The organism is Streptomyces sp. NPDC043854, from assembly GCF_056436005.1.
Genome location: NZ_JBWKDK010000003.1, coordinates 1,381 through 59,051, shown reverse-complemented (window position 1 = coordinate 59,051; position 57,671 = coordinate 1,381). Strand labels below are relative to the sequence as shown.

Sequence of the window (57,671 nt, the reverse complement as noted above, 5' to 3'; positions counted from 1 at the left end):
GAAATTGCCGATATGAACACAGAGGTGTACAAGCTGTCCCCCCACAGACATGCCGCATCCCCCAGCGGCATCGAAAACCCCCGAGGGGCTCAGGGCAGGCCCCCCGGCCCGCCCGGCCCCGCTGTCCCCCTCCGGCGCACCCCCCAGTGCGCGGTCTCGGCTCTGCTACCCCCGGTTACATCCGAAGCCATGAGAGTAGGCAGCGAACACGACACTCGGCCGCTCGCCGGATGAAAACCGGGTTACCGAACTGGCGTTCAAGGAAACGGAGTTGACGGTACTCCGTCAGATTCACGGACGAACCGTACCCAACTGCTCCCCCAGCTCGACCGGATCCGTCGTAGGCCGCGCGCAGACGAAATGCCGGCAGACGTAGGCCGTGGGGCGGTCGTGTACGAGAGTGCGCTCCGCCAACAGGGGGAACTCACCTCCGCTCCCGTCCGCAGCCTGCGGCATCCCGGCCGCCACCACGGCCCCGGGAGCCGTCCCCAGCAACGCGGTCCGGTGCAGCGCGGCCCGCGCCGGATCGTCGGGATGGCCCACCACGGCCACCTCGCGCGGACCGTCCAGCAGCGCCTCGGTGACCGCCAGCCCGTGGCCGATGAAGCGCGGGACGCGCGGGCCCAGCGCGTGCACCACGCCGAGCGCCCGCTCGGCGGCCGTGCGGTGCGCCTGGGAACCGGTGTGCGCGGCGTACGACAGCAGGGCGCCGGCGGCGGCCGTCCAGCCGGACGGGGCCGCCGTGTCGGTGGGGTCCTGGGGGCGCCGGATCAGCCGCTCGGCGTCGTGCGCGGTGTCGTAGAGGCTGCCGTCCTCGGCGGTGAACAGGTCCAGCACCAGGTCGAGGAGGATCCCCGCGAACTCCAGCCACACCCCCTCGCCGGTCACGGCCGCCAGCGCGAGGAAGCCCTCGGCGACGTCCCCGTAGTCCTCCAGCACCCCGGCGTTGCCGCCGGCCCGCCCGTCCTTGCTGGTGCGGGCGAGGCGCGGGGCCCGGCCGGCCGACGCCTCGAAGTGGACCCGCACCAGCAGGTCGGCGGCCTCGGTGGCCCGCTCGACCAGGTCCGGCCGGTCGAAGTACGCGCCGCACTCGGCGAGGGCGGCGACGGCCAGGCCGTTCCACGCCGCGACGACCTTGTCGTCCCGGCCGGGCGCCGGCCGCCCGGAGCGCGCCGCGAGCAGCCGCTCCCGGATGCCGGCGACCCGCGCGGCGTCCACGACCGGCCCGTCCTGCGGCAGTTGCAGCACCGACGTGCCGTGCTCGAAGGTCCCCTCGTCCGTCACCCCGAAGTACGCCGCCGCCAGCGCCCCGTCCTCCGCGCCGAGCACCTCCGCCAACCGGGCGGGCGTCCAGGCGTAGTACGCCCCCTCCGCCGGCTTGCCGGTGGCCGGGTCCTCGCTGTCGGCGTCGAGCGCCGAGGCGAACCCGCCCTCGGGGGTGCGCAGTTCCCGGACCATGAAGTCGGCGGTCTCCAGCGCGATCCGCCGCGCCAGGTCGGACCCGGTGGCCCGCCACAGGTGCGCGTACACCCGGCACAGCAGGGCGTTGTCGTACAGCATCTTCTCGAAGTGCGGGACCACCCAGTCCCGGTCCACGGAGTAGCGTGCGAAACCGCCGCCGAGCTGGTCGTAGATGCCGCCGCGGGCCATTGCCTCGCAGGTGTCGGCGGCCATCTGCAGCGCCCCCTCGGCGCCGGTGCGGGCGTGGTGGCGCAGCAGGAACTCCAGCACCATCGACGGCGGGAACTTCGGCGCGCCGCCGAACCCGCCGCGCACGGCGTCGTACTCGCGGGTCAGCCCGAGCAGCGCCTGCGCCTGCTCCTCCGGGCCGGAGGCGCCGGCCCGGCCGTAGTCCAGCTGCCGGCCCGCCAGGTCCCGCACGATCCGCTGCGCGACGTCGGCGACCTCCTCGCGCCGCCCCGCCCAGGCCGTCCGCACCCCCTCCAGCACCTGCATGAAGGAGGGGATGCCGTGCCGGGCCCCGGGCGGGAAGTAGGTGCCGAAGTAGAAGGGCTCGGCCTCGGATGTCATGAACACGGACATCGGCCAGCCGCCCTGCCCGGTGGCGGCCTGCACGGCCTCCATGTAGACGGCGTCGACGTCGGGCCGCTCCTCCCGGTCCACTTTGATGTTGACGAAGTGCTCGTTCATATAGGCGGCCGTCGGCTCGTCCTCGAAGGACTCGTGCGCCATCACATGGCACCAATGGCAGCTGGAGTATCCGACGCTCAGGAAGACGGGCACATTGCGCCGCCTGGCCTCCTCGAACGCCCCAGGCTCCCAGGGCCACCAATCCACCGGATTGTCGGCGTGCTGAAGCAGGTACGGTGACTGGGAATTGGCCAGGCGATTCATATCCGCATCGTCGCACGGCGGGAACCGCCCGGCCAGCACCCAACCCGGGAGCGCCGGAGCACATGCCTGCACACAGCGCGTAATCAGGGACCGCAGGGACCCGGTCGGCTCCCCTCAGATCGACAGGTCGGGATCGTAGAGGTAGTCCTGTTCGATCTTTCGCAGCTGCTGATAGTCGGCGACAACCTGAGCGGGATCGTCGGACATGAGGAATACGAACCCCGGCTGTGTGGCGATATCGACCGTCCGGGAAATCGGCTTCCTTTCCGGATACCTCATGACGGTGAAGACGTGGGACGGTAGGGCGCGAATGGCGGCCATCGCCTCGCGGGACGGGACGACGCCGTGTTCCCTCGGATTGATGAGATGCACGAAGCGATGGTGTTCCAGAATCCGGTATGCGGTGGTGGGCAGGCGGTCGAACTCGTCCGGTTTCGCCACGGACAGAGCGAGGAGCTCCACCTGGTTGGTGCCGTAACAGCGTGTGTTGATGTCAAGAACCTGGCCACCGCCCATGCGTGCGGCACTCTCGACGAGCACCGGTCCCCTGGAGGTCAGCATGACCTCGGTATGACCGGCCGCGTTGTGCACCTCCAGGGCGTCCAGCACCTGGTGGGTGTAGGACTCCAGCTCCTTGGCAACCGGATCGTCCGGTGACAGCGGCTCGTTGTAGTCGTTGATGATGCGGCCGCCGGGGATGCGAACTTTGTAATATCGGCAAATCTCAACCGTGTGATGCCCGCCGCCACGGCTGACGGTATTGACGAAGTATTCGTCCCCTTCCAGAAACTCCTGCGCGAGCACCGTTGTGTTGGGCATCCCATGACGATCGGTGCTGTTCATGATTTTCTCGTGGACAGCACGAACCTGCTCCGGGGACGAACATGCCACGACGTTGTCCGTGCTGGAGCTGGCGACCGGTTTCACGATGACTGGATAGCCCACCGTCTCCTCGACCCACGCGATCATCTCGTCGACATCGCTCGAGACCATGCTGGCCGCGTGTGCCAGGCCTGCATCGCGCAACGCCAGCACCATCTCGTACTTGTTGCGGCGGGCGGTCGGCCGGGTCATCCCGTTGCCGGGAGTGCCGAGTTCGGCGGAGAGTTGGTCGGCCAGTTCGACACCCGCCTCCTGGCCGGCGATCACATGGCTGACCTCATGCTCGCGCAGTACGGACGCCATGGCCGCCACGTCGCCGTCGTGGCGAATGTCGTAGACAAAACCCTCAGGGTCGCGCGACAGGATGACGTCGGGGTTGGGCGACCGAACATGCACGCACTCGATGCCGTACTGCTCCAGTACGGCCGGCAGGAGGCTCCCTGTCGAGTAGGCGTCGACAATCGCCACGCGATTCGTTCGCGTATCGAGGCTTGTCGGCATCGTCTACCGCTTCCCTTCTGAGTTGGGCTGGTCCCTGAGAGGTGGATCTGGGTGGTACCGGTGACTGCATCGGCGAGTCCGCTGGACGGCATTGCCCGCGCCGCCTTGGACGAGGTTGTCGAGAGCGCCGATGGTAATCAGGCGTCCGGTGTCCTCGTCGAGGGCGTAGCCGGCGTCGCAGTAGTGGGATCCCAGGCGGATCTCCGGGTCGGGATGGCGGAAGATGCCGCCCTGGTGGGCGACGACGCGGACGAAGGGCACGCCGGCGCGCAGGGTGGCGTGGGAGACGGTCTCGACCGCTCGGAGGTCGAGGCGTCGTGGAGGCGGAACTCGCACCAGAGAACCTCCGCAGTGAGAATGCAACCTACGAACCCACCCGCACTCCGCGCGTCCGCGACAGGCTCATCCCCGCGATCCATCCGGCTTACGTGAGAATGGATCAGGTATGCGCAAGGATTACTCGATGCGTTGACCCACCGCCTCCTCAACTACCGATCTGGTTGAGGTGATACGAACCCCTCCCGTGCCACTCTTGACGTCGGTCTGGATGCACATCCGGTCCTGGAGGGAGTTACGTAAGATGGCACGCGAGCACGCACTCACCGAGAGATACCTGGAGCGGTTCGGGCGCGTCATGCGTCCGGTCCAGGAGAGCGAATTCCTACGCCTGTTCACCGGAGGGAATCACGCCCTTCGTCCGGTGTTCCTCGCCGCGGACGAGATCCGGCAGCTGACCCGGGACCTGGAAGTGCTGCGCGGAGCGCTCTACAGCCTGCCGAGCCGGCTCTTCGGCGGCGACATCGCCTCCTTCGCCCGTGCGAACGGAATGGAGAAGTCGCAGATACGCGCCATCGAACGCTCGGCCACCGCTGCGGCCGGCTCGCCGACCACCATGGGGCGGGCGGATCTCTACCTGGATCGATCGGGTTTCCGGGTCATGGAGTTCAACCTGGGCAGCACGGTCGGGTTCGAGGGCGGCGATTCGTGCCGCGGCCTTCTCGCGGACTCCGAGTTCAGCCGGTTCGTCGCCGAGGAAGAGCTCAGTTACGTCGACACGGTGGCGGAGCAGATTCGTACCATCCGACACGAGACGGGCCTTGCGCCCGACGCCCGACCCATCGTCGCGCTGACCGAATGGCCCAGCAACTACGAGGAGATGGAGGGCTATCTCAACGTTCTCGTCAAGGTGTGGGCGGAGCGCGGCCTGGAGGCGTACCCGTGTCACGTCGCGCAGTTGGAGCGGCGCGGCGGAAGGCTCTGGCTCGGGGAGCGCCCGGTCGACGTCGTCTACCGCCAGTTCATGATCGAGGACCTGCTCGACGACGACACCGACGCGCTCCTTGAGCCTCTGCTGGGCGCGCTGGAGGCTGGCGAGGTCCGCATGTTCACCTCGATCGAGTCGGAACTGTACGGCAGCAAAGCCGCGCTGGCGATGCTCTCCGACCGCAGGAACCGCCATCTGTTCTCGGACGAGGAACGGGATGTCATCGACCGGCTCCTGCCCTGGACGTCCTCAGTGACCTCGGGAAACGTCACTCTGGAGGACGGCACCGAAACCCCGCTGCTGGATCACGCGGTGGCCCATCAGCACGAACTCATCCTCAAGCCCATGCTGTTGCACGGCGGCCAGGGAGTCGTCCCCGGCTGGGCCTCGGAGATCACTCCTGAGAAATGGCGAAAGCTGCTCCACGACGCCCTCGACGGCCCGTACGTGGTGCAACGGCGCGTCCACCCGGAACCCGAGCTCTTCCCCGATTCCGACGGCGGATTGCACCCCTGGATCGTCAATTGGGGCGTCCTTCTGATGGCGTCCGGGTACGGCGGACTTCTGACCCGCTGCGCCCCCGAAGACGGCGACATCAAGGTACTCAATCTCGGCCGCGGAGCACTTCTCGGATCCGGATTCCACTCCGATCCGGGTAAACACCGTGCGCAGTAACACCGAAGCGCTTTACCTGCCATGCGCCCTGGCGGATGAACTTGTCGCGGACGTACCCGGCGCCGGACTGGCCGTAGCTTCCCTCTGACGCGGCAGACGGCCTTTCGGAAGGAGTCCGCACCATGACCCATGACGCCCTGGAGAACAGTCGGCCGATTCGGCGTTCCCTGTCACGACGTGGGAGGCCATCGCAGGGCGGACTGAGCACGGCAGCCATGGCGGCAGGCATCGCACGGCTCCGTCTCCGCCGCCTCATCCGTCGGAGTCGACCGAATCGATCGGCTTGATTCCCTCTTCCGTCCCTTTTCCGAGCCGGTCGCCGCATTGACCATCCGAGTGAGGATCACGATGAGTCCTACTGAAGTGTTCGACCCCGATGTCCTCACCCTGCCGCTGTACGACGACGCCCACCGCGCGCTCGCCGACGAGATCGGGCAGTGGTGCGCGGCCCGGGCAGAGGCGTGGGCGACGCTGGACACCACCGATCCGGCCGCCGTCGGACGGTCGCTGCTCACCGAGCTCGGCCGGTCGGGCTGGCTGCGTCACCTCGACCCTGACCAGCCGGACTCCGACCTGAGGTCCCTGTGCCTGAGGCGCCAAGCCCTGGCCTATCACGAGGACTTGGCCGATTTCGCGTACTCGATCCAGGAGCTCACCGCCGCCGCGATAGCCCGCCACGGCACGGATGAGCAGCGCCGCCGCGAACTGCCGGGCCTGGCCGACGGAACCCGTGCGGGGGCCCTGGCCCTCTCCGAGCCCGGCGCGGGCTCTGACCTGACTGCCGCGGTGCTGGAGGCGACCCCCGACGGGGACGGGTTCGTCCTCAACGGGACCAAGACCTGGATCGCGCAGGGCGACATTGCCGATGTGTGCGTCGTCCTCGCCCGCACAGGCGATGGCCCGGGACCGCTGGGCCTGACCACCTTCGTGGTCGACGGCAACGCCCCCGGCCTCAAGGCCGAGCCCATCGGCGCGATCGCGCCCCGCTCCTGGGCCGAACTGACCTTCACCGAAGTCCGCGTGGGCCCCGAGGCCGTGCTCGGCGAGCGCGGCCAGGGACTCGTGGTCGCGCTCGACATCCTCGAACGGGCCCGCGCGACCGTGGCCGCCGCCGCGCTCGGCTTCGCCCGGCGCTCTTTCCGGCTCGCCCGCGACCATGCCCGTACCCGCAAGGCGTACGGCAGCCGACTCGCCGATCTCCAGCTCGTCAGGTCCTCGCTCGCGCAGATGGACGTCAAGCTCTCGGCCGCCGCGCTGCTGACCGCCCGCGCCGCATGGGCCATGGACCTCGACCACGATCACGCCAAGCACTCCTCCACGGCAAAGCTCTACGCCACCGAGGCCGCAGGCGAGATCGTCGACAGTGCCGTCCAGATCTTCGGTGCCGCCGGGCTCGTCGCGGGCAGCCCGATGGAGCGGCTCTACCGCCAGATCCGGTCCCTCCGGATCTACGAAGGGTCCTCCGAAGTCATCGAGATGACGATCGCCGACGCCCTGTGAAGGACGGCCGGGACGGGCCGCCGTCGAACTCGCCGAGCGCCCGAAATATCGACGCCTTCGTCCGCGGCACGCGCCTCCACAGGGGTGGAAGGCGGTGTGGAAGTGCGTGTACGACACCGCCGCCCGAGAACGACAGCACTGATCCCGGCCTACGGCCAGACACCGATGGCGCCTCGCCAAGGCGTCGTGAAACGTGCCAAAGACCTGCACCTCCACAGGAAGGACCTTACGTGGGACCCGTACAGAAGCCGATGACGGCGTCCGGTGCCGCCGAGCAGGCCAGTCACCTCCGGCTCGTCGGTATCGGCGCAGGACCAGCCAACCTGAGTCTGGCCGCGCTGCTGCACGGCGATTCGGGGCAGCCGAACCTCTTCTTCGACCGCAAGCCGAGGTTCACCTGGCATGACGACCAGATGATCAACGGCGCGACCCTCCAGGTGTCGATCTTCAAGGACCTGGTGAGCCTCTCCGACCCGACCAACCGGTTCTCGTTCCTGTCGTATCTGCACGAGCACGGTCGGATCTACCACTTCCTCAACGCCCAGTTCGCCGAGGTGCCGCGCACCGAGTTCCGCAACTACCTGGCCTGGGCGGCCGAGAAGAACGAGAACGTGGTCTTCTCCGAGACCGTCGAACGGGTCGACTTCGACGGCGTCTTCCGCGTCACCACCGATCGCCGTCAGGTCACCGCCGACAACATCGCCGTGGGCGTCGGCACCGTACCGTGGGTGCCCGAGTTCGCCGTCCCGTACCTGGGCGCGGGCCAGTTTCACGTCAGTCAGTATCTGAACCACGCGCAGAACCTGTCCGGCAAGCGGGTGGCCGTCGTCGGCGGCGGCCAGTCCGGGGCCGAGTCCTTCCTCGACCTCATCTCGCGGCCCGAGTCCGAGCGTCCAGCCTGGGTCTCCTGGGTCTCCAGGCGCCGCAACTACTTCCCGATCGACGACTCGACCTTCACCAACGACTTCTACATGCCGGAGTACTCCGAGTACTTCTACCGGCTGTCGGAGTCCAAGCGCGCCGAGCTCAACTCGGCCCACCTGCTGAGCTCGGACGGAATCTCCGAGTCGACCCTCCGGGCGATCTACCAGCAGCTGTACCGGCTCCAGTTCATCGAGCGGGACGAGCACCGCTTCGGGCTGCTGCCCAACCGTACCGTCGTGTCCGCCGACCGCACGGCCGCCGGAACGTTCGAGGTGGCGCTGCGTCACAACGACGAGTCCGGCCAGAGCCAGTGCCTTGCGGTCGACGCGGTGGTGTGGGCGAGCGGCTTCCGCCCCGCACCCAAGAAGTTCCTGGATCCCCTGATGGACCGTATCGAGTCCGAGAACGGCGAGGTCCGCGTCGACGAGGACTTCGCGATCTCCTGGGACGGCCCGCCGGACCGGAAGATCTTCGTGCAAAACGCGGTACGCGGCCAGCGCGGTCTGCCCGACGTGAACCTGAGCCTGAACGCCTGGCGGGCCCAGCGCATCGCCAACCGCCTGCGCGGCTGCAGCTCCCCCGAACTGGCGACGTCGTTCATCGACTGGTCGGCCAAGAGCGGACGGGGCACGCAGTGGACCGCGTAGACCTCGCCATCGTCGGCGGCGGAGTCATCGGCGCGCTCATCGCCCGCGAAGCGGTCGCGGCGTTCCCCGGCGCGACCGTCGCCGTCCTGGAACGCGGCCTGATCGGCCAGGGCGCCTCGAGCCGCTCGGCCGGGGTCCACTTCCCGCGCGGTGCGACCGAACGCGTCCGGTCCATGTCCGAGCACTCCGAGCGGGTCTGGGAGCGCCTGAGCGCCGAACTCGGCCTCCCTATCCGCACGTTGGATGCGACGGTCGTCACGGCCGGCGACGCCGACGCGCTCTCCACCACGTACCTGCGACTCGGTGATGAGACCGCCCCGGCCGATCTGGTGCGCGGCTGGGCGGCCCCGCCGGGCGCACGGGCGTGGAACCTGGACGGGTGCCACTATGCCGACGTCCAGGCAGTCGCCGGGCGCGTGCTGGCCGAGCTGCGCGACCGGGTGACCGTTCTGGAGGGATGCGAGGTCACGGAACTCTCCTCCGACGGCGAGTACCACCGCCTCACTCTCGGCTCGGGGCAGGAGTTGCTCGCCCGCCGGGTCGTCCTGGCCCCCGGTCCGTGGATCGCGCACCCCGCCTGGGCCGACCTGGTCGCTCCTCTCGGACTGCGCGTCAAGAAGGTCGTCGCCGCCCATCTCGAATCGGCTCCCGGGCCCCGCGATCCGCTCACGGTCTTCCACGACGAGGACGCCTTCCTGCTGCCGCTCCACGAGCGCGGCCACTACCTGTTCAGCTACACCTGCGACCGGTGGGACGTCGCCCCCGACGACGTCGGCCTGGTCCTGGAGCCGTCCGACCTCGACGACGCCCGGGCCGTCCTGGGCCGCTTCGCACCCGGCCTGGTGGCCCGGTGCACCTCGGGCCGGGTGTTCTGCGACGCGTACAGCCCCCACCGCGAGCCCGTTGTCGCCGAGCTGCTGCCCGGCCTGGTCTTCGCCGGAGCCGCGAACGGCGCCGGCTACCGCCTGGCCCCGGCCATCGCCGCCGAGACCGTTGCCGCCCTGGATCTCACACCGACCGGGGCCGTCTCCCAGCCAATACAGAGGCAGTCATGATCCTCAACCAGTACAGCGAATCCGAACTGTCCGAAGCCTTCGGCATCGAGATGTCCTCGGTCGAGGGGCTCGGGGTAGGTGCCGGCTGGGGCCGTGTCGCTCCCGGTGCCGCCTCGCGCACCGACCGGCACGACGAGACCGAGTTCTTCGTCATCGTCGCCGGCACGGGTGAGTTGACCGTCGACGGCCGCAGCTACCCGGCCCGATCCGGCACCGTGGTGCTGTTCGAGCCGTTCGAGTCGCACATCATCGCCAACACCGGTGAGACGGACCTGGTCTTCTTCACCCAGTACTGGCGCGACTCGGCCCGCACCCGAGCCTCGGCGTCGTCGCGCGTCCGCGCGAACCACACCGACCGTCCCCAGTTCGTCTTCTCCACACCACCGACCCCCAACGGCGACCTTCATCTCGGCCACCTCTCCGGCCCCTACCTCGGCGCCGACGTCTACGTCCGCTACCAGCGGCTCATCGGCAACCAGGCATGGCACCTGACCGGCAGTGACGACTTCCAGAGCTACGTCACGGCCGTCGCCGCCCGCGAGGACTCCACGAACGCCGAGGTCGCCGCGCACTTCTCGGCCGAGATCGCCGCGACGCTCAAGGCGATGGACATCAGCGTCGACGAGTACTACTGCACGAGCGTGGAGGACGGCTACCGCGAGGGCCTGCAGCGCTACTTCACCCGGCTCGTCGACTCCGGGCAGGTCAGCCCCAAGGCGACGCCCGCGCTGCTCGACGCCGAAACCGGCGACTACCTGTACGAGGTCAACGTCGGTGGCACCTGCCCCAGTTGCTCGCACAGCGCGGGCGGCAACATCTGCGAGGAGTGCGGCGAGCCCAACCTCGTCGCCGACCTCGTCGATCCGAGCTCACGCCTGAGCAGTGCCGCGCCGAAGACCTCCGAAGTCGAGCGCTACACCCTGCCGTTGCACGAGTTCGCCGACACGGTCGCCGACCACCACAAGCTGGGCCGGGTCCCGGTCCGGCTGCGCGAACTGGCCGATCGGGTCTTCGCCCGCAAGACGCTCGACCTGCCGGTCTCGCACCCCTCCGACTGGGGCGTGCGGCCCGCCGAGGGCGACCTGGACGGACAGGTCATTTGGGTCTGGCCGGAGATGAGCCACGGCTTCCTGCACGGCATCGAGCAACTCGGTGCCGGGATGGGGCAGCAGTGGTCGAAGGAGGCGCCTTCCAAGGACTGGAAGATCGTCCACTTCTTCGGGTACGACAACAGCTTCTACCACGCGATTCTCTACCCGGTCCTGTACGCACTCGCCCACCCCGAGTGGAACCCGGACATCGACTACCACGTCAACGAGTTCTACCTGCTGGAGGGCCAGAAGTTCTCCACCAGCCGACGACACGCGATCTGGGGCAAGGAGATCCTCACGCCCGACACCGTCGACGCGGTGCGCTATTACCTCTCCCGTACCCGGCCCGAGGGCGAGCGCACCGACTTCCGCCGCGCCGAGTTCGACCGCGCCTGCGCGGACACCCTCGTCGGTGAGTGGCAGGAGTGGCTCACCGGCCTCGGCGAGCGCGTTGAGAAGCACTTCGACGGCCTCGCCCCCGACGCGGGCACCTGGACGACTGAGCACACCGCGTTCCTGGCCCGCCTGTCGATACGGCTCGACGAGGTCACGGCCGGCCTCAACCCGGAGGGTTTCTCGCTGACGGCTGCTGCGGCCGCACTCGACGGCATCGTCACCGACGTCCGCGCCTTCTCCCGCCAGCAGTCGGCCCTCGCGCACGACGGCCGGTGGAGCTCCGAGGCCCGTACCGCCCTCGCACTCGAACTGGCCGCGGCCCGCCTGCTCGCCACCGCGTCGGCGCCGCTGATGCCGCGCTTCTCCGCCAAGCTCGCCACCGCCCTCGGCATCCCGGCGATCGACACCTGGCCCGACACGGCCGACCTGGTCGAGCCCGGTAGCCGCTGCACCCTCGCGGGCACCCGCTTCTTCGGCACCGGCGAGCAGCGATGACCGTATCGATCATCAACCGCATCATCGCCGAGCGGCCTACGCACGACGGCTCCCTCACCGTCACCGGACTCGGCCACCGCACCACCGTGCCGCTGGCCGAGTTCCACGACCGGGCCAGGGCCGTCGCCGCGGCGCTGAGCCGCCGGGGCATCGGCGGGGGCGACCGGATCGGCATCCTCTCGGCCAACCGGCTCGAATGGGTACTGCTCGACGTCGCCGCACTCATGCTCGGGGCGCAGACCGCGGGGTTCGAGCCCGGCAAGTTCAGCCCCGACGCCGAACTGGTCGAGCGCTACGGTCTCGACGCCCTCTACACCGACGTCCGGCTGCCCGACGACGCTCCCTCCCAGGTCCTGCCGATCTCGGCCGTCGCCGACTACGCCGAGGAGGACGCCGACGGGTTCGAGCCGGAGCAGTGGGCCGCGACGCAGTGCACGACCGTCAAATTCACGTCCGGATCCACCGGTGTTCCCAAGGGACTCGAGGCCACCGTCGGCAGCATCGACTCCTCGCTGCACGCCGTCCAGAGCCTGTTCGAGCACAAGCCGGGCGACGACATCCTGACGTTCCTGCCGCTCTCGCTCCTCCAGCAGCGCTACTGGCTGTACTCGGCGCTGCACTGGGGCCACGACATCACGATCACGACGTACCAGTCCGTCTTCGCCGTGCTGCCGACCGTCCGTCCCACCGTCGTCATGGGCGTCCCCGCCTTCTTCGACACGGCCAAGCGGCACATCGAGGGCGTCATCGCCGGCGGCGTCGAACCGGCCAAGGCCGCCGCCGAGCTCTTCGGCGACCGCATCCGCTATCTGTGGACGGGCTCGGCCCCCGCCGACCCGGCGACGCTCAGGTTCTACGACGAGGCCGGCCTCGCGATCTTCGAGGGCTACGGCCTCAACGAGACCTGCATCACCACCAAGAACCACCCCGGCGCCCACCGCGAGGGCAGCGTCGGCCGGGTGCTGCCCGGCAAAGAGATCATCATCGACGATGAGGGCGTGGTCTGCGTCCGCAGCGACCACCCGGTCAACACCGGGTACACGTACGCCGCATCGGGCGACAGCGAGTCCGTGTTCCGGCCGGGCGGCATCGTGCGCACCGGGGATCTCGGCCGCCTCGACGAGGACGGGTTCCTCTACATCCTCGGCCGCAGCGACGACGTCATCGTCCTCGACAACGCCAAGAAGATCATCGTCAGGCCGATCGAGACACGGTTCCGCGACACCGGCGCGGTGGCCGAATGCGTCATCTACTGCCCGAGCCAGGCCGGACTGGTCGCCGTCGTCTCGCCCCACCCGGGACCGGTCGACACGGCCGTGATCGACGAGGCCCTCGCCGCGGTCAACGCCGCGTCGGAGCGCGACGAGCGGATCATCCGCGTGATCGTCGCCGACGAGCCGTTCACCGTCGAGGGCGGGCTCCTCACATCGCAGTTCAAACCGATCCGCAAACGCATCGCGGACCGCTACCGAGACCGGATCGACAACCCGAAGGCAGGCATCCATGCCCACTGACCTCGACACCCTGGCCCGCGAAAAGCTCTCCCAGGTGCTGCGCGACCACCCGGACCCCGCAGGCCTCGACCTCGACGAGGACCTCGTGGAGACGTACGGGATCACCTCGCTCAACAAGGTGCTGTTCCTGACCTCCCTGTGCAAGGCCGCCGAAGTCGGTCTCGGCAACTTCACCGAGGACGACCTCGCCGGGATGCGCACCCTCGGCAATGTCGTCGACGCCCTCCGCCCCCACGCTCCCCTGAAGGCATGAGTTCCTTGACCCACAATGCCTGGAGCCGGCACGCCTCCGCGCTCCTCGAAAACGAGCACGTCGAACTCCACCCGATCTCGGAGGAAGACCGTGGACCCCTGCGCAAGATCGCATTCGACGACCGGATCTGGACGTACTTCGTTTCCCGTGTCGAGAGCGACGCTGATTTTGACCAGTTTTTTGACGCCATGCTCGCTGACCAGGCCAGCGGCAAGCGCGCGGTCTACATCATCGTCGACAAGAGCACAGGACAGGTCGCCGGCAGCTCCAGCTACGGCAACCTGAGCGAAGCCGACGGGCGACTGGAGATCGGCTGGTCCTGGCTCGGCGTCTACTTCCAGGGCAAGGGCATCAACCGCTGGGCCAAGTACCTGCTGCTCCGGCACGCCTTCGACGTCCTGGGCGCCGAGCGCGTCGAGTTCAAGACCGACGTCCTCAACCTCCAGGCCCGCGCCGGACTGCGCAAGATCGGTGCGTACGAGGAAGGCGTCATGCGCAGTTTCAACCCGATGCCCGAGGGACGCAGGCGCGACGCGATCTACTACTCGGTGCTCCGCGCCGAATGGCCCTCGGTCGAGGACCAGCTCGGCCGCGTCGGCAGGGCGGTCAACCCGTGCGCGTGACCGACGCGCCGCTTCTGGAGCTGTCCGGCTCGCCGCATGCCCGTGGCCTCACCCACGGGCAGGCGCTGGCCGGGCGGCTCCGCGGCTTCCTCGACGACTCGCTCGCGCGACTCGGCCACCTCACAGACCGGGCGGTCGACCTCGACGCGCTGCGGCCCGACATTGCGGCCCACCGTGCGGTGATCGCCGAAGTGCTGCCGGACCTGGCCACCGAGATCGACGGCCTTGCCGCCGGCGCCGGAATCGACCGCGACGCGGCCTGGCTGCTGCAACTGCGCCGCGAGCTGATCGGCTACAGCCGGGTCACCGCCGGGGACTGCACCACGTACGCCTCGGCCGGTGCCGCGCCAGTGCTCGCCCAGACGGTCGACCTGAACGGCAACCTCGACGACCAGATCGCCGTGCTGTCGGTCACCGGGCCGCGCCACCGCTCCCTGGTGCTCAGCTTCGCCGGTCTCCTCGGCTACCTCGGTGTCAACGACGCCGGGATCGCCGTGGGCATCAACCTCGTCCTCGGCGGCGACTGGCAGCCGGGCGTGCCCCCTTACCTGGCGATCCGGCACGTCCTCGACACCGCCGACACCGTCGAGCAGGCCGTCGAGACCCTCCGGGAGATGCCGCTGGCCAGCTCGCGGGCGTTCATGATCTGCGGTGTGGACCGGGCGGTGTGCGTCGAGGCGAAGGGCGCGCAGCGACGCCTCCTCGCAGGCGACGAACTGGCGCACACGAACCACTTCCTGGACGCCGAGCTCGCCGAGCAGGACGAGATCAACATCTTCGCCAAGAACTCCTCCAGGCGGCGCCTTCAGACGGTCCTTGATGCGGGCATCCCGAAGGCCGGCGACACCGAGGGCCATCACCGGCTCCTCGCGACGCCGCCGATCCTGGTGCCGGACAACGGCGACATCCGGCGCGAGCGCACCGTCGCGGCCGTGATCCTGCGCCCGGACTTGGGGGAAATGCGGCTGTGGCCGGGCGACCCGTCCGCTGTGCCGGAGCAAGTGCATTCCCTGCACTACTGAGGTTGAACTCGTAATGTCGTGCTGACCGTCAGGCGGGCCTGGCGGTCAGGCCGGTCTCGGCGAGGCAGCCGTCCATGAGGTGGCTGCGGTACTGGATGTGTCGTAGACCGCGTGGGCCGCCGAGCTGCTGATGTGCGGCGATCAGCAGGTCCCGGTAGTCGCGCCAGGAGAAGCTCTTGCGTCCGTCGCGCCGGCCGTCGTCCCGGCGCGGCCGGTAGATGAGCCGGGACCGGTGACCGGGTTTGTAGCAGGTCAGCGCTATGGGTGATGTCCGCGCAGCTGCCTGGCCTGGCCGGGCTGCAGAACAGCACCCGCCCGTTCCGGTCGGTGAGGACCATGGTCTTGACGGCGTTCTGCTTGTTCTTCCCGGAGATGAACGTGTCCCGGTCCTTGCGTCCGGTGGCCGGCCGGCGAACCCGGATCTCGGTGCCGTCGATGATGCCAGCCTGCCCACTGGCGCCGAGGTGGTCGATGACCCTCGGCCAGTGTTCGGAGCCGGATGCCGGGGCTGATCGTGCAGCCCCGCTCGGCGAGCAAGGGCCGCATCTCGCCGATGGCCCGGCTTCGCACCGGCGCCCTCAGCACGCTTCCGCGGCCGAGATGCCGGCTTGGCCTCGTGACGCTCATGCCATAACGGGCCCAACTCGGCAATGAGTTCACCGATCACGCCGGCCGACAGCCCCGTGATCCGGAGATTGCTGACGATCGCTGCACGAGTCACGGTCCTCACCACCCGACCGTGATCAACCATCCAGGGCTCGACGTCTCACCGCTTACCGTGCACGAGCTCGTTGGCAAGTGAGGTTCTTCGCCACCCCACACACGCATTCGGCCCCGAGACCGCGGACAGCGGTCTCGGGGCCGAATGGCTGGGTGCGGGTCAGCGCCCGATGAGGTGCTGCTGGTCCTGCGGCCGCAGGCGCAGGCTGTGCTGACCGCCGTCCACGGCGAGCATCATGCCGACGGAGGCGCTCGACAGCGGGCTCGCCAGGTAGGCGATCGCGCCCGCCACCTCGTCGGCCGTCACCAGGCGGCCCGGCGCGAGGAACTTGAGCAGCGACTCCCGGGCAGCCTCCGGATCCGCCGTCCCCTGCAGCTGGGTCTCCACCCACGGGGTGTCCGCCGTGCCGGGCGCGACGCAGTTGACGCGCACGCCCTCGCGGGCGTGGTCCGCCGCCATGGCCAGGGTCATCGAGTACACGGCGCCCTTGCTGGCCGAGTACAGCGCACGCGTCTGGTGGCCGGCCCACGCCACGATCGAGCACGTGTTGACGATCGCCGCGGCGGGCGAGCGGCGCAGATGCGGCAGGGCATACCGGGCGACCCTGACCATGCCGACCACGTTGACGTTCAGGACGTTCAGCCACTCCTCGGAGCTGTTCGTGGCGACATCGCCGACCGCCGGTATGCCGGCGTTGTTCACCACGATGTCGAGGCGGCCGAACCGCTCGACCACGGCCTCCACCGCCGCCTCGACCTGGGCGTCATCGCCGACGTCGGCTTGGACGCCGAAGACGTCGTCCGGAAGGCCCTCCGTCTTGAGATCGAGGACGGCAACCTTCGCGCCCCTGCTGGTCAGCAGTTTCGCTGTGGCCAGACCGATGCCCTGGGCACCGCCCGTGACGATCGCCACGAGTCCTTCGAAGTCACTCACCGGTTCTCTCCTGTCACATGTGGAACTATCAGGAATGCGCGACGGCCACCACGTCATCCGGGCGGCGCAGTCGCAGACAGAGCTGGGCGCTCACCAGCCCGAGGACGCCGACCATGGCCCACAGCGCCCAGGGCGCGAGCGTGTACAGGGCGCCGCCGATGACCGGTCCCGCGCCCGTGCCGATCGTGTACGCGGCGCCGTACAGCCCCTGGTAGCGCCCGGTCATGCCCGGCGGGGTCAGACTCGCCAGATGGGCTTGGGCGACGGAGGAGTACACCATCTCGCCGATCGTCCAGATCAGCACCGTCACCGCCAGTAGGCCCATGCCGGTCGTGAACCCGGTCAGTGCGAGACCGACACAGGTGAACAGGTTGCCGACGGCCAGGACGTAGTGCGGCCGGTACTTGGAGACGACGCCGATGAGAGGCAGTTCGAAGAGCACCACCAGCACGCCGTTGAGCGCCATGAGGAGACCGAAATCGCGGGCGTTCATGCCCACGTCGCTGACGTGCAGGGGCAGGCCGACGGTGGTCTGGATGTAGACGAACATGGCGAACACGCTCATCAGCAGAAAGCGCACCAGGGTGCGGTCGCCGAGCGCATCTCGGTACCCGACCGCCGTGTCCTTCTCCTTCTCCGTCTCCTCGGCGTCGGTCTGCGCAGTGGGCGTGTCCCGCAACAGCACGGTCACGATCAGGCCGAACAGCAGCAGCGCTGCGGCCTCGCCGAGGAAGAGCCCCACATAGGAGATGCTGGCGACCACGCCTCCGACGGCGCCGCCCAGGGCGACGCCGATGTTCTGGGCGAACCTCAACACGGCGAAGGAAGCCAGCCGTTGGTCCGCAGTCACAGAGTCGACAAGCACCGCGGCCATGGCCGGCCGGTGGATCTGCGACACCAGGCCTATGAGACCGACCAGCACGACGATGAGCGCGATCGGGCCGACGAACGGCACCAGCGCCGTCAGGCCCGCGGTGGCCACGACGGACAGCAGGATGGCCGGGCGCCGGCCAATGGTGTCGGTGAGGTGGCCGCCGATGACGCTGCCGAGCACACTGCCCACGCCGGACGCGCCGAGGACGAGCCCCGCGGCCGACGAGGAGTGCCCGTCCCCGGCCAGATAGAGCACGATGAACGAGGGCAGGAAGCTGCCGGCGCTCAGGATCAGGCTGCCGAGACTGACGACCCAGACCCGACGGGGCAGGCCGCGCAGCGTGTCACGGAGCCGCGGTTTGTCTACGCTCGGCTGGTCCGACTCCATGGTACTCACGCCGTGTCTCCTTTGTTCCGTGTCTTGCCGCCTTCTCGGACCGAAAGGGACGCTACGATCGCGCAGACTCCCCTGCGTCCGCGGCAAGTTCATTGTGTGGCACACATTACGCTGACCCTCTCCCACCTCGGCTAATCGCCTGGGTTACCCCAGCGCGGTCCGGGTCCGTGCCACTCTCGATGTTGGACCGGATTTTCTTGATACCGTCCTGGGAGCTGAGGAATTTTTCATGCCACTTGACCCGATCTACAGGGGAATCAGGGACTATCGCGTCGCCACCGGATTCACGCCGCTGTACACCATGCCGGTGGACCAGGCCCGGGTGGCAGACCGGGATACCGAAGCCGAAATCTGGGATTGGGTAAAAGAACCCAAAGAGGTATTCGATTTCGACATCGACGGTCCGGCGGGTCCGCTGACTCTGCGGGCGTACCGCCCGCAGAGCGAGAGCGCGAACGACGGCCCGCTCCCCGTGGTGGTGTACTTCTTCGGCGGCGGCTGGGTCGTCGGATCCCTGGACACGTGCGAGGCGATCTGCCGCGCGGTGGCCAGCCTGACCCCCTGCGTGGTCGTATCCGTCGGCTACCGGCTCGCGCCCGAGAACCCGTTCCCGGCCGCAATCGACGACTGCTACGCCGCCCTGGAGTGGGTGGGCGAGCACGCGTCCGAACTCGGCGCCGACCCCGCCCGCATAGCCGTGGCCGGAGACAGCTCCGGCGGCAATCTCGCGGCGGTCATGGCCCTGATGGCCCGGGACAAGGGCGGGCCGAAGGTCTCCGCTCAGGTGCTCGTCTACCCGCCGACGCGCAATGACGCCACGACGCAATCCATGCGGGACAACGTCGATCCGATGTTCTTCAACGCACAGTCGTCGGCCTGGTTCTGGGGGCATTACCTCGCCGATCCCGCCGACGGCGAATCTCCCTATGCCTCACCTGCCAAGGCGGCCGATCACAGCGGACTTCCGCCGACTCTGCTCATGACCGCCGAGTACTGCCCCCTGTACGACGAGGGCGAGGAGTACGCGAAGACGCTTTCCAACGCGGGTGTGCCGGTGGAGTTCCACCCGCACAAGGATCTGCCGCACGGCTTTCTCCAACTCTCGGCGGTGCTCGAGACGTCCAGGAACGCGATGCGTCTGATCGCCGATTTCCTGCACCGATGGACGAGCTGACATGAGGATGGCTGAAACCCGGCGCGTGGTGCTGCGTGCGCCCAGGTATGTGCTCGGCGAGCTCGCGACGGATCACTCCGCGATCGAGGGATTCGCTGAATTCATCGACGAGCGACGGATGTTGCCCGATGCCGGAATGTGGGGCTGGGGCACCGTACACCGCACGGAACTCGACACGGCCGCGCTCGCCGTACAGGCGGGCCGGCAGACCCTTGACGCGGCGGGCATCGCACCGGACGAGATCGACGCGCTCGTACTGTGCTCCACCACGTTCCCCGGCGAGGTCGGGGCGCACGGTGACCTGATCGCGGCGGTCCTGCGCGGCCTCGAACTCAGCGACGTCCCGGTCACCGGGATCACCCTGAACCGGTGCGCGACTCTGCTCACCGGTCTGCAGACGGCTGCCACCATGGTCGCCGCGGGCCGGCACCGGACCGTGCTGGTGATCACCACCGACGCGGTGCCCGACGAGTCCGCGCGGCTGGCCGACTTCGCCCTGTTCAGCGACGGCGCGGCCGCCTGCCTGGTCTCGCAACGGGTGGACAGCGCTCCCGAGTCCTACGAGTGGGTCGCCGACGCGCACGCTCAGGATCCGGCCTCCATGCTCCGGGGCACCGAGATCAGCGCCGACCTGGCCAAGACGGCCAACCAGCGGCTCTTCGCCGAGGCCGGCATCGGCGTCGAGGAGATCGACGGGCTGCTGCACAACAACATCTTTCTGCCGATCGTGATGATGAAGGAGCTCCAGGCCGGGTTCCACCCGTCCCAGCTGGACACCTCCAACATCACCAGGGTCGGGCACTGCTTCGCCGCGGACCCGCTGATCAACCTCGTCGACCGGCAGTCGGCCGGCGGTGTCCGCCCGGGCGGGCTCTACCTGCTGGCGTCGAGTGTGTCAGGGCTGCGGATGTGCGTCCTGCTGCGGGCCGCATGAGTCGCCCCCGCCTCCAGTCACCCAACGAAGGAGTCACCGAAGTGCACAAGAGTGTCGACGCCGAGCCCACCACGCTGTCGTGGCTGCAGAACACTGTCCGGGAGGTGCTGCAGCTGTCCGAGCCCGAGGAGGTCGCTCCGCGGACCCTGCGCGAGCTCGCCGCCACCTCGCTGCAGACGGTCGGCGTGCAGTACCGCATCCTCCAGGAGACCTCGGTCCAGGTGGAGATGAGCGAGCTGATCGGCGACAGGAGCATTGCGGACCTCGCCCTGCTGATCGACGGACGCAGGCAGAACGCCGCGTAACACACGGTTGCGCAAACAAGTGGCCGGGGGCACAACCGCCCCCGGCCACTCGCGTGCTGAGCGACGGCTGGCAGCATGATGCCGCCCCCGTCCTTTGACGGGGGGCGGCATCATGCTGCCAGCCCTCGCTCACGCGTACGACAACTGCGGCGTCATCGAGGCCTTGAGGTTCGCCAGCTCCGCGGCGGTGGGTGCCGTGATACGCAGCCCGGAGATACGCCCCGGCTGCTTGCCGTCGAAGGCCCGTACGGCCACCCCGTGGTCGAGGAAGAACCGGTGCGCCTCGATGGGGTCGTCGACGGCGATGAAGCGGTAGTGCACGGGGACGCCGCGTACCAGGCCGGGGAACCGATCGCCGATGATCTCCTCCAGGATGAGGGCGTTGGTCAGCAGCGCGGACCGGGTGCGGTCTTCCCACTCGGTGTCGGCGAGGGCGGCGGTTGCCAGCGCCACATCGACGTACGAGAGAGCCCAATTGCGCTTGCGCGCCGACACCTTGGCGTGGATCTCCGGGTTCAGCGTCCACAGCGCGCCAGTGCGGGTGCCGGCGATGCCGAAGAACTTGTTCGGGGAGCGCAGCACGACCACATTCGTCAGGCCGGTCTGCGTCATCGAGAGTTCGCGGTGCTCGGGCAGGAACTCGATGTACGCCTCGTCAACGATGAGGACCGAGTCCGGGTTGGCGCGACAGATCTCCACCAGATCGTCCCGGTGCAGATAGAAGCCCAGCGGATTGTTCGGGTTGGACAGGAAGACGTAGGGATGGTTTCGCATTCCTGCGGCCACACGGTCCAGACGCGATTGGGGCGTCTCCACGGTACCCGACGGCGGGTCCAGATGCGTGGGGAACCAGCGGATGGTGTCGGTGTAGTCGGGCGTGACGACGGCGACCTGCTCCGTCGGCAGAATCTCGGCGAGGACGCGGATGAACTCGGTGATCCCGCGCCCGGGTATCAGCCGCTCCGGCGCCGTCCGCATGAAGTCCGCGTAGGCCTCGGTGAAGCGCTCCTCGGATCCGTAGGGGTGCGCAAGGAGATGCTCCGGCTTGATGGACCGCAGTGCGGCTACCACGACGGGAGGCGGGCCGTAGCGGTTCACGCAGGTCCCCAGGTCCAGGTACTCCCGGTCGTGGAAACCTCTCAGGTCCCCGCCCTGGGTGTTCACTGCAGTCGGCGTGTTCTCGATCAAGACATGTCCCTACAGACGTTGCGGATGAAGGTGTGAACTGCTCAGGGGGTACGGCGTCACACGGCGGACGGCATGAGGACGGCTCTCAACTCGTCCAGATATCCCGGGACCTCGAGCAGAAAGGCGTCATGACCGGCGCTCGACGTGGTGTCCCGGTAGTGGGTGACCTCCGTAAGCCCCGTGGCCGTCAGCTCGTCCAGGAGTTCCCTGGTGACGTCGCTGCCGAAGAGCCGGTCCGAGGCGAAGCTGAACACATGGACCGCGGGATCGGCGTCCGGAGACAGGGCGTGCGGTCGGGCGAAGGCGTTGAACCGGTCCATCGCGCTCGTAAGGTGGAGATAGGTGTTGGCGTCGAAGCGATCCACGAACTTGTCGGCCTGGTGCTCGAGATAGCGCTCGACGGCATACCGTCCGTGCGCCGGGCCGACGGGCTCGGGGCCGATCTGGACGGAGCGCCCGAACTTGGCCTCCAGTGATTCGGGAGACATGTACGTGAGGTGGGCGACCATCCGCGCGATCCCCAGGCCCCGTCGGGGGCCCGACCCGAAGAGGCCGTCCACGTAACGGCCGTCGTCGAACTGCGGGTCGGAGCGGATCGCCGCCCGGCCGACCGCGTGGGCCGCCAGACCGTCGGTGGTCAGCCGGGGCGCCGTCCCGATGAGTACAAAGCGCCTCGCGTCGCCGGGATGGCGCAGCAGCCACTCCAGCGCCTGCATGCCGCCCAGCGAGCCGCCGACCACCGAGTGCAGGCGGCCGATGCCGAGATGCATGAGCAGCGCTCGGTGCACGGTGACGATGTCCGCGACCGTGATCTCGGGGAAGTCCGGTCCGAGCGGGCGGCCGGTCGCCCCTGGGGACAGCGGCCCCGTCGTTCCCGCGCAGCCGCCCAGCACGTTGGCGGACACGACATGGAAGACGTCGGTGTCGATGGGGCGGCCCGGGCCGACCATCACGTCCCACCACCCGGGGATGTCGTCCGGGTCGTGCTGCGCCGGGTGTGAGTCCCCGGTCAGGGCATGGCAGATGAACACCGTGTTGTCGTGGTGGGGCGACGGGGTCCCGTACTGCTCGTAGGCGACCTGCACGTGGGAAAGCGAACGGCCCGACTCCAGAATGAGCGGACAGTCCTGGGTGAAGAGAGTGGCGACCTCCAGATGACGGCTGAGAGCTGCGGGAAGGCCGAGGGTGATGGCCCTGGGGTCTTCGGTGACGAGAGACGTGTTCAAGGTTGTCAGTTCTCCAGAAGTCAGCGGCCCGCCGTGTGTTTCCGGACGGCCTCACCGAAAGCGTGGAAGATCCTCCTCGACAGCGGGTCCGTGGTGGCGTACCACTCGGGATGCCACTGCACGGCGAACCCGAAGGGGTGGCCGCCGTCGGTGACGGATACCGCCTCGATGACGCCGTCGGGAGCTACGGCTTCGGTCCGAAGCCCCGCGCCCAGACGGTCGATCGCTTGGCCGTGGAGGGAGTTCACCCGAGCCGAACCGACGCGGTCGGTCAGCTCGTCCAGCGTTCCACCCTCGACGATCCGAATCTCGTGGGCGGGAAGGTACTGCTCGTCCCGCGGCAGCGAGAGGTCCTCGCGATGAGCCCCCGATTCGAGGGTGCGCAGGGTGCCGCCGTGGGCGACGTTCAGCTCCTGCAGCCCTCGGCAGATGCCGAGGAGGGGGAGACTGGCCTCGACGGCCGCCGGGATCAGCGCAAGCGCGAGTGTGTCGCGATCGGGGTCGAACGGGCCGGGCCCGTTCGACGCCGCGTAGCGCTCAGGCGCGACGTTCGTCTCATGGCCGCCGAGCACCAGTCCGTCAAACCGGTCGAGGCGGGCAGCGAAGGTGTGGCCGGCCCCCGGGATGAGGGCGACATCGCACTCGGCCACCTCCTCCAGCGCGGCGACGTAGGCGTGGCGCACCGCGTCATGCCGTACGTCGTCCCAGGTCTCGGCCGAGCATGCGAGAGCGACGAGCGGCCGGGTCATGAGCGGTCCAACGCCTGACCGAGGTCGGCCAGCAGATCGTCGATGTGCTCGATGCCGACGGCGAGGCGGATGGATCCCTGGGTGACTCCGGCAGCGAGCTGCTCCTGCTCGGGAAGCTGGGCATGGGTGGTCGAGGCCGGGTGGGTGGCGAGTGAGCGGACGTCACCGACGTTCGTCGCATGCGAGATGAGCCCGAGCGACTCGATGAACCTGCAGCCGGCCTCGCGTCCGCCGGTCAGCTCGAACTGGATGAGCGGGCCGCCGTTCGCACCGAAGTAGCGGGCGGCGAGCTCGGCCTGCTCGCCGGTGGCGAGACTGGGATGGCGCACCGCGCCGACCTTGGGGTGCTTCTCGAGGAAGCGTGCCACTGCGGTCGCGTTCTCCCCGTGGGCGCGCATCCGCAGGTGCAGCGTCTCCATGCCCTGGAGCAGCAGCCAGGCGTTGAACGGGCTGAGGCAGGGGCCCAGGTCACGCATCAGGGTCTCGCGGGCCTTGAGCAGATAGCTGCTCCGCCCGAGCGCAGTGTCCAGGTTCTTTCCGGTACGCGTCCACACCGCTCCGCCGTGCGCCACGTCCGGCTGGGTCAGCAGCGGGTGGCGCTCCGCGTGGGCCTCCCAGTCGAAGCGTCCGGAGTCGAGGATGAGCCCGCCGAGGGTCGATCCGTGCCCGCCGATGTACTTGGTGGCGGAGTAGACCACGACGTGGGCACCGTGCTCCATCGGCCGGCACACGTACGGGACCATCGTGTTGTCGAGGATCAGTGGCACACCCGCCTGCTCCCCCAGCTCGGCGACGGCCTCGATGGGGAACACGCTCAGCCGCGGATTGGGCAGTGTCTCCCCGAAGTAGCAGCGGGTGCGCTCGTCCGTGGCGGCAGCGAAGTTCTTCGGGTCCGAAGGACTGACAAAGCGGGTCTCGATGCCCATCCGCTTGAAGGTGTTGGCCAGCAGATTCCACGTGCCGCCGTACAGCTCATTGGAGCTGACGATGTTGTCCCCGGCCTGGCACAGGTTCAGCACGGCGAGCGCGATCGCCGCTTGCCCGGAGGCCACGGCGAGCCCGGCGGCGGCCCCCTCCACGGCGGCCATGCGCTCCTCGAGCACATCGCACGTGGGGTTGTTCAGGCGCGTGTAGGCATGTCCGTCCTGCTGGAGGTCGAAGATCCCGGCCGCGTCCGCCGTACTGGGCAGTTCATACGCGGAGGTCTGGAAGATCGGCGTGACGATCGGCGGTGTGATGCCGAGCCGCCATTCGTATCCGCCGTGAATGGCCGCTGTCTCCGCGGTACGGAATGTCTTGGCCTTCATGACTGCCTCATGCTGCGACATTCTTGTACTCCTTTTCCCGGACCATGGAGCGGACTATCGCGGTGATCGCGCTCGGCTGCCCCTGTGGACCGCGGTGCCACAGGCCACCGAACTGAGCGTCCACCTCCGCGTACTTGGGATCGCGCATGCGTATCTCGCGAGCCTGCGGCAGATTGTAGAAGGGGGTACGCGGGTCGAGATGATGCTCCAGGTGGTAATGGTCGTTGTGAATCCCGGTCAGCAGCCGCTCCCACAAGCGGCTCTTGCGGTTGCGTGTCATGTAGAGGTCGACCGAGCAGTCCCGCACCAAAGGAGTGTGCTCCGACAGCTCGATGTACCAGCCCAGAATCTGAAAGCTCGTCAGGTACGGGACAACCCAGAAGAGCAGCAGTCCGATGAGCCAGTCCCCCTGCCAGGCCGCACCGACTACGGTCGCCCAGAAAACCCAGAATCCGAGCCCGTCGAGAATCCGCTTGCGCCGCTGCACGGGGTTGGCGGAGGCCGACGTCTTCTCCGCCCCGGTGAGAATCCGGTAGCGGTTGCGGACGAGATAACGGATATAGGCCCACGTCTGGGAACCGAGCAGCGGCATCAGCACGACCCGCCGGATGTACGACGGTGCCGTGTCCTGCCGATAGGCCCCCTGCTCGATGAAGAAACGCAGGTCGGGATCGAGCTCGGGGCTGCCGAGGCGAGGGTGGTGCGTGTAGACGTGCGACACCTTGTACGCGTAGTGCTGCTGGAAAATCGGGTATGCGGTCAGCACGGTGCCGACGAACATCTGCAGCCTGCGATTCGATATGCCGACCCCGTGCGCACAGTCGTGAAGAATCGTCGACAAGCCACGCTGTCTGGCACCGATGACGAGGGCTGCCAGCGGATAGAACCAATACGATCCGTACACGCACAGCAGGACACAGCCGGCCATCCACACCAGGTCCGCGAGCCATGCCAGCAACGCGCGTACATTGTCAGGCTTGTTCAACGCCTTCAGATCGCGTTCCACATCTGCCGGAAAGCGATACATGGTGTATCGCCGACCCGTGTACGCCCAGGTCGTCGTGTCGGTGGTCACTCACCCTCCTTGCCTCCACCTCGGTGGCGGTTCTTCACGTTGGGATTTCGTTGATCTGCCGCGCCGACGGGACAATAGAGATGCGCATCCATCGTGCACGTCCGCGACAACCGACTTCGCGGTTACGTGTCACGCTGACCCTTCTCCGCCGCCGACTGCGGATCCTGCTTACCTGGTCGTTCAACTCGCCTGCGGCGGCGTGATGCGGTAATCGACTTTGTTCTGGACGGTCTCCACACGCTCACGCAACTGACTCACGGAATCGGCGATGACCGCGAAGCGGAGGAAGAAGTTCTCCTGCTCCAAGTCGGTGATCTGGTAGCCGTTGGTGATCTGTGCGCCGACCACGCCGGGCAGTTCGCGCAGATCACCCTCCGTGGTGTGCACCTCGACAGTGCCGAGCTCGTGGCCTTCCATGTCGATCCAGCCGATGACCGGCCGGTCTCGAAGAGGAATCGGACCATCCAGCGTGAATTCCCCCAATGCCATGGAGACCAGCGCCTCGATCGGGTCGATCCCACTGATCTCGCGGACCGCTGCGGGGATCATGCCGCCGCCAGGGCGTGGATTGATCTCGATGAGCTCTGTGCGACCGTCCTCGGCGGCCCGGCCCTCCAAGTGCAGCCAGACCTGGTCGAGACGGAGGTCGGTGCAGAGCGTGGTGATCCTCTCGCACAGGACGCGCACACCCTCGCGCACGTGATCCTGCTGAGGCGGATGAAACTCGAGTCCCGCGTCATGGTGCCTGACGTCGTCGTGCTCGGGCTTCTCGACTGCCAGGACCGGATGGAACCGGCCTTCGACGACGGGGCCGTCCACGGAGAATTCGACTCCGGGCAGGTACTCCTCAGTGATCAGCTCAGTGTCGGCCAGGCCGGCTTCGGTCAGGCGGTGCCGGTAGGCGAGAAGCTCCTGCGGACCGTCCGCTCGGCTGACCAGCCGCGAGGCCCCGGAATCACGCGAGGGTTTGACGATGACGGGGAAGAAGTCCACTGTCGCCGGGTCGTCGGAGAAGCGAATGCCGGACAGCCCCAGGGCCTGCATGCGCTCTCGAACCAGCAACTTGTCGAGCAGCACATGGCGATTCTCGTCGGCCCCCGGAATGCCGTAGTGCGCGGCCAGGCCCATCTGCCAGGGGGCCAACGATTCGAGCATGTTGACGACGGCGACGGGGACAATGCCACGCTGTTCGAGCCGGGTCGTGAGTATGGACAGGTCCTCGCTGCCCCAGTCGACCACGACATGGTCATCGCATGTGTCGCGGTGACGGTTGTCAGGCAGTTCGGAGACCAGCACCGAACGCAGCCCACGGGCTCGCAGCTGTTCGGCGACAAGGGCCACGCCGCCGAAATGCAGCTTGGAGAAGATGAGTACGGATTTCACGCCGCGACCCTCCAGGGTTGGTGTTCGGCAGTGATGAACGATCGATTGATGAACAGGGCGGACCCTGCCCCTCACGGACCGGAACCGGGTGCAGGTTCTGCGTGTTCAAACGCTCGCCACCCTCCGGCGAAGAAGCCGGAACAGAAGGACGCGCCGTGACATGCCGGTCCTTCTTTCAGGGTGACACGGACGGAATTGCTGCCGAGTAATCGAGACGCGTAGTCATGCGGCCGGAATGTCATCCCGATGCGTCATCGGGAATGCTTTTGCCGCGGACGTGTGCGGGGCGGATGGGTTCGTAGGTTGCGTTTTCGATGCGGCGGACGGTTGCGCCGGTCAATCAGGCATGTGTGAGTGAACGGGAGAGGGTCGCATGGCCGTGGCCTTGAGCGAATTCGTGATCGGGGTGGAGTCGTGATACGGGTGGCGGTGGCCGGAGCGGCCGGCTATATCGGCGGGGAGCTGCTGCGGTTGCTGATCGGCCACCCCGAGGTCGAGGTGGTCGGCGCGGTTTCCTCGCGTTTCCCCGGCAAGCGGGTCGACGGAGTGCATCCAAATCTGCGGGCCTCCACCGATCTGCTGTTCTGCTCCGCCGACGAGGTCGGCGAGTGCGACGCGGTCTTCCTGGCCCTGCCGCACAGGGCCGTGATGACCCAGATCGAGTACTGGACCCAGCGGGCCGAACTCGTCATCGACCTGACCGGTGACTTCCGCCTCGACGACGCGTCGACCTTCGAGCGCTACTACGGCGAGGAGCACCAGGCCCCGCATCTGCTGGACGCCTTCGTGCCCGGCCTGCCCGAACTGCACCGCGAGCGACTGCGCAGCGCGAACCTGATCAGCGTGCCCGGCTGCATGGCCACGTCCGGCGTGCTGGCCCTGTACCCGCTCGTCGCGCACGGTCTGATCGACACCGGTGCGGGCGTCCAGATCGACGCCCGCACCGGCTCCAGCGGCTCCGGGTCCACCGCCGGCCCGGCGAATCTGCACGCCGAACGCAGCGGCGCGATGCGGGTGTTCGCTCCCACCAGCCACCGCCACGAGGCGGAGATCTCCCAGCACCTGGGAGTGTCGGCGACGATGACCGCCACCGGCGTCGAGGCCGTCCGCGGGGTCCAGACCCTCTGCCACGCCACCCTGCGCCCCGGCGTCGACAAATCCGCCCTCCGGCGGGCCTATCGCCAGCAGTACGCCGAGGAACCCTTCGTCCGCGTCGTCGCCCACCAGCGCGGCATCTTCCGCTATCCCGACCCGAAGATCCTCCTGGGATCCAACTTCTGCGACGTCGGTTACGCCCTCGACGAGGACACGGGACGCCTGACCACCATCGGCGCCCTCGACAACCTCGTCAAGGGCGGGGCGGGCAACGCCGTCCAGTGCCTCAACATCCGTATGGGCCGGCCCGAAGCCCTCGGCCTGACCTTCCCCGGCCTCCACCCCCTTTAGCCCCTCCCGCCCTCGCCCACCGGAGAGATCGTGACCACCGCACCACTCACCGTCGTCAAATGCGGCGGCAATCCGGCCGTCGACGCCGCGGGCATCTGTGCCGACATCGCCCGCCTCGTCCACGAAGGGCACTCCATCGTCCTGGTCCACGGAGGCTCCGGAGAGATCAGGCGGCTCGCCGGGGAACTCGGCGTCCCACAGCGCACGCTCGTCGCCCCGGACAACGTCACCACGCGCTACACCGACCCGGCCACGCTCGAAGTGGTCGTCCTCGCGCTGACCGGCGCGGTCAAACCCAAGCTGGTCGCCGAACTCGCCCGCCACAACGTGCCCGCGGTCGGACTCACCGGCATGGACGGCGGCATGCTCCGCGCCCGCCGCAAGTCCGTCATCCGCTCCGTCGTCGACGGCCGCACCGTGCTGATCCGCGACAACCACAGCGGCCGGCTCACCACAGTCCGGACCGAACTGCTCGAGACGCTGCTGCGCATCGGCCATGTCCCGGTTGTCTCGCCGCCCGCCATCGACGAACACGACCACCCGGTCAACGTCGACGCCGACCGCGCCGCGGCGGCCCTCGCCGTCGCGCTCGGCGCCGACCAGCTCCTGCTGCTCACCGGGGCACCCGGCGTACTCGCCGACCCCGACGATCCCACCAGCGTGCAGGGCACCCATCACATGTCCTCGACCGGCCCGCCCGACCCGTCCGCCACCGGCGGCATGGCACTCAAGCTCATCGCCGCACGCGAGGCACTCGCCGGCGGAGTCGGCACCGTACGCATCGCGGACGGACGTACCCCCGACCCCGTCAGCCAGGCGCTCGCAGGTGCCGGCACCACGGTGCATATCGCCCCTGCCGACGAGCCGGTCCACAGCTCCCGCGAAACGGAGATCCGCGCATGACCGAACCGAATGGCAAACCAGCCGCGTGGCAGGGCGGCACGGTCTGGCTGACCGGACTGCCGAGCGCAGGCAAGACCACCATCGCGGTGGGCCTCGCCGAGCGGCTGCAGGCCGAGGGACACCGAGTGCAGGTACTCGACGGCGACGAGGTCCGTGCGGCGCTCTCGGCGGAACTGGGCTTCTCGAAGGAGGACCGGGACACCAACGTGCGCCGGATCGGCTACGTGGCCGGGCTGCTCGCCGCGCACGGCGTCACCGTGCTGGTGCCGGTGATCGCTCCGTACGCGATGTCACGGGAAGCGGTGCGTGACCAGCACGCCGCACAGGGCGTCCCCTATCTCGAGGTGCATGTGGCGACTCCGGTGGAAATCTGCGCGGACCGGGACGTGAAGAGCCTGTACGCCATGCAGGCCGCGGGCGAACTCAGCGGCCTCACCGGCGCGGACGACCCCTACGAGGCGCCGGTCCGCCCCCAGCTGCGCATCCACACGCAGGACCAGACCGTCGAGGAGTCGGTCCGGCAGGTGCACGCGCTGCTCACCGAGCGAGGTCTGTCATGACCGTCGTGACCCCGGCCGTGCTCACCGGCCCGCAGCACTCCCCAGCACCGTCCCCCATGGCCCATCTCGAAGCTCTGGAAGCCGAGGCGGCACACATCTTCCGTGAGGTGGCGGGGGAATTCGACCGGTCGACGCTGCTGTTTTCCGGCGGCAAGGACTCGATCGTCATGCTGCACGTGGCGCTCAAGGCGTTCGCCCCGGCGCCACTGCCGTTCTCGCTGCTGCACGTGGACACCGGCCACAACTTCCCCGAGGTGATCGCCTACCGCGACCGCATCGTCGAGAAGTACGGCCTCCACCTCGACGTGGCGTCCGTGCAGTCGTACATCGACGACGGAAGGCTCCGCGAGCGCCCCGACGGCACCCGCAATCCGCTGCAGACCGTACCCCTGCTCGACGCAGTGCGTGATGGCCGCTTTGGTGCGGTCTTCGGCGGCGGCAGGCGCGACGAGGAGAAGGCCCGCGCCAAGGAGCGGATCTTCAGCCTGCGGGACGAGTTCGGCGGCTGGGATCCGCGCCGGCAGCGGCCCGAACTGTGGCAGCTGTACAACGGGCGCCACCAGCCGGGCGAGCACGTCCGGGTCTTCCCCCTGTCCAACTGGACCGAACTTGACGTCTGGCAGTACATCGAGCAGGAAGACATCGAACTGCCGGAGATCTACTTCGCGCACTGGCGCAAGGTGTTCCAGCGCGACGGCATGTGGCTGGCGCCCGGTGACTGGGGCGGCCACCGGGACGACGAGTCCCTGTGCGAGCGCCAGGTCCGGTACCGCACGGTAGGCGACATGTCCTGCACCGGCGCAGTCGACTCGTCGGCCTCGACGGTCGGCGCCGTGATCGCGGAGATCGCAGCGAGCCGGGTGACCGAGCGCGGTGCGAGCAGGGCCGACGACCGGCTGTCCGAGGCAGCCATGGAGGACCGCAAGCGAGAAGGATACTTCTAGATATGTCAACAGGCTTCATGGACAGGGCAGTTCAGGGCGGCACGTCCGACCGGTTCCCGGGTGGCCTGCTGCGGCTGGCCACCTGTGGCTCGGTCGACGACGGCAAGTCCACGTTGGTCGGACGGCTGCTGTACGACACCAAGTCCGTTCTCGCCGACCAGGCGGCGGCCATCGAGGAGGTTTCACGCAGGCGGGGCCAGGACGGGCCCGACCTGGCGCTGCTTACCGACGGCCTGCGGGCGGAACGGGAGCAGGGCATCACCATCGACGTGGCGTACCGCTACTTCGCGACGCCCAAACGGCGGTTCATCCTCGCGGACACACCGGGCCATGTGCAGTTCACGCGCAACATGGTCACCGGTGCGTCCACCGCGGACCTGGCGGTGATCCTCGTCGACGCACGCCAGGGCGTGGTCCCCCAGACGATGAAGCACTGCGCGATCGCGGCTCTGCTCCGGGTCCCGCAGGTCGTGCTGGCGGTCAACAAGATGGACACCGTCGGCTACCGGGAGTCCGTCTTCGCCGAGATCGCGGAGGAGTTCGCCGAGCGGGCCGGCAGGTTGGGCATCGCCGACGTCACCGCCATCCCGATGTCGGCGCTGACGGGCGACAACGTGGTCGAACCGTCGGCACACATGGACTGGTACGGCGGTGACACGCTGCTGTCCCACCTGGAGAATGTGCCGCTCGGCGCAGAACCGGCCGACATGCCGGTGCGGCTTCCGGTGCAGTACGTGGTCCGCAACCCCTCGGGCGACCGGCAGTCGGTGGAGCGCTGGCTGACCGGGCAACTCGCCTCCGGCCTGCTCAGGGTCGGCGACCCTGTGGTCGTGCAGCCGTCCGGGGAGACCTCCACGGTCGCCGGTCTCAGCGTGCTCGGCCGCGAGACCGACACCGTGAGGGCACTTCAGCCGGTGGCGGTCCGGCTCGCCGACGACGTCGACATCTCCCGGGGCGACATGCTGACCGCGGGCCCCGCTCCCCAGACGGTTCGTCACATCAGCGCCAAGGTCTGCAACCTGCACGACCGCCCGCTGCGCACGCGACAGCGTGTGCTGCTCAAGCACACCACCAGGACGGTCCCCGCGATGGTGGAGCAGATCGACTACCGCCTGGATGTCACCGACGCCCACCGGCTGCCCTGCGATGACGTCCTGTCCGTCAACGACATCGGCGGCGTGCGGATCCGCACCGCCGAACCGCTCGCCGTCGACGACTATCTGGAGAACCGGCGGACCGGCTCGTTCCTGCTCATCGACCCGCAGGACGGGGCGACGCTCGCCGCCGGGATGATCGGCGCGTGAGGGCCGGCGCAGGTGGGCTTGACCGGACAGCAGGGCCCAGGACGTCATCGGTGATCACCGCGAGCGCGTCGTCGGCAGTGTGACCACGACCTTCGCAGTGCCCCAGGTCCGCTCCACCCGATGGGTGGAGCGGACCATGACCGCGCGGCCCGGGCCCAGCCTCCCTTGCGGGCGAGCTGTCCGGCGATGCGGCTCGGTGGCCGTGCGCGTGTCCGAACTCTTTCCCACCTCGCCGGCGGCGCCGATACCGCCTGATCAGCTGTCGATCGCTGTCACGTCCGAGCACGTCGGAAGGGCGCGGTGAATGCGGACCGCGCAGGGTTCCGGGGAATTCACCGCAACGGCAGCGGCGTACCCGGTTTCCAGCGGGAGGTCGGTGAGGTGCCAGCCCGGAAGGTCGGCTCGTACGTCGTCCACCGCGAGGCCGCGGCGAAGACCGGTGCCCAGGCCCTTCAGATAGGCTTCCTTGCGAGCCCACAGGCGGGCGAAAGCTGCCGGCCGGTCTTCCGGGGCGGCAGCCTCGACTTCCGCGCTTTCCGACGGATGCAGCAATTGCGCGAGTTGCTCTGCAGCCTCGGGCTCCGGCACGGGCTCCGCATCGACGCCGATCGGAACCGGCGCGACTCCGATCAGCACCAGATCTCGGCTGTGGGACAGCGAGAACTCCAGTGACGCGGAGAGCAATACGGGCCGCCCGTGGGGCTCCCGACAGCATGGGCAGGGGGCACGGGTGAAGCGAAGTGCGTCGGGCGTCGCGCCAATCAGAGCGGACAGGACCACACGAAGCGCCAAGTGGGCAAACCCGTAGAGCATACGGTCACCGTCGTGGGTGAGAGCCGCCATGCGACGACGTTCCCCCTCGTCCAGAACTGATGGATCGAGCCACGAATCCGAGACACCAGCCGGCAGCTGCAGCGCCCAGACGTGCACATCGTCCCTATCGCATGCTTCGGTGCCCGCCATGTCCACAGCCGGTCCCTCACATGCGTTCGAAGGAGCGGAACCGCTCCCAGTCGGTGACCGCGGTGTCGAACGCGTCCAGTTCGACGCGCGCCATGTTCCGGTAGTGCTCGACGACGTCGTCCCCGAAGGCCTCGCGGGCGATCTCGCTGCGTTCCCAGAGAGCAGCGGCTTCGCCCAGCGTCGTGGGGACGGTCGGGACGCGAACGCCGTCGGCGGCGGCGTAGGCGTTGCCCGCGCAGGGTGCCGGCAGGGGCAGCTCGTTCTCGATACCGTACAAGCCGGCGGCGATGAGGCCGGCCACGGCGAGGTGCGGGTTGACGTCCCCGCCGGGCACCCGGTTCTCCAGGCGCAGCGACGGGCCGCGGCCGACGACGCGCAGCGCGCACGTGCGGTTGTCGAAGCCCCAGGCGACGGCCGTGGGCGCGAAGGAGCCGGGCCGGAACCGCTTGTAGGAGTTGATGTTGGGCGCATAGAGGAGCGTGAAATCGCGCAGGGCGGCAAGCTGCCCGGCGAGGAAGTGCTCCATCACCGGGGACATCCCGCCAGGACCGTCCCCAGCCATCACCGGGCGCCCCGCCTCGTTCGTCAGGGAGAGGTGGATGTGGCAGGAGTTGCCCTCACGCTCGTTGAACTTGGCCATGAAGGTGAGCGCCATGTCCTCCTGGGAGGCGATCTCCTTGGCGCCGGTCTTGTAGATGGCGTGCTGGTCGCAGGTGGTGAGCGCCTCGTCGTAGCGGAAGACGATCTCGTGCTGGCCGAGGTTGCACTCGCCCTTGGCGGACTCGACCGTGAGCCCGGCGCCCGCCATCTCGTTGCGGATGCGGGCGAGGAGGGGCTCGACGCGGCCGGTGCCGAAGATCGAGTAGTCGATGTTGTACAGATTGGCCGGGGTGAGGTCGCGGTAGGCGCGCTTCCAGGCGTCCTCGTAGGTGTCGCGGAAGACAATGAACTCCAGCTCCGTGCCCACCTGCGCAGTCCACCTTTGCCCCTCCTTCTCCAGTCCGACCTGGGCGAGGCGCTCGATCTGGCGGCGCAGGATCTGGCGCGGCGCTGCGGCGACCGGCGAGCCGTCGTTCCAGGCGAGGTCGGCGACGACCAGCGCGGTGCCGGGCTGCCAGGGGACGCGGCGCAGCGTGGCGGTGTCGGGCTGCATCGCGAAATCGCCGTAGCCGCGCTCCCAGGACGACATGGCGTACCCGTCGACGGTGTTCATGTCGGCGTCCACCGCGAGCAGGTAGTTGCAGCCCTCGGTGCCGTGCTTCAGCACCTCGCCGAGGAAGAACGGAGCGGCGAACCGCTTGCCCTGCAGGCGCCCTTGCATGTCGGGAAAGGCGAGGATGACCGTGTGGATCTCGCCGCTGTCCACGAGGCGGCGCAGCTCCTCGACCTCGAGCGGGGGGGTTCGGTCAGCCACGGATGGCGCCTCCTTCGGTCAGGGTGTGCTTGAGGTATGGCCCAAAAGCGGCTTCGGGGTTTGTGTTGGCGGCTCCGAGGAAGCGGACCCGGTCCGCAGGGGCCAGCTCTGAAAGCCTGCCGCTGGAGGACCGGGTCCTGTGGAGCCGTCGCGTTCCGGAGTGCCGACTACGCCGCCGTTCAGCTTGCTTGCCGGCGGGTTGCCTCGGACTTACTCGCCCCAGTCCTCTTCGACCTCGGGGGCAAGGGCGAGCACCGTGGGGTTCAGCGCTACGATCTCCAGTTCGCTGCGGCAGCCCACGCACTCCAGAATCTCGTTGAGCCGCACCGAATCGCTGATCTGTACCTGTTCCTCGCACTCCGGACAGGCCTGCGCGGCGGTCATGGTCGTGGTCATGAGATGTATTCCTTTCGATCGGTCTTACCGGAGCGGGCCTCCGTGTCGAGGGCGGTACGGACCGCCCTCACGACCCGCTCCGCGGTGAGGTCGTAATGTGCGACGAGGTGTTCCTGGTTGCCCACCTCGTCGACGAACTGGTCCGGCATCCCCAGCCTCAACACCCGTGTGGGCGCCACCTCCGCCAGTGTCTCGGCGACCGCGCCGCCGAGGCCGCCGCTGCGCCAGTGCTCTTCCAGCGTCACTACGAGCGAGGCGGGCCGGGCCGCGGTCACCAGCGTCTCCGTGTCGAACGGGCGCAGCGTGTGCATGTTCAGCACGGTGGCCTCGATGCCTTGTCCGGCGAGGACATCCGCTGCCGCGAGGCAGGCGAGCACCGGGTAGGGTCCGCAGCTCGCGAGCACCACATCGCCGCCCTGCCGCAGTGTCTGCGCCTTTCCGATGACCGGTGGCGGGGCCGCGGGCAGTGCCGGGGTCGGTTTGCGGCCGAGCCGGACGTAGAGCGGTCCGGCCAGGTTCAGGCTCTGCTCGACGAACGCCTCCGTGGCGGCGGCGTCGGCGGGCACCACCACGGTCATTCCGGGCAGTACTCGCATCACGGCGAGATCTTCCAGGGCCTGGTGCGTCGGACCGAGGTGGCCCGCGGCGAGACCGCCGTGGGTGGCCATGATGCGGACCGGCAACTTGTTGTAGGCGATGTCGATCTTGATTGCTTCCAGCGCCCGGGAGGTGGCGAAGGCCGCCATCGTGTTGACGAACGGGATCCGCCCGCACGCGGCCATCCCTGCCGCCATGCCCATCAGATTCTGCTCGGCGATGCCGAGGTTGAGATACTGGTCGCCGGCGGTCGCGGCGTACTCGGCGTTGAAGAGACCGGTGTCGGAGTCCAGGCAGATCAGCTCGGGATGCCGCTGAAGCAGAGGCAGCAGGCTGTCCCGGTACGCCTCTCGGGTCGCGCGAGTCATCCGGTGGCCTCCATGGCTTGCAGTGCACGGGCCGCCCGCGCGTGATTGCGCGGCGACAGGGTCACGTAGTGACTGGCGCTGCGGCCGGCGAGAAACGGAAGGCCCTGGCCCTTGACCGTGCGGGCGATCAGCACGCTCGGCTTGCCCGGTTCCCACGGTGCGGCGTTGAGATGGTCCGCCAGTTGGTTCGGGTCATGGCCGTCCACGTCGCGGACCGCCCAGCCGAAACTGCGCCAGCGGTCGGCCAGTGGTTCCATCGGGGCGATCCCCTCGGTGGCACCGGTCAGCTGAAGCCCGTTGCGATCCACCACCGCTACCAGCCGGTCGAGGCGCAGCGACGCGGCCGCGATGGCCGCCTCCCACACCGATCCCTCCTGGAGCTCGCCGTCACCGAGCAGTACGAAGGTGCGCGAGTCACGGCCGGCGGACCGAGCGGCCAGCGCGAACCCGCAGCCCAGCGCGAGTCCGTGACCGAGCGAACCGGTCGGCAGCTCCACACCGGGCACCGCGCGAACCGGATGGCCCATCAGCCTGCTGCCGGGGCGTCCGTATCCGGCGAGTTCCTCGACCGGGAAGAAGCCGTGTTCGGCCAACGTCGCGTAGAGACCGACGGCGGCGTGGCCCTTGCTGAGGAGGAAGCGGTCGCGATCCGGGTCGTCCGGCCGCTGCGGGTCCACTTTCAGCACCGAGGAGTACAGCGCGGCAAGGATGTCGGCGCTGGAGAACGCGCCGCCGAGGTGGCCGCCTTCGGGCCCCGCGCACATGTCGACGACGTGGGAGCGGATGCGTGCGGCGACCGCCTGAAGGGTGTCCCGCTCCCGGACCTGGGTGACGGTCATGAGGCCGCCTTCGCGAGCGTGGCCACCATGTCCCTGTTCGCCCAGACCTTTTCGAAGGCGTCGGCGTACAGGCCGAGCAATTCGCCCGCGCCCGGGTGCAGATGGCGCTTCTGGATGGTGAGCGAGTCGGCGATGACCGCACGGGTCACCGGGTAGCCCTTGCCTGCGGTCGTGCCGGACGCGCCGGTCACGGACCACGGGTAGCCGGAGCCAAAGCCGACGCGGTCCACGAAGACCTTCTGGTCGGGCAACGGCATCAGCTGGTATTGCGACATCGGTACGCCCTCGGCGCGCAGCAGCCGCCGCAGTGCCGAGCGCAGCGCCTCGGGCCGCACGCCGTCGAGGCCGAACGCGGCAGGGTCGAAGCGGAAGCGCAGGATGTGCCAGGCGTGGGTGGTGTCCGGCAGTGCGGTCGGCACCGTCAGGCCCGGCAGCTCGGCCAAGCGTGCGAGGAAGCCGGTGACGTTCTCCTGCCGGGCCCGTTCGTAGGCATCGAACCGGTCGAGCTGCGCAATGGTGAAGGCGGCCTGGAGGGCGTTCATCTTGTAGTTCCAGCCCAGGCCGTACGAGATGTAGTCGCGATCCCGGCCGGCCACGATGTCCTCGCCGAACTGCCGTCCGCGGCGGATCTCCGCGGCCAGTCCGGCGTCCTGGGTGACCACCAGGCCGCCCTCACCGCAGGTCGGTATGTTCTTGCTGACCTGGAGGCTGAAGGCGCCCGCGTCACCGATCGCGCCGACCGGCCGTCCGCGGTGAGTCGCGCCGGGAGCCTGGGCGGCGTCCTCGACGATCGCGAGGCCGTGCTTGCGGGCGATCGCGGTGAGCCGGTCCATGTCGGCGGGCGCGCCGTGCAGATGCACGGGGATGATCGCCTTGGTCCGGTGGGTGATCCGGCGCTCGACGTCGTCCGGATCGATGTTGAAGGTGACCGGGTCGATGTCGGCGAAGACCGGCACCGCCATCTGGTGCACGGGGGCGAGCCCGGTGGCGATGAAGCTGAACGCGGGCACGATCACCTCGTCGCCAGGACCGATGCCGAGCGCGGCCAGGGCGAGGGCCAGGGCGGCGGTGCCGTTGGACACCGCGACGCACGTCTCGTGGCCGAAGCGGCGGGCCCAGTACTCCTCGAGTTGGGACACCGCGTTCACGCCGTCGGTGTCCGACACCAAGCGGGGGCCGTCGAGTGCGTCGAGGACGGCCTTCCGGTCCTCGTCCTCGATCAGCGGCCACTGCACATGGCGTCGGTCCCTTGGCACGGACGCCGTACCGCCGAACGCTGCCAGCTTGCTCATCACTCTCCATTCCGCTCAGTCGCGGAGGTCGATCCAGGTGGGGTCACAGCCGCGCCGCCGCCGCGCCAACGGCGTCGACCGCGCGCGCGTAGGCACCGCGCAGCAGCGTGGCGTGGTGCGAGATGTCGGACGCGACCGCGCGCGGTGCGTCGAGGCCGTGCGCGCCGGTGAACCGCAGTCCGGTCCACGCGTGGGCAACGGACTCGACCGCGCGGCCCGCCCCGGCGAGCACCGGGTCGTCCCAGTCGCGGCCGCAGCGGCGCAGCAGTTCGCCGTGGAGCGAGGCCTGCGCCTGCATGGCCCAGCCGAACGGGTACAGCTCGCGCAGCGCGCCCGCATCCCCGGCCCGGCACCGCTCTGTCAGTTCCGCGACGAACGCGTCATACCCGGAGAGCCCCGTACGGGCGGAGGTCGCCGTGGTGAAGCCCTCGGTGTTGGTGCGCAGGTATCCGCCGAGCAACTCCGGCGTCAGGGGCGCTGGTTGCGCGCCAAGACGGACGTCGAGGCAGCGCCGGCCGATCTTCGAGTCGCTGAAGAAGGCATCCTGCACGTCAGTGGGATTGGCCGAGCCCCAGCTGCGCAGGAACTCCTCGATGGGAACGGCGCCGCGAAAGGCGGGCGGCATCGCGTCCGAGACGTGGACCACGCCACGCGTCTCGTCCAGACCGTAGATCACCACGAGGTGCGCGGCGTGCACATCCCCGTACGCGGGCCTGAACGGCAGGTGGAAATTGTCCACGGCGGCGATGACGAGCCGGTCGTCGGCCAGCTGCTCGCGCACCTCGCGCCACACGTCGCCCTCGTCTGCGGGCTGCCACCAGCGGGCGCTCAGATCGTGGTGCGGGGCGAGGGCACGGCCCAGGTCCCCGTCGGCGCACGGATAGTAGAACTCTTCGGACCTGACGTCGCCCGGCAGGTGCAGGAACTGCCAGCCCGCGCCCAGCACGGCCAGCGGGTCGGCGCCCTCGCGGGCCAGCACCGAACCGAACGTGGCCTGCAGGCAGCTGATGAGGTCGCGATACCAGAGCTCGGGTTCAGGACCGGTGATCGTGTACGTACGTGCCGTCGCCTCGACGGTCATGTCAGGACTCCGTCCGCTGCAGGGTGAGGGCGAAGACATGCACCGCAACGTTGCGGGGCAGCAGAATGCCGGTGAGGCCGGCGCGCCGGGTGACTGGGACCCGCTGCGCCCACATGACCGCGGGGATGCCGCGCTGCACGTGATGCGGGTAGTGCATGACGAGGCTCTCGAAGGCCTTGACCTCGCCGAACCACGCAGGTGCCGCCCAGAAGTCGGAGACCCGGAGCGCTTCCGCGTCGACCGAGCCGTCGGCGAAGTTCAGCTCGACGGTGTCCTCGCTGCGGCGCTCGGACGCCGCCAGCACATGGATCCAGTCGTAATGCCCCTCGGGGACACGGATGAACTGCCCGGCGCAGCGGACGTTGTCCGGCCCTTCACAGACCGGGGGGAACTCAAAGGGAACACCGTCCACGTGGACGATACTTCCGCCCGTGGGCAGGTATTCGGCGGCAAAAGAGTTTCTCCACACATTGAATGCGCCCGCCTTGGTCTCCGTCGCCGCCGAAATAGCTGTGTTGTTGCGATGGCCGGAGATATCGACCGTGTCGCACAGTCCACTTCTGGCGGGGAGTGCCGAGATTTCCGTCAAGTGACCCACCTCACTACAGACCTCCTCAAGTCTCAACAGCCCGGGGCTGCCGAGGACCGGACGGTCAGTCCTTCTTTTCGCCCACGCCCTGAGCGCCTTGAATTCTCGAAATGCCGCTCTATGCACTCGCCGGAGAATCAGCCCGACCGTCCCCGTCGGCAGGCTCACGGCCGCAGCGCGGCAGCACGCAGCTTCTCGTAGTACGGCATGTGGTGGTCGCGGTAGGCACTCAGTGTCGGGTTCGCCGCGACAATCTCGGCTGACCCGTCCGAACTGCGCGCGAAGCCGGCGGTACGGCTGGTCGACTGGTGCCACTTGCTGGTCGACTGCCACTCCGAGCGCATGCCCGGCTGCCAGGTCAGCGCCTCCGGGACGAAGGGGATCCCCACCGCCTCGCAGTACGCACGCACGGTCTCGGCCGGGCGGTCGAGCAGATCGTCGGAGTCGATCACGACCGGCGTGGTCCCGGTGGCGGCCTGCACCGCGGCGAAGATCTCGTACAGCCGAGCGAAGCCGATCTCGTCACAGCCGAGGTCCGGGTTGAGCTTGTGGTGCGAGGCGATGGCCTCGGCCGGATCGCGGATGATGAACGTGTGGGTCGCGGCCGCGAGGAACTCCTCGTCGGCGAGGAGCGCCGGATAGTGGAAGTCCGTCGTGTCCTTGAAGAACACCGGCTTGTGCGCAGCGATCGCGCGCAGCTCCGCGAGCACGTCCTGCTCATTGTGGGCGATCCGGTCGCCGACCTCCACCTCGCCGAAGTCGACCACCCGGGAAAGCGGTTCGTGCACAACGACGCGGTCGTCGCGCTCCGCCATCATCCGCGCGAACGCGGTGGACCGGCAACGCGGCGCGCTCCACAGGGCGAGTACCGGGATCCGCTCCGGTGTGTGTCCCACGATTCCCCCAATTTCCTCGGTGTGCCGTGAACTCATTCGGCGGATATCGAAATCCGGTCCAGCGTGACACAGCGCGGGCGGGCGCCGGGTAATCAGAGTTCGCAACCGTATTGGGGGAAAGTCAACGCGGCGCGTCCCCATGACTGAGCTTGGCTCGGACGCGCACGACGCCGCTGCGCTCGTAGTTTCGCTTCCACGCGGCAAGCTCGATTGTGCCGTCCAGTCCATCAGTGGTTCACATGTGGAGGTCACGTGTCAGCGACGTCAGAGCGCCCAGGTGACCGTAGGGTCGCGGTGCTCGCCAGCAGGGTCGGTGCGGACGAGAAGAGGCTGTTCGACGCGTTCGACCGGCGGGGTGTTCCCTTCGACCACGTCGACACGCGCAGCCAGTGGTTCGCGGCCGGTCGACACGACCTGCCCTGGAGTCTTGCGCTGAACCGGGAGATCGGTCAGTTCCGCGCGGCGTACGCGGCCCGCTGCCTCACCGCCGCAGGCGTGCACGTGGTCAACAGCACGGAGGCGACCGAGGTGTGCGGCGACAAATGGCGCACCACCATGGCCCTGGAGGCGGCCGGGGTGCCAACACCGCGCACCGCGCTCGGCCTCACTCCGCAGGCCGCGCTGGCCGCCCTGGACTCCATCGGGTACCCGGCCGTCATCAAACCACTGGTCGGCTCGTGGGGCCGGCTGGTGGTTCCACTGCGCGACCGTGCCAGTGCGGAAGGCGTACTCGAGTACGCCGCCGCACTGGCCGGGCCGCAGTCGCACCTCGGATATGTGCAGGAGCTGATCGAAAAGCCCGACCGGGACATCAGGGTGATCGTGGTCGGCGGTCAGGTGCTGGGCGCCGTGTACCGGACCGGTGAGTCCTTGCGTACCAATGTCGCACTCGGCGGGCAGACCCGGCCGTGCGAGGTGACACCGGAGCTCGACAAGCTCTCCCTCCAGGCGGCCGCCGCCGTCGGCGCCGACATCGCCGGTGTCGATCTGATCGAGGACCGCGACGGCCGACTGCTGGTCCTGGAGGTCAATCACCGGGTCGAGTTCTCCGGCTTCCAATCCGCACTCGGCGACCAGGTCAATGTCGCGGACCACATCATCGACCATCTACTGGAACGAGCGTAACGATGAACTGGGCGTCCACTCTCCGGCCGCCGCAACAGCGCGGCCACCTCGGTTCCTCGAACAAGGTCACCGAGACGTACGCCGCCGGGCTGCTGCGCGGGATGCTGGAGATCCCCTCTCCGTCCTACCAAGAGCGCGCGCTGGCCGACTACTTGGTCGAAGCGATGAAGGACCTGGGTTTCCAGGCGCACATCGACGGCGTGGGCAATGTGATCGGCGTGATCGAGCGCGGTGACGGCCCGACCGTGATGCTGCTCGGACACACGGACACCGTCTCCGGTCAGGTCCCGGTCCGCTCCGAGGACGGCCGACTCTACGGCCGCGGCGCCGTGGACGCAAAGGGACCGCTCGCGACGATGATCTGCGCCGCGGCCGGCGCGGTGGACTTCCGCGGCCGGATCGTGGTGGTCGGTGTCGTCGAGGAGGAGACCCCGCGCTCGCGTGGCGCGATGGCGATCCGAGCCACCCACGCGCGGCCGGACGCGCTGATCATCGGCGAACCGAGCGGCTGGTCGAGCGTGGTTCTCGGCTACAAGGGGAAGCTGGACCTGCGCTACACCGTCAAATGTTCCGCCACACACCCGAGCAACCCGGTACCGAAGGCATCCGAGCTGGCCGTCACCTGCTGGGAGACACTGGTCGAACTGCTCGGACCGGACGCGAGCCACGGCGTGTTCGACCAGCCGGGCGCGACGTTGTGCCAAGTCAACGGCGATCTGACCTCGGCGACCGCGGACCTCAGTATCCGCATCCCCCCGGGATTCGACGTCGACGAGCTGGTGAGCACGCTGCGTGAGCGGCTGCCGGCCGGCACCCTCGAAGTACTGAACTCGGTGGCGGCCTGCCGGGTGGGCCGGGCCGACCCGGCCGTGCGCGCGCTGGTGTCCGGCATCCGGCGCCTGCACGCCCAGCCACGTCTTGCGGTGAAGACGGCCACGTCGGACATGAACACCCTCGCCGAGGTCTGGGACATCCCCATGGCGACCTACGGCCCGGGTGACAGCAGCCTCGATCACGCCGACGACGAGCACATCGTGCTCTCGGACTACATGCGCGCCATCGACGTACTGACCATCGCCATCTCGGAGTTGGCACACCTGCCCGCACGCCCGGACGACCACCCGGCGGGCGAGGCACCGCTGCGCATCAGGAGTCTCAGGTGACCGACATGACCCAGCGGATCGCCGCGTTGCCCCCACAGCGCCGCGCGCGGTTCCTCGATGGGCTGCGTGAGCACGCGAAGGCCGTGGCGCGGCGCGGCCCGACCTCGCGCGGCGACACCGGTCCGACGCCGCTGTCGCACGCTCAGCGCTCCCTGAGGTTCCTCGACCACCCGGTCCCCGGCACCCCACTGTGCCTGCGTCTTCGGGGCAGGCTCGACGCGAACGTGCTGCGCGAGGCGCTCGCCTCGGTCGTGGCCCGGCACGAGGCACTGCGGACCGCGATTGTCGAGCGCGAGGGTGCCACGATGCAGGTCGTCGCCACCGAGGTCCCGGTCGACCTGCCGCTGATCGAAGCGGAGAACATCGCGGCGGCGCGGACCCTCCTCGAGCGACGGGCCGCCGAACCGTTCGACCTGGGCCGTACGCCCATGTGGCGCGCGGCACTGATCAGGGTCGAGCCTGACGATCACCTGTTCCTGCTCGACCTGCCCGCCATCATCTGCGACACCCGCTCCCGCGACGTGCTGATGCGTGAACTCGCGGCGTTCTACGAGGCGTTGACTGACGGCAGCACACCGAACCTGCCTGACGTGGCGGTGCAGTACCCGGACTACGCCCGGTGGCAGCACGACCAGCTCGGCGGCGCCGGTCTGGACGAGATCGGCGCGTACTGGCGCGAGAAGCTGGCGGGCGCCGAGGTCCTGGAGTTCCCGACTGACCGGCCTCGCGGCGAGACCCGCACCTTCGCGGGCGCCCGCGCCGGCTTCACCGTCGGGCGTGACGCCCTGGACCGGGCCGACGAGCTGGCCCGACAGGCCGGCGCGAAGCCGTACGACGTCCTCGTCGCAGCGTTCTGCACACTGCTGCACCGCTACTCGGGCATCGACGACCTGGTGATCGGCTCGCCGGACGAGAACCGTCGCCACGACACCGTGTCCTCGACGGTCGGGCGCTTCACCGATCTGCGGGTACTGCGCGTGGACCTCTCCGGTGATCCGACCTTCAGCGAGCTGGTCCAGCGGATCGCGCGCGTGTCCGCGGAGGCCGATGATCACGCGAGCCTGCCCTTCGACAAGCTGGTCGAAGCGGTGGACCCGGTCGTCGACCCGTCGCGCTCCCCCGTCTTCCAGATCGTGTTCGGCATGGCGGACGCGGACACCACGGACTCCACGGCCGCCCTGCGCGGCATCCACACCTCGTACGAGGAGATTGCCACCAACACCGCAAGCCTGGACATGAGTTGGACTCTGATCAAGCAGGCGGAGCCCGGGATCGACGCGGTCCTCGCCATCGAGTTCAACACCGACCTGTTCGACGCCGAGAGCATCGCCCGGTTCGCCCGGCACTACGACGGGCTGCTGCACACCCTGACCGGCGCCCCGGACACCCGGCTGGCCGCGGCCGAGATGCTGAGCCCCGCGGACAAGCTGTTCCTCGCCGAGGCCGCCAAGGGCCCGGTGCGGCCCGTTCGCGAGTCCACCGTGGTCGCGGAGTTCGAGGCGCGCGCGGTGGAGGCTCCGGACGGCGTGGCCGTCGTCGTCTCCGGTGTCGAGACGACCTATGCCGAGCTCAACGCCCGGGCGAACCGGCTCGCCGCCCTGCTGCGCGAGCACGGTGTGGAGCCGGGCGCGCGGGTCGGCCTGTGTCTGCGCAGGGATCTGGACCTGCCGACCGCGATCCTTGCGGTGCTCAAGGCCGGCGCGGCCTACGTGCCGCTCGACCCGGCGCATCCCTCGGGGCGCGTCGCCGAGATCGCCGCCGACGCTCAGCTGCGGGTGGTGCTCGCGCACCCCGAGGCCGGCAGGGCCGTGTGTGAGGTCGGCGCGCCCGTCGTGACGCTGGACGAGGTCTGCGACGAACTGTCGGCTCTGCCCTGCGACAACCCGCCGCTCGCGGCGGGCCCGGACGACATCGCGTACGTCATCTACACCTCCGGCAGCACCGGCAAGCCGAAGGGTGTGCTCCTCGAGCACCGCGGAGTCGTCAATTTCATCGACTCCGCACGCGAGTTGTTCGAGCTGACGCCGGCCGACCGGGTGCTCGGGTTCGCCTCGTCGACCTTTGACGTCTCCGTCTTCGAGACGTTCTCGGCGCTGCTGACCGGGGCCCGCCTGTACCTCGCGACCGGCGAGGAACGGCTGTCGATCGAACGGCTCCAAGCGCTGATGGAGCAGGCTCGTATCACCGTCATCGACCTGCCCCCGACCGTGATGCCGCTGCTGACGCCGGAGAACTTCACCGACCTGCGGATCGCGTTCGTCGGCGGCGAGGCGTTCAGCGGTGAGCTGGTGAACCGGTGGAACCAGGGCCGACGCCTGTTCAATGGCTACGGGCCGACCGAGTGCACCGTGACGATGATCGTCGAGGAGTGCGGCGGCACCTGGGACGCGTCCCCGCCGATCGGCCTGCCCATGACCAACCACGTGGCGCACGTCCTCGACCGCGAGCTGCGCCAGGTCCCGATCGGCACACCCGGTGAACTCGTCATCGGTGGCGAGGGGTTGGCGCGCGGCTACCTCAATCGCGACGAGCTGACTGCCGAGAAGTTCGTCCCCGACCCGTTCGGCACCGCGCCCGGCGGCCGCCTCTACCGGACCGGCGATCTGGTGAAGCGGCTTCCCGACGGACGCCTTGTCTTCCTCGGCCGCATCGACCAGCAGGTCAAGATCCGCGGACTGCGGATCGAACTGGGCGAGGTGGAGTCGGCGTTGACCGGCTTCGGGGGGATCGGTCCGGTCAGCGTCCAGGCGTGGAGCGATGACAACGGGGACAAGCACCTGGTCGGGTACCTGACCGGGGTCACCGAGCAGCAGGTGCCCGCCGTACGCGAGCATCTGGGCGCGCTCCTGCCCTCGTACATGATTCCGTCGTTCTTCGTGGTCCTCGACGAGCTGCCGCTGACCAGCAGCGGCAAGGTCGACTGGCGCAGGCTGCCCGCCCCCGACCTGAGCCGGGCGGGCGAGGGGTACGGCGTCGAGTCTCTGACCGAGACCGAACGCAGGCTGCTGCACGACGTGCTCACCCCGCTGCTGCGCGACGACCGGATCGGCGTGCACGACGACTTCTTCCTGGCGGGTGGCAACAGCCTGCAGGCCGTCCAGCTGATGTCGGCGATCAACCGCAGGTTCGGTGTGGAGATCGCGCTCGGTGATTTCTTCGCCTCTCCCACGGTCGCGCATCTGGCCGCCACCATCGACACCGTCCGCGCCGCGCGCCGCGACGGAGACGGCGACCCGCTCGACGCGCTGACGGGCGCTTCCGGGCGGGAACCCGACAGGGCACCGGTGGTGCTGCGCGAGGCGGGCCCGGCGCAGGTGATCCTGCTGCACCCGTCGGGCGGTGAGTTGTTCTGCTACATCCCGCTGTCAAGGGCGCTGCGCGGCGACATCGGCGTGACCGGTTTCGCCGCCGACCCGCGGGACACCGAGGTGCCTGCGCAGGAGGCGATGGCGGCCACCGCCGCACGGATCGCGCGCTCCCTGATCGAGACCGGCCTGCCCGCGTCGTGCTGCCTGGCCGGCTGGTCGTACGGGGGTGTGCTCGCCTTCGAAGTCGCCCGGCAGATCGAGGAGAAGACCGGGGAGCGGCCACCGGTGATCCTGCTCGACGCCGCCTATGACGAGGACTCCGTGCTCCTGGACGAGGCGACGGTGCGGCAGCGGTTCGTGCACGACGTCGCGCGGCTGACCGGACGCGAGGGCCCCGAGGTTGACGCGGTCCTCGACGACCCGGCCGCAGGGGTGGCCGAGGTCCGGGAGAGTCTCGCCGGCCTCGGCGTGGAGCTGGAGCTCACCGACCAGGAGTTGGCCGCCCGCTTCGCGACGTTCCGGTCCTCCGCCCTGTCCATGCAGGCCTACCGCCCACCGGCCCCGTACGGCGGACCTGTCACCGTGCTCGTCGCCTCCTCGCACATCGCCATGGAAGAACAGTGGCGGGCGGTGTGCACGGGCCCCTTCCGGACCGAGCGCGTGCCCGGCGATCACTACACCCTGTTCACTCGGTCTGCGCTCGATCGGGTCGTCGCGGCGATCGAAGAGACGCTCGCCTCCTGAGGAGACATACATGCGGTTCGGATTCACAGAGGATCAAGAACGTTTCCGGGCGGACGTGCGGAAGACCCTGCGCTCTCCAGAGGTACAGGCCGCGGCGGCCGCGGCCACCGGCGCGTACGGCGTCGAGCCGGACGCGCGCCCGCTCTATCGGCTGCTCGGCGAGCTGGGCCTGCTCACCGTGCACTGGCCCGTCGAGTACGGCGGCCGGGGCCGCTCACTGACCGATGCCGCGATCGTCGCCGAGGAGCTGGTGCGCGCAGGCATACCGGACACCTTCCACGTCAACACCGTTCAGATCGTGGGCCAGTTCCTGCTGATGGCGGGCAGCGACGAACAGAAGCGGCGGTATCTGCCCGCCATCGCACGCGGCGAGAGCTTCGCATCGGTGCTCTACACGGAGCCCGACGCGGGCTCCGACCTGGGCGCGCTCCGGGCGGTGGCCGAGCCGGACGGAGACGGCTACCGGATCACCGGCACCAAGGTGTTCAGCCTCAAGACCCGGTTCGTCGACCTCGGCCTGTGCGCCGCCCGTACGACACCGGGCGCGGGAAAGTACCAGGGCATCAGCCTGTTCCTGGTCGACATGCAGGCCCCTGGTGTGACGGTGTCGATGATCCCCGGTGTCGGCGACGAGCACTTCCATCGCGTGGATCTCAACGCGGTTGCGGTGCCGGGCACGAACCTTCTCGGTCCGCGCGACGAGGGCTGGCCGCTGCTCAACGAGGCGCTTGCCATCGAACGCACCGGTTTGGACTACTACTTGAAGGCGGAGCGCTGGCTGGACGCCGCCCTCGAAGCCCTGGTCGACGGTGACCCGGAGACCGTGCCCGATGGCCGCCTGGAGCAGATCGGCCGCTGGCACGGCATGCTGACCGCCGACCACGTCCTCGCCTGGGAGGTCCTCACCGGGATCGCGGCGGACCGGGTCGATCAGGTCTCGACGGCCGTCGCCAAATATCACAGCAGCGAACTCGCCCAGTCCATCGCGGTCTGGGCCGCCGACATCCCAAGCCCCGAGCAGCGGGCGAACCGCACCGGAGCGGCCACGGCCCTGGAGTCCGCCTACCGGGAGGCGCCTGGGCTCACGCTCTCGGCGGGGACCTCCGAAGTGATGCTCCAGATCATGGCCGCCTCGCTCGACTCCATCGGACAGGAAGACTGACATGGACCTCACCCCGGACCCGCTCGCCGTCCAGCTGCGCAAGGCCCTGCGTACGGGACTTGCCGGCGTCCCTGCCCGGATCGAGCTGCACGGCGCCCCGGTGACCGACGGCGCCGGCGGCCCGACCCGTGCGGTGCTCGACGCGCTGGAGGCGGCCGACTTTGAACGCCCCGCCAGCGCCGACGGACTCGGCCTGGGGCTGAGTGCCGGGGTCCTGGTCAGCGAGGAGCTCGGCCGCGCGGCGCGCGGCAACTCCTACCGGGCCGACGCGTTCGCCGCCGACCTGGGCATCAGCGCGCCGGGCGCGGCCTTGGCCGGCCTCGAAGCCCTGCCCACCGGCAGCGGGATTACCGCGACGCCGCGCGCCGGCGGCTGGGAGCTGACCGGCACCGCCACCGTCGACGACGTGAGCGCCGACATGTTTCTGGTGGCCACCAAGGTCGACGGCGATCCGGTGCTCGTCGTGGTGGAGCGCGGGGCGGACGGCGTCACTTCGCAGGACGGGTGCTGGCCACCGGTCGTCCGGTTCGAGGCCACACCGATCACCACGGCGGGCATCGTCGGTGCCCTGGACGACGCGCCCACCGGTCCGCTCGCGCGAGCACGGCTGCGGCAGGCCGCCTACCTGCTGGGCATCGCTGACGGCGCGCATCGCACGGCCGTGGAATACGCCTGTTTTCGGCAGCAGTTCGGCACCAGGCTGCGCGACCTGCCGGCGGTGTCGTTCCCCTTGGCACGCGCGATGGTGGCGTTGCGTGCGACGAGGGCGGCGGTCCACCGAGGGGCCTGGCTGGTCGACTACGAGCCGGACGCCGTCCGCACTGCGCCACTCTCGGCACTGGCGATGGCCTCCGAGACCGCGCGTGACGTCGTGCGTCTGAGCATGCAGAGCTGCGGGGTGCGCGCGATGACGTCGGAACTGGGCCTGCATCGGTACTTCCGGCTGGCCGCAGCCGAGTCCGCCCGGTACGGAGATCCCGCCGCGCTCTGGCGGATGGTCGGTGCCGACCAGGTCCAATCGGCCCGGCTGGCCGCCGCCTGACCGGCGCTCCGGGTGACGGCGGCCAGCTCCGGCCGCGGGTCAACTGGCACGCAGGCCGCCCATCGACAGCACTCTCTCTTCGCCGAGGGACTGACCATCCGAGTGGATCAGTCCGGTCCGGTAAGCCAGTGACACGAGCTCGGCCCGGTCGCGGACGCCGAGCTTGGTACGCACCCGGTAGAGATGGGTTCTGACCGTGGCCTCGCCAATGATCAGTTCGCGAGCCACGTCCTCAGTGGACATGCCCTGGGCCACCATCCGCGTTACTTCCCGTTCCCGCGGAGTCAGCTCGGTCACCTCCGGACACGCCTCGGCCTTCTGTGGCTCCGGCTGCGCACGGAACCAGGCGACCAGGCGCTGTGCGATGTTCGGCGCAAGCATGGTCTGGCCGGCGGCCGCCCCCTGGATCGCGGTGATCAGCTCCTGAGGACTCACGTCCTTGCCGAGCAGACAGCTCGCGCCGGCATGCAGCACGTCGCTCACCGTCTCATCGGTGTCTGCCGCGGTGAACACGACGACGTTGGGCGACTCGTCCTCCTGGCCGAGTCTGCGGATCATCTCAAGACCGGAGATGGTCTGGAGGTTCAGATCCGTGACCACGACATCGGGGCGCATGGTGCGCACCAGAACGATGGCTTCCATGCCGTTGGGAGTCGTGCCGATCACGTCGATGTCCGGCACCGCGTCGAGGAGGGTCTTGAGACCGTCGGCGATCACGGGCAGCTGGTCACAGATGAGCACCCGAATGGTCATTGCGTTGCCCCCCGAAAAAAGAGTGAGAGAGAAGCCCGGCTGTCATCGCTGCGGTGTCGCACGTGAAGATCGCGAGCCTCGCCTTGCCAGTACTTGTTCGGCCTTGTGGGCGCGACAAGCGTCTACACGTGTGTGACGAGGACGGGCTGGGCACAGCCGGTGGGCCGCCAAGCCGGTGGGCCGCTGGCAGCCGCTGCGGCTGCGGCTGCGGCCCATCTGCTCAGCCGTTGCCGTGGTCTGACTCAACCTTGCGCGCGACCGAGTCCGTCAGGAAACCGGCGGCGGCAGCGCGATGCTGGACCGTCTGCGGCGCGTCGGTGTCGGCGGAAACCGCCAATCCACCCAGAAGCGCCCCAAGAGCAAGGACGGAGGCTGCAATGGCAGAGGTGAAACGCATGAGCAAACTCCCTTTGAAGGACACGCCGTTTCGGCTCCGCTGATCTTCGCAATCGCTCTTCCCGGCCGGTTCCCCTCTGAGCACCCGCTCAGTCCCCCGCGGTGGAGTGCCCGACGCACACGCAGGGCTCACCGTGCGGTCTGCGGCACTTTCATGAGGGAGAAGAGGTTGTCCGCCGCTGAACGGTGCTGTCGGGCCAGCTGGAGATGACCCTGGGCCTCGGTGGTACGGGCGAGGTCCCACAGCGCGCACGCCTCGTCGTAGCGCAACTCCATACGGCAGGCGATCTCGTGGGCCAATCGCTGCTGAGCCAGCGCCGTGTCCAGGTCCCCCTGCGCGTACCGCACCCGCCCCGCCGAGAGGTGCACCGTGGCGCGGTTGATGTTGTCCGTGCTGCTCATGGCTTTGGACAGCGCATGGTCGGCGCTCTCTGCCGCTTCGTCCAGCGCTCCCATGCGCACCAGCACATCGGCTCGGCGGGCAAGTACGAGCGGCAGCGCCGCGGGCATGCCGATCTGCTGACACCGTTCCAGCGCCGCGTCGGCCCGAGCGAGCGCGTCCTCGAAGCGGCCCAGGCCCTCGATCGCCTGGGAAAGGTAGCTCAGGGCGGTCACGGAGAGCTGGATCTCCTCGATGGAGTCGAAGATGGCCACCGCCCGCTCCGCAGACTCCATTGCCTCCTCGAACCGCCCGAGCCGCACCTGTATCAGGCTCAGCATGCTGAGCGACGAGCCGTCGAGGCGGGTGAAACCGAGTTCCTGGGCGCGTCTGCTGACCTCTTGGCTCAGCCGTAGCGCATACTCGAGCTCTCCCATGCTGCTGTACGTCTGCCCCAGCCGCGCCTGGCACTCCACCTCGCTGTACTCGTCCGCCATCTGCCGAGACAGCCCCACGGCTTCTTCCAGCAGACCGACCGCGTCGCGCAGCTGCCCGAGGCGCCACCTGCCCATGGCCAAGTTCATCAGGTTCAGCCGGAGCAACGAGCGGTCTCCAAGCTGCCGTGACGCGCTGACCCCTTTCTCCAGTGCCACGTTGGCGCTGGAGTCGTAGCCACGGATGCTGGAGTGGAAGCCCAGCTCACGCGGCAGCCGCGCGGCATGCCACAGCAGTCCCCCGTCGTGCGCGGCGTCCACCGCCGCCAGAAGGCTGCCACGGTGCTGGTCAAGCCACTGAAGTGCCTTCTCCTTGTGATCGAACTCGCGGTCCGCCCGGTGCTCTCCGTCGCCCTTGATACGGCGCCGCCCGGGAAACACCGTGTCGCACGCATGTTCTGCCATGTGCAGGTAGTGGTCCAGGAGCCGCTGCATCGCCGCCCCGTCCCCCGGCTCCCGCTGCCCTTGCGCGATACGTTGCACGAAGCTGCGCACAAGATCGTGCAGCCCGTACACCCCCGGCTCCCTGGCTTCCAACAAACGTGCGTCGACCAGTTCCTCCAGCGCGTCCTCGGCCGACAAGGCGTCCGTGTCCAGGAGCGCGGCGGCTTCATGGATGTCCAGATAGCGCCCCGGGTGAAGGCCCAGAAGCCGGAAAGCGGATTGCTGGTCGCGAGGCATGGACTGGTACGACAGCAGCAGCGCGCCCGCAACGCCCCTGCCCTCGCTCGTGAGTTCATCCAGGCGACGATTGTGATCCCGCAGCCGTTCGGCGAGTCGCTGCACGGTCCAGTGAGGACGGTTCGCCAGCCGGGCGGTGGCGATTCTGACCGCCAGCGGGAGTCCCCCGCACAGCCGCAGAAGTTCCCGGGTTGCGTCCGGTTCCCTCTCGACGCGTTCGGCGCCGAGGGTGGCGCGCAGGAGCTGGTGACTGTCTCGTTCCGGAAGAGCGCCCACGGAGAGCCACTCGACTCCGTCCAGCCCCGTCAGCCTCGGGCGGCTGGTGATCAGGACCAAGCTGTCGGAAGAGGTGGGAATCAGCGCACGCACCTGCTCGGAGGAGGCGGCGTTGTCCAGGATGAGCACCATGCGACGGCCTCGCATGTAGGACTGCCATCGCGCGGCACGCCCCGCCGATACTGCGGACACCTCCTCGCTCGGGATACTGGCGGCGGCGAGTAGGTCGCCTTGTGCATGGAACGCACTGAGCGGCGTCTGTCCCGGTGTGAAGCCGTGCAGGTCGATGAAGAGACCGCCGTCCGGATACTCGTCGGCCAGGTGATGGGCGGCGCGGACGGCCAGCGCCGTCTTGCCACTCCCGCCCATACCGTCGAGCGCCACGACCCTTGGTGCCCCTTCCGGGGCGCGTCTGGCCACATCACAGACCCACTCCAGTTCAGAGCGGCGGCCCGAGAAGTCGGGCACGTCGAACGGCAGTGCGTGAGGGACCTCGGCCACCCGGTGCGAGACACGCGTCGCGGAGCGTTCCGGACGGACGAGCGACGGGTCCTGACGCAACATGCGCTCATGGAGTCCGGTCAGCTCCGCGCTGGGGTCTATGCCCAGCTCATTCGCGAGGCGATCGCGCACGCGGGCGAACTCGTCCAGCGCTGCGGCCTGCTGCCCGGAGAGGTAGAGGGCGAGCATCAGCCGGCTGCGCAGCGTCTCGCGCAGTGGGTACTCGTCCACGATGGCCCGCAGCTCGCCCGTGATCTCGGCGGCCTCGCCCGCATCGATGCGCAGGTCGTAGAACTGTTCAGCAGCGGTGAGTCGCCGCTCCTCCAAGGCTGTCGAGGCTGCGTCGATCACCCGGCCTCCGGAGCCGGCCAACACCGGCCCCCGCCACAGCGCCAACGCCTCGCGCAGCTGCGCCGCGGCACGCTCCGCCTGCCCCGCGTCCAGCGATTCCCTGGCCTGTCGCATCAGCTGCTGGTGGCGGAGCAGATCGAGTTGCTCGATCTTGAGGACCGCGCGATAGCCGGGCCCGTCAGTTACGATGACCTCGGGGCCGTGGGGGATGCGGCTGCGCAGCTTGGCCACCGTCTTGCGCACCTGATGCTCAGCGCTGTCCGGCGGTTCCTCGCCCCATCCGGCCATCACCAATCGAGAAACGGGCACCACGCGCCCGGCATCGAGGAGCAGGGTCACGAGGACACGACGTTGCAGCGCCCCGTTGACAGGTATCAGGGCGCTGCCGCTACGTACCTCCAAGGAGCCCAGGATGGCGAATACCGGGTCGAGATTCGTACCGTCTTCAAAAGGTATCGATGTCACGATCCATACCCCCGCCCCCCACCGGTCGACGCCCACCCGCTAAACTAGACCTTGCAGCGCAGCATACATGAGTGGCATATGCTGCAGGTCAGGGTGCTTTTGCGGCACTTGCCATCAGGGCGCGACGACCCGCTCCGAACGGCTCCCGGGCGGGGTCATCGAGCTGTGGGACGAACGACGGCAACAAGATCCGTTCGCGCCATGGCAACCCGTTCGCGGGTGAGCTCCGGTGTGTCACCGTCGACGACCACATAAGCGCGCAGGGAGCCTGGGTCACCGATGGGAGCAACCCTGTCGCCGATGTCGTACGGAAAGCGAGCTCCGTGAACCCACGGGGTCACAGCGATGTCCTCGGTGCCGGTGCACGTCTCCAGACGCCCATCAGGCAGAGCGAAGAAGCCGACCTCTGCATACCGGGAAGGACTCGGCACGTCCGGACGACTGCCTTGGAGGCCCGCGAAGACTGCCGCCTCCATGTCGAACCCGCACGCGATCTCGACGAGCAGGGGGATGCGGCCGCCACCCAGATGCGTTCGGCACGACACGATCCGTGGCCCGTACGGCAGCAGCGCCACCTGTGTGTGAGCCGGACCGGAACGGTATCCGCTCGCCGTCAGCCGCTCCTCGACCACTGCCCCGATCGCCATTCGCTCATCGTCCGTCAAGGGCGCCGGATGAAGGTAGCCCGTCACGAAGAAGTGCGGTGAACCCGTGGTGCGTTGAGCCGTTATCCCCACGATGTGATGGGTCCCGTTCACGGTCAGGGTCTCGACGCTCACCCTGGGAATCTCTGCCGGGACCCCGTCGCCCCCGCCCCCTTCGTACGCCCGGAGCCGTTGGTACACCGCCGGAGGGTTCGGAGACAGGCCCAGCTTCCATGCCTTCCGGGCCACTGGCAGGACTGAGTCGCCGTGTCCGCAATGCAACACGGCATCAATCCTGTGATGCCGTGCAGTCCGCTCAATGGCATCGCGCAGTCCGGTCTCGTCGGCGAAGTCGAGGAGCAGCAGCTCCTCCGAGGCCTCCTCGACTCTCGGTGCGAAGTCGGCCTCAAGCTGCTTCGGATCCCACATCGACCAGATGCGGAAACCCAGCTCGGCGCCCTTTCGTACGAGCTGGTGACTGGGCATCACCAGAAGCAGTCGGGGCTGCGAACTTCTCGGGACGTGTGCACGCATACCCATACCGTGCACTGCAGTCTTCCCGCCCCGCTCCCCTCCCCTTCCCCCCGCTGAGCGTTGCCGCCGTCGCCACCCGGTTCGACAAGCTCGCCGTCCGCATCCTGAGGCGCGTTCGGGCAGCGTGGGTGGCCCGCTGTCGCGTCGGGGGCACCGGGCTCCACGGTTCCGGTCGGACGACCTCGTCCGCCGGAGCCGTCACGAGTGGACGCCGAGGCCGTAAGCGAGGCGCGCAGCGTCTGCAACAGGACGTCCACATACTGCTTACCGGCGGCTGAGCTTGACGCGGACGCACAACGTGTCGACCTGTCCGTAGCGTCCGTCGTACTCACCGGGACGGTCAGCACGAGTCGACCCGATCTCACGGGTGATGACACGCCGACCTACATGCCGAACCTGACGATGAGATGCCTGAATATCACTGGAACAGAGCGGCCATGTACGACTACTGGACTGCCGAGCCAATTTGCCTGGGCGAGTCCGTACCCTTGTGCACCCCTTGAGAAATCCCGAGAACTGATGCGCCGAGCACTGTGCTCTATTTGATGGCGAAACTCACACCGTAGTAGGGGCATTTCTGTGCACGAAGACTGGATAGTCAAACCAGTACGTCTGCCACTCATTCGCCGCCGTTGCCAGGAATGTACGTCCGAGACCTTCCGAACAAGCGGTAAATTTCGCGTCAATGCGAACCACAAACTCCTCGATGTCTGGCTTCTCGCGCTCTGCACCCAGTGCGGCACCACCACGAAGATCGCCATCCTCGAGCGGGTGCATGTCCGCTCGATACGACCCGAGATGCTGGACCGAGCGCACGACAACGACCCCACTCTGGCGGCTGAGCTGCTCCAGGATGGCGTCGTACGGCGCCGTAACCACATCGCCCTCGACTGGAACGACGCCTGGCGGCTCGAAACCAGCGGATCGGATTATCCGGACGACGAGGAGATCGATGTCTCGGTGCGCTTTGCGGCGCAAATACCGGTCCGGCCAATGCGACTCATCGCGGAAGGCTGTGGCCTTTCGCGGGGCGAGGTCGAGCGGCTGATCATGGACGGCAGGCTTGTATCGGCAGTCCGTCTGAGCGGAAAACTCTCCAGCGACTTCACCTTCACGCTCAAGCGCTGAGCCTGACTCTGTCGGGGTGCGCAAGCCGGCCATGACGCGGGACAGATGGCGGCTGCGGATGTGCGAGGCGTCTTCGCGGAAGGTGCGGTCGCGGACGTGGTGCAGCTGGTTCTCGATGCGCCAGTAACCGCGGATCCAGGCCGCGAGTTCGCTGCCGCCGGCCGCGCCGGGCGGCAGGCTCGTGACCAGGTAGATCCGCTCGGTCGTCAGTTTGCCCGTGCCCAGATCGCTTCTCCAGCGCACGACTTGGAGGGCCTGACGTGCGTGCGGGTAGTCGATGTGGGCGAACGCGGCGGTCTTCAATCGGCGGATCTCGTTGCGGTGGTGGGCCCGGGTGCGCTCGATGTGGTCCAGGCGGATGTCGCGCCAGGGAAGGCCGCGGACCTGCTCATGGAGTCCGGGGCTCAGGAGGACGGGCACATTGCGCCGCCTGGCCTCCTCGAACGCCTCAGGCTGCCAGGGCCACCAGTCGACCGGGTTGTCGGCATGCCGGAGGAGGTACGGGGCGTGGCGTGCGCGAGTCGGTTGGCCATGCCCCGATCCTTGCGCACCTTGTCATGCCCGGCGCGCGCGCCACGGAAAGGGCACCGCGGACGGGACGGGGCTGCCCCGGCGCAGGCGCAGGCGGGGTCAGGCGCGGGCGCACATGTGGATCGACATGGTGCCGGACATGTCGAAATGGCGGATCCGCAGGTCGGTGCCGTTGTACGCGACCTCCAGGCGGCCGAACACGTCCTGGGCGCCCATCGGGAACCAGGGGAGCATGATCCCGAAGCTGTCCTTCACCGTCTCGGGCACCTTCTGCGCGGAGGACGTGGAGACATCGGGGTCCGTGAGGTGCTTCGGGCCGGTGAGGACCTGGAGGTCCAGGCGGCCGCGGTGCATGGACCAGCGGCCGGTCCAGGTGCCGGCGATGCCGGACCAGACGATCGTCCAGGTGCCGTCCTCGCGGACGGCGGCCCGGCCGGTGTCCTTGCGGCCGCCGATGCCGCCGCCGGGCAGGGTGGAGCTGATCGTCCAGGCACCCTTGACGAACTCGGCGAAGGCCCGGCCGACCACTCCCGTGGCGGCGGGCGTGGGCGTGGGCGAGGCCGGGGCCGAGGGCGGGGCCGAGGGGGACCCTGTGGCCGAGGGCGAGGCGGGAGCGGTGGGAGAGGCGGGAGGAGTGGCAGAGGCGGAGGCGGCGGGCTTGTCCTTGCCGGTGCAGGCGGACAGCAGCGCCGCGCCGGCGCCGAGCGCCAGGTAGCGCAGGGTCGTGCGGCGGCCGATGAGCCGGACCGCCGTGCGTATCTCTCGTACCGTCACCAGGTCCCCCGGGGCGTTCAGTTGGATCTTGCCGGAGTGTACGGGGCCCGGCCGCCGGCCTCCGGGCCGGGGCACGCGCGGGTGCTGGGGGGGGGGGGGGGGGGGGGGGGGGGGGGGGGGGGGAGGGGGGGGGGGGGGGGGGGGGGGTGGGGCGGGGGGGGGGAGC

Annotated in this window: 50 protein-coding genes and 1 pseudogene (1 of these 51 running past the window's edge); 23 read left to right on the top strand and 28 right to left on the bottom strand. The window is 68.8% G+C overall.

The window, feature by feature from the left end:
* From AC068A_RS03775 to AC068A_RS03760, 4 genes are all read right to left on the bottom strand, one after another.
* Nucleotides 1-32, bottom strand: the 5' end (the start) of a protein-coding gene (locus AC068A_RS03775) for a glycosyltransferase (RefSeq protein ID WP_478580228.1). 1,315 nt of this gene lie to the left of the window's left edge; 32 of the gene's 1,347 nt are visible here — the first part of the coding sequence; the start codon lies at nt 30-32; the stop codon falls past the left edge of the window.
* Between the two features lie 259 nt (nt 33-291).
* Complete coding sequence (locus tag AC068A_RS03770) at nt 292-2,355, bottom strand: thioredoxin domain-containing protein (protein WP_478580226.1); 2,064 nt, start codon at nt 2,353-2,355, stop codon at nt 292-294.
* Nucleotides 2,356-2,469: 114 nt separating this feature from the next.
* Nucleotides 2,470-3,705 (bottom strand): ATP-grasp domain-containing protein, encoded by a 1,236-nt coding sequence (locus tag AC068A_RS03765; RefSeq protein WP_478580223.1) that lies wholly within the window; start codon nt 3,703-3,705, stop codon nt 2,470-2,472.
* A gap of 36 nt (nt 3,706-3,741) precedes the next feature.
* Nucleotides 3,742-4,074 carry a hypothetical protein gene (locus AC068A_RS03760; protein ID WP_478580220.1) on the bottom strand — a complete coding sequence of 111 codons (333 nt, stop codon included), beginning with the start codon at nt 4,072-4,074 and terminating at the stop codon, nt 3,742-3,744.
* A 244-nt stretch (nt 4,075-4,318) separates the two neighbouring features.
* On the opposite strand from AC068A_RS03760, the gene AC068A_RS03755 reads away from it, so the two are divergent.
* From AC068A_RS03755 to AC068A_RS03715, 9 genes are all read left to right on the top strand, one after another.
* Complete coding sequence (locus AC068A_RS03755; RefSeq protein ID WP_478580219.1) at nt 4,319-5,677, top strand: hypothetical protein; 1,359 nt, start codon at nt 4,319-4,321, stop codon at nt 5,675-5,677.
* A gap of 348 nt (nt 5,678-6,025) precedes the next feature.
* Nucleotides 6,026-7,177 carry an acyl-CoA dehydrogenase family protein gene (locus AC068A_RS03750; protein ID WP_478580216.1) on the top strand — a complete coding sequence of 384 codons (1,152 nt, stop codon included), beginning with the start codon at nt 6,026-6,028 and terminating at the stop codon, nt 7,175-7,177.
* Between the two features lie 251 nt (nt 7,178-7,428).
* Nucleotides 7,429-8,748 carry a lysine N(6)-hydroxylase/L-ornithine N(5)-oxygenase family protein gene (locus AC068A_RS03745; RefSeq protein WP_478580852.1) on the top strand — a complete coding sequence of 440 codons (1,320 nt, stop codon included), beginning with the start codon at nt 7,429-7,431 and terminating at the stop codon, nt 8,746-8,748.
* Nucleotides 8,736-9,803: an NAD(P)/FAD-dependent oxidoreductase gene (locus AC068A_RS03740; protein ID WP_478580213.1), complete on the top strand. Its 1,068-nt coding sequence runs from the start codon at nt 8,736-8,738 to the stop codon at nt 9,801-9,803. Before AC068A_RS03745 ends, AC068A_RS03740 begins: the two co-directional genes overlap by 13 nt.
* Nucleotides 9,800-11,785, top strand: a complete 1,986-nt coding sequence (locus AC068A_RS03735; RefSeq protein ID WP_478580210.1) for a class I tRNA ligase family protein — start codon at nt 9,800-9,802, stop codon at nt 11,783-11,785. Before AC068A_RS03740 ends, AC068A_RS03735 begins: the two co-directional genes overlap by 4 nt.
* Nucleotides 11,782-13,299 (top strand): AMP-binding protein, encoded by a 1,518-nt coding sequence (locus AC068A_RS03730; protein WP_478580207.1) that lies wholly within the window; start codon nt 11,782-11,784, stop codon nt 13,297-13,299. Before AC068A_RS03735 ends, AC068A_RS03730 begins: the two co-directional genes overlap by 4 nt.
* Nucleotides 13,289-13,552: an acyl carrier protein gene (locus tag AC068A_RS03725; protein ID WP_478580204.1), complete on the top strand. Its 264-nt coding sequence runs from the start codon at nt 13,289-13,291 to the stop codon at nt 13,550-13,552. Before AC068A_RS03730 ends, AC068A_RS03725 begins: the two co-directional genes overlap by 11 nt.
* Nucleotides 13,549-14,175, top strand: coding sequence for a GNAT family N-acetyltransferase (locus tag AC068A_RS03720; protein ID WP_478580201.1), 627 nt, complete (start codon nt 13,549-13,551; stop codon nt 14,173-14,175). Before AC068A_RS03725 ends, AC068A_RS03720 begins: the two co-directional genes overlap by 4 nt.
* A complete protein-coding gene (locus AC068A_RS03715) occupies nt 14,172-15,197 on the top strand; it encodes a C45 family autoproteolytic acyltransferase/hydolase (RefSeq protein ID WP_478580198.1) in 1,026 nt (341 codons plus the stop codon). The genes AC068A_RS03720 and AC068A_RS03715 overlap by 4 nt, the downstream gene beginning before the upstream one ends.
* Here the strand turns inward: AC068A_RS03715 and AC068A_RS03710 are convergent.
* From AC068A_RS03710 to AC068A_RS03700, 3 genes are all read right to left on the bottom strand, one after another.
* A complete protein-coding gene (locus AC068A_RS03710) occupies nt 15,191-15,619 on the bottom strand; it encodes a transposase family protein (RefSeq protein ID WP_478580849.1) in 429 nt (142 codons plus the stop codon). The two genes, AC068A_RS03715 and AC068A_RS03710, sit on opposite strands and share 7 nt — an antisense overlap.
* 458 nt (nt 15,620-16,077) lie before the next feature.
* Nucleotides 16,078-16,851, bottom strand: coding sequence for an SDR family NAD(P)-dependent oxidoreductase (locus tag AC068A_RS03705; RefSeq protein ID WP_478580195.1), 774 nt, complete (start codon nt 16,849-16,851; stop codon nt 16,078-16,080).
* 28 nt (nt 16,852-16,879) lie between these two features.
* Complete coding sequence (locus AC068A_RS03700; protein ID WP_478580193.1) at nt 16,880-18,112, bottom strand: MDR family MFS transporter; 1,233 nt, start codon at nt 18,110-18,112, stop codon at nt 16,880-16,882.
* Nucleotides 18,113-18,350: 238 nt separating this feature from the next.
* Between AC068A_RS03700 and AC068A_RS03695 the strand changes: the two genes are divergently transcribed.
* From AC068A_RS03695 to AC068A_RS03685, 3 genes are read left to right on the top strand one after another with little or no spacing between them, the layout of a single operon-like run.
* Nucleotides 18,351-19,295: an alpha/beta hydrolase gene (locus AC068A_RS03695; protein WP_478580190.1), complete on the top strand. Its 945-nt coding sequence runs from the start codon at nt 18,351-18,353 to the stop codon at nt 19,293-19,295.
* A gap of 1 nt (nt 19,296) precedes the next feature.
* Entirely contained in the window at nt 19,297-20,229 is a 933-nt protein-coding gene (locus AC068A_RS03690; RefSeq protein ID WP_478580188.1) for a beta-ketoacyl-[acyl-carrier-protein] synthase family protein, read from the top strand.
* A 41-nt stretch (nt 20,230-20,270) separates the two neighbouring features.
* Nucleotides 20,271-20,534, top strand: coding sequence for a phosphopantetheine-binding protein (locus AC068A_RS03685; RefSeq protein ID WP_478580185.1), 264 nt, complete (start codon nt 20,271-20,273; stop codon nt 20,532-20,534).
* A 129-nt stretch (nt 20,535-20,663) separates the two neighbouring features.
* Here AC068A_RS03685 and AC068A_RS03680 read toward each other — a convergent pair whose 3' ends face one another.
* The 6 genes from AC068A_RS03680 to AC068A_RS03655 form a co-directional block, all read right to left on the bottom strand.
* Nucleotides 20,664-21,722: an aminotransferase class I/II-fold pyridoxal phosphate-dependent enzyme gene (locus AC068A_RS03680; RefSeq protein ID WP_478580182.1), complete on the bottom strand. Its 1,059-nt coding sequence runs from the start codon at nt 21,720-21,722 to the stop codon at nt 20,664-20,666.
* Between the two features lie 56 nt (nt 21,723-21,778).
* Nucleotides 21,779-22,948 carry a homoserine O-acetyltransferase MetX gene (gene metX / locus AC068A_RS03675; protein ID WP_478580180.1) on the bottom strand — a complete coding sequence of 390 codons (1,170 nt, stop codon included), beginning with the start codon at nt 22,946-22,948 and terminating at the stop codon, nt 21,779-21,781.
* A gap of 20 nt (nt 22,949-22,968) precedes the next feature.
* The gene (locus AC068A_RS03670; protein ID WP_478580177.1) at nt 22,969-23,697 is read right to left on the bottom strand and encodes a gamma-glutamyl-gamma-aminobutyrate hydrolase family protein; all 729 of its coding nucleotides are present in this window, start codon (nt 23,695-23,697) and stop codon (nt 22,969-22,971) included.
* Nucleotides 23,694-25,025, bottom strand: a complete 1,332-nt coding sequence (locus tag AC068A_RS03665; RefSeq protein ID WP_478580174.1) for an O-acetylhomoserine aminocarboxypropyltransferase/cysteine synthase family protein — start codon at nt 25,023-25,025, stop codon at nt 23,694-23,696. Before AC068A_RS03665 ends, AC068A_RS03670 begins: the two co-directional genes overlap by 4 nt.
* On the bottom strand, nt 25,012-26,079 hold the full coding sequence (locus AC068A_RS03660; protein ID WP_478580171.1) for a fatty acid desaturase family protein: 1,068 nt from the start codon (nt 26,077-26,079) through the stop codon (nt 25,012-25,014). Before AC068A_RS03660 ends, AC068A_RS03665 begins: the two co-directional genes overlap by 14 nt.
* Before the next feature lie 180 nt (nt 26,080-26,259).
* Nucleotides 26,260-27,462, bottom strand: coding sequence for an ATP-grasp domain-containing protein (locus AC068A_RS03655; protein WP_478580170.1), 1,203 nt, complete (start codon nt 27,460-27,462; stop codon nt 26,260-26,262).
* Nucleotides 27,463-27,876: 414 nt separating this feature from the next.
* Here AC068A_RS03655 and argC point away from each other — a divergent pair, with 414 nt between their 5' ends.
* Genes argC through AC068A_RS03630 form a run of 5 tightly spaced genes read left to right on the top strand, consistent with a single transcriptional unit; the run spans nt 27,877 to nt 32,619 of the window.
* Nucleotides 27,877-28,908, top strand: coding sequence for an N-acetyl-gamma-glutamyl-phosphate reductase (argC, locus tag AC068A_RS03650; protein ID WP_478580167.1), 1,032 nt, complete (start codon nt 27,877-27,879; stop codon nt 28,906-28,908).
* 30 nt (nt 28,909-28,938) lie between these two features.
* Nucleotides 28,939-29,811: a [LysW]-aminoadipate kinase gene (locus AC068A_RS03645; RefSeq protein WP_478580166.1), complete on the top strand. Its 873-nt coding sequence runs from the start codon at nt 28,939-28,941 to the stop codon at nt 29,809-29,811.
* Nucleotides 29,808-30,371: an adenylyl-sulfate kinase gene (cysC, locus tag AC068A_RS03640; protein WP_478580165.1), complete on the top strand. Its 564-nt coding sequence runs from the start codon at nt 29,808-29,810 to the stop codon at nt 30,369-30,371. The genes AC068A_RS03645 and cysC overlap by 4 nt, the downstream gene beginning before the upstream one ends.
* A 56-nt stretch (nt 30,372-30,427) precedes the next feature.
* Nucleotides 30,428-31,315, top strand: a complete 888-nt coding sequence (gene cysD / locus AC068A_RS03635; protein ID WP_478580846.1) for a sulfate adenylyltransferase subunit CysD — start codon at nt 30,428-30,430, stop codon at nt 31,313-31,315.
* 17 nt (nt 31,316-31,332) lie between these two features.
* Complete coding sequence (locus AC068A_RS03630) at nt 31,333-32,619, top strand: sulfate adenylyltransferase subunit 1 (RefSeq protein WP_478580844.1); 1,287 nt, start codon at nt 31,333-31,335, stop codon at nt 32,617-32,619.
* 255 nt (nt 32,620-32,874) lie between these two features.
* Here AC068A_RS03630 and AC068A_RS03625 read toward each other — a convergent pair whose 3' ends face one another.
* The 9 genes from AC068A_RS03625 to AC068A_RS03585 form a co-directional block, all read right to left on the bottom strand.
* A complete protein-coding gene (locus AC068A_RS03625; protein WP_478580163.1) occupies nt 32,875-33,582 on the bottom strand; it encodes a 4'-phosphopantetheinyl transferase family protein in 708 nt (235 codons plus the stop codon).
* 16 nt (nt 33,583-33,598) lie between these two features.
* On the bottom strand, nt 33,599-34,996 hold the full coding sequence (locus AC068A_RS03620) for a glutamine synthetase family protein (RefSeq protein WP_478580161.1): 1,398 nt from the start codon (nt 34,994-34,996) through the stop codon (nt 33,599-33,601).
* Nucleotides 34,997-35,206: 210 nt separating this feature from the next.
* Nucleotides 35,207-35,392, bottom strand: a complete 186-nt coding sequence (locus AC068A_RS03615) for a lysine biosynthesis protein LysW (protein ID WP_478580159.1) — start codon at nt 35,390-35,392, stop codon at nt 35,207-35,209.
* Entirely contained in the window at nt 35,389-36,357 is a 969-nt protein-coding gene (locus tag AC068A_RS03610; protein WP_478580156.1) for a transketolase family protein, read from the bottom strand. The genes AC068A_RS03615 and AC068A_RS03610 overlap by 4 nt, the downstream gene beginning before the upstream one ends.
* Nucleotides 36,354-37,196, bottom strand: a complete 843-nt coding sequence (locus AC068A_RS03605) for a transketolase (RefSeq protein WP_478580154.1) — start codon at nt 37,194-37,196, stop codon at nt 36,354-36,356. Before AC068A_RS03605 ends, AC068A_RS03610 begins: the two co-directional genes overlap by 4 nt.
* Nucleotides 37,193-38,488, bottom strand: a complete 1,296-nt coding sequence (locus AC068A_RS03600; RefSeq protein WP_478580151.1) for a DegT/DnrJ/EryC1/StrS family aminotransferase — start codon at nt 38,486-38,488, stop codon at nt 37,193-37,195. The genes AC068A_RS03605 and AC068A_RS03600 overlap by 4 nt, the downstream gene beginning before the upstream one ends.
* 43 nt (nt 38,489-38,531) lie before the next feature.
* Nucleotides 38,532-39,569, bottom strand: coding sequence for a BtrH N-terminal domain-containing protein (locus AC068A_RS03595; protein WP_478580149.1), 1,038 nt, complete (start codon nt 39,567-39,569; stop codon nt 38,532-38,534).
* A gap of 1 nt (nt 39,570) precedes the next feature.
* On the bottom strand, nt 39,571-40,167 hold the full coding sequence (locus AC068A_RS03590) for a hypothetical protein (RefSeq protein ID WP_478580147.1): 597 nt from the start codon (nt 40,165-40,167) through the stop codon (nt 39,571-39,573).
* Nucleotides 40,168-40,322: 155 nt separating this feature from the next.
* Complete coding sequence (locus AC068A_RS03585; RefSeq protein ID WP_478580144.1) at nt 40,323-41,054, bottom strand: sulfotransferase-like domain-containing protein; 732 nt, start codon at nt 41,052-41,054, stop codon at nt 40,323-40,325.
* Between the two features lie 294 nt (nt 41,055-41,348).
* Between AC068A_RS03585 and lysX the strand changes: the two genes are divergently transcribed.
* From lysX to AC068A_RS03560, 5 genes are read left to right on the top strand one after another with little or no spacing between them, the layout of a single operon-like run.
* Entirely contained in the window at nt 41,349-42,179 is an 831-nt protein-coding gene (gene lysX, locus AC068A_RS03580) for a lysine biosynthesis protein LysX (protein WP_478580142.1), read from the top strand.
* A gap of 2 nt (nt 42,180-42,181) precedes the next feature.
* Nucleotides 42,182-43,342 (top strand): M20/M25/M40 family metallo-hydrolase, encoded by a 1,161-nt coding sequence (locus AC068A_RS03575; RefSeq protein WP_478580140.1) that lies wholly within the window; start codon nt 42,182-42,184, stop codon nt 43,340-43,342.
* Between the two features lie 5 nt (nt 43,343-43,347).
* Nucleotides 43,348-47,394 carry a non-ribosomal peptide synthetase gene (locus AC068A_RS03570; RefSeq protein ID WP_478580841.1) on the top strand — a complete coding sequence of 1,349 codons (4,047 nt, stop codon included), beginning with the start codon at nt 43,348-43,350 and terminating at the stop codon, nt 47,392-47,394.
* A 10-nt stretch (nt 47,395-47,404) separates the two neighbouring features.
* A complete protein-coding gene (locus tag AC068A_RS03565) occupies nt 47,405-48,556 on the top strand; it encodes an acyl-CoA dehydrogenase family protein (protein ID WP_478580137.1) in 1,152 nt (383 codons plus the stop codon).
* Nucleotide 48,557: 1 nt separating this feature from the next.
* Nucleotides 48,558-49,598 (top strand): acyl-CoA dehydrogenase family protein, encoded by a 1,041-nt coding sequence (locus AC068A_RS03560; RefSeq protein ID WP_478580135.1) that lies wholly within the window; start codon nt 48,558-48,560, stop codon nt 49,596-49,598.
* 39 nt (nt 49,599-49,637) lie between these two features.
* Here the strand turns inward: AC068A_RS03560 and AC068A_RS03555 are convergent, their stop codons facing one another.
* From AC068A_RS03555 to AC068A_RS03540, 4 genes are all read right to left on the bottom strand, one after another.
* Nucleotides 49,638-50,351 carry a response regulator gene (locus tag AC068A_RS03555; RefSeq protein WP_478580132.1) on the bottom strand — a complete coding sequence of 238 codons (714 nt, stop codon included), beginning with the start codon at nt 50,349-50,351 and terminating at the stop codon, nt 49,638-49,640.
* A gap of 220 nt (nt 50,352-50,571) precedes the next feature.
* Nucleotides 50,572-50,748 (bottom strand): hypothetical protein, encoded by a 177-nt coding sequence (locus AC068A_RS03550; protein ID WP_478580129.1) that lies wholly within the window; start codon nt 50,746-50,748, stop codon nt 50,572-50,574.
* Between the two features lie 128 nt (nt 50,749-50,876).
* A complete protein-coding gene (locus tag AC068A_RS03545) occupies nt 50,877-53,768 on the bottom strand; it encodes an AfsR/SARP family transcriptional regulator (RefSeq protein ID WP_478580126.1) in 2,892 nt (963 codons plus the stop codon).
* Between the two features lie 281 nt (nt 53,769-54,049).
* Nucleotides 54,050-55,072 carry a phosphoribosylglycinamide synthetase gene (locus tag AC068A_RS03540; RefSeq protein WP_478580124.1) on the bottom strand — a complete coding sequence of 341 codons (1,023 nt, stop codon included), beginning with the start codon at nt 55,070-55,072 and terminating at the stop codon, nt 54,050-54,052.
* A 594-nt stretch (nt 55,073-55,666) separates the two neighbouring features.
* Here AC068A_RS03540 and AC068A_RS03535 point away from each other — a divergent pair.
* Nucleotides 55,667-56,200 carry a DUF1062 domain-containing protein gene (locus tag AC068A_RS03535; RefSeq protein WP_478580838.1) on the top strand — a complete coding sequence of 178 codons (534 nt, stop codon included), beginning with the start codon at nt 55,667-55,669 and terminating at the stop codon, nt 56,198-56,200.
* A gap of 396 nt (nt 56,201-56,596) precedes the next feature.
* Here the strand turns inward: AC068A_RS03535 and AC068A_RS03530 are convergent.
* Together AC068A_RS03530 and AC068A_RS03525 are read right to left on the bottom strand one after the other, a co-directional pair.
* Nucleotides 56,597-56,733, bottom strand: a pseudogene (locus AC068A_RS03530) (DUF255 domain-containing protein); the annotation flags it as partial.
* Nucleotides 56,734-56,830: 97 nt separating this feature from the next.
* Nucleotides 56,831-57,505 carry a hypothetical protein gene (locus AC068A_RS03525; RefSeq protein WP_478580122.1) on the bottom strand — a complete coding sequence of 225 codons (675 nt, stop codon included), beginning with the start codon at nt 57,503-57,505 and terminating at the stop codon, nt 56,831-56,833.
* Nucleotides 57,506-57,671 lie beyond the last annotated feature (166 nt).

Excerpts from the sequence above, each read along its gene's own strand:
- AC068A_RS03725 (WP_478580204.1), top strand. The coding sequence starts at position 13,289 with ATGCCCACTGACCTCGACACCCTGGCCCGCGAAAAGCTCTCCCAGGTG.
- AC068A_RS03700 (WP_478580193.1), bottom strand. The coding sequence starts at position 18,112 with ATGGAGTCGGACCAGCCGAGCGTAGACAAACCGCGGCTCCGTGACACG.
- cysC (WP_478580165.1), top strand. The coding sequence starts at position 29,808 with ATGACCGAACCGAATGGCAAACCAGCCGCGTGGCAGGGCGGCACGGTC.
- cysD (WP_478580846.1), top strand. The coding sequence starts at position 30,428 with ATGGCCCATCTCGAAGCTCTGGAAGCCGAGGCGGCACACATCTTCCGT.
- AC068A_RS03755 (WP_478580219.1), top strand. The coding sequence starts at position 4,319 with ATGGCACGCGAGCACGCACTCACCGAGAGATACCTGGAGCGGTTCGGG.
- AC068A_RS03695 (WP_478580190.1), top strand. The coding sequence starts at position 18,351 with ATGCCACTTGACCCGATCTACAGGGGAATCAGGGACTATCGCGTCGCC.
- AC068A_RS03625 (WP_478580163.1), bottom strand. The coding sequence starts at position 33,582 with ATGGCGGGCACCGAAGCATGCGATAGGGACGATGTGCACGTCTGGGCG.
- AC068A_RS03550 (WP_478580129.1), bottom strand. The coding sequence starts at position 50,748 with ATGCGTTTCACCTCTGCCATTGCAGCCTCCGTCCTTGCTCTTGGGGCG.
- AC068A_RS03750 (WP_478580216.1), top strand. The coding sequence starts at position 6,026 with ATGAGTCCTACTGAAGTGTTCGACCCCGATGTCCTCACCCTGCCGCTG.
- AC068A_RS03595 (WP_478580149.1), bottom strand. The coding sequence starts at position 39,569 with ATGACCGTCGAGGCGACGGCACGTACGTACACGATCACCGGTCCTGAA.
- AC068A_RS03730 (WP_478580207.1), top strand. The coding sequence starts at position 11,782 with ATGACCGTATCGATCATCAACCGCATCATCGCCGAGCGGCCTACGCAC.
- AC068A_RS03555 (WP_478580132.1), bottom strand. The coding sequence starts at position 50,351 with ATGACCATTCGGGTGCTCATCTGTGACCAGCTGCCCGTGATCGCCGAC.
- AC068A_RS03560 (WP_478580135.1), top strand. The coding sequence starts at position 48,558 with ATGGACCTCACCCCGGACCCGCTCGCCGTCCAGCTGCGCAAGGCCCTG.
- AC068A_RS03690 (WP_478580188.1), top strand. The coding sequence starts at position 19,297 with ATGAGGATGGCTGAAACCCGGCGCGTGGTGCTGCGTGCGCCCAGGTAT.
- AC068A_RS03745 (WP_478580852.1), top strand. The coding sequence starts at position 7,429 with ATGACGGCGTCCGGTGCCGCCGAGCAGGCCAGTCACCTCCGGCTCGTC.
- AC068A_RS03670 (WP_478580177.1), bottom strand. The coding sequence starts at position 23,697 with ATGACCCGGCCGCTCGTCGCTCTCGCATGCTCGGCCGAGACCTGGGAC.
- AC068A_RS03565 (WP_478580137.1), top strand. The coding sequence starts at position 47,405 with ATGCGGTTCGGATTCACAGAGGATCAAGAACGTTTCCGGGCGGACGTG.
- AC068A_RS03720 (WP_478580201.1), top strand. The coding sequence starts at position 13,549 with ATGAGTTCCTTGACCCACAATGCCTGGAGCCGGCACGCCTCCGCGCTC.
- AC068A_RS03605 (WP_478580154.1), bottom strand. The coding sequence starts at position 37,196 with ATGACCGTCACCCAGGTCCGGGAGCGGGACACCCTTCAGGCGGTCGCC.
- AC068A_RS03575 (WP_478580140.1), top strand. The coding sequence starts at position 42,182 with ATGAACTGGGCGTCCACTCTCCGGCCGCCGCAACAGCGCGGCCACCTC.
- AC068A_RS03600 (WP_478580151.1), bottom strand. The coding sequence starts at position 38,488 with ATGAGCAAGCTGGCAGCGTTCGGCGGTACGGCGTCCGTGCCAAGGGAC.
- AC068A_RS03665 (WP_478580174.1), bottom strand. The coding sequence starts at position 25,025 with ATGTCGCAGCATGAGGCAGTCATGAAGGCCAAGACATTCCGTACCGCG.
- AC068A_RS03610 (WP_478580156.1), bottom strand. The coding sequence starts at position 36,357 with ATGACTCGCGCGACCCGAGAGGCGTACCGGGACAGCCTGCTGCCTCTG.
- AC068A_RS03770 (WP_478580226.1), bottom strand. The coding sequence starts at position 2,355 with ATGAATCGCCTGGCCAATTCCCAGTCACCGTACCTGCTTCAGCACGCC.
- AC068A_RS03630 (WP_478580844.1), top strand. The coding sequence starts at position 31,333 with ATGGACAGGGCAGTTCAGGGCGGCACGTCCGACCGGTTCCCGGGTGGC.
- AC068A_RS03540 (WP_478580124.1), bottom strand. The coding sequence starts at position 55,072 with ATGCGTGCACACGTCCCGAGAAGTTCGCAGCCCCGACTGCTTCTGGTG.
- AC068A_RS03615 (WP_478580159.1), bottom strand. The coding sequence starts at position 35,392 with ATGACCACGACCATGACCGCCGCGCAGGCCTGTCCGGAGTGCGAGGAA.
- AC068A_RS03735 (WP_478580210.1), top strand. The coding sequence starts at position 9,800 with ATGATCCTCAACCAGTACAGCGAATCCGAACTGTCCGAAGCCTTCGGC.
- AC068A_RS03570 (WP_478580841.1), top strand. The coding sequence starts at position 43,348 with ATGACCCAGCGGATCGCCGCGTTGCCCCCACAGCGCCGCGCGCGGTTC.